The sequence below is a fragment of the Ruegeria sp. SAZD011 genome, from assembly GCF_059612545.1.
The window spans coordinates 1-47,722 of the sequence record NZ_JBXWQU010000045.1; the positions used below are offsets into that span (position 1 = coordinate 1).

A 47,722-nucleotide genomic window follows, 5' to 3' on the forward strand; every position below is an offset into this window, starting at 1 on the left:
CGAGGGCATCGAGGTTAGCGGTCTCTTCACCCCGGTATGGATCACCGGGACCATGGTCGCCCAGAGTTCGGTTCAGAAGGTCGGCTATGTCGACGGACAGGCCCCGGTCTCCGTGAGTTATTTGATGCGGCCAATTTTGGTCGAGGAGTATGGAAGCTGAGCTTCGGTGCACAGGGCAGATCGTTATCTCGGCATGGCAGGCTAAAATTGGCGTCGAAAGCGTCGCTTCGGTGGCGTCAGAAGGAATCCGGTTGAGACGGGCTGGGCGGTCTCTCATCGTTTAGGTCGCGGTGCGCGGCCTGAATCATGCCAAGAAACTGAAATCAATAGGTCTATAGCGGGTGTCTGTTTGGTGGTAACCGCCCGGTTGTTACCGCGATTGATCAGGCGGCCTGGGCCTGAGCGGAGGCGACCGGGGTCCAGTTCCACGGCAGGAGTTCGTCGAGGCGGTTGATCTTGTGATCGTTGATCCGGTCGAGCACGTCGGCGAGATATGCCTGCGGATCGAGGCCGTTCAGTTTGGCGGTCTTGATGATCGTCATGGCGCGGGCCAGCGTTTCGCCGCCGGTGTTGGCGCCTGCAAAGAGCCAGTTCTTCCGGCCGATGCCGATCGGGCGCAGGGCACGCTCGGCGGCATTGTTGTCGATGGCCACGCGACCATCGGTGAGGAAGAGGCTGAACGGGGCGCGGCGAGCCAGCCCATAGCGGAAAGCGCGGGCGAGGTCGCCTTTGCCGGGGACCCGCGTGAGCTGGCTTTCGGACCAAGCGAAGAAGGCCTCGACCTTTGGCGCGCTGTGCGTCTGGCGCGCGGCAAGGCGGAGCTCGGCGAGCTGCCCGTTGATCTCCCGCTCGATGTCGTAGAGCGCACCGATGCGGTCATCCTTGCGGGTCCACACCATTCAGCTTGGCCGTTTCGATCAGGGTGTATGCGATTGAGCGACCCGATGGCGGAAGAGACGCTGTATGACAGCGAGGCGATGCGTCGCTTCGCCGGGATCGAACTGGGCGACGACCGCATTCCCGACGAGACAACGATCCTCAACTTCCGCCATCTTCTGGAGCGGCACGGGCTGACCGAGGCGATCTTCGCCGAGGTGAATGTCCACCTTGCGGACAAGGATATCACGCTGCGCTCGGGCACGCTGGTGGATGCGACGATCATCGACGCGCCGTCCTCGACCAAGAACAAGGCGGGTGCGCGCGACCCCGAAATGTCATCCACCAAGAAAGGAAACGACTGGTATTTCGGCATGAAGGCACACATTGGCGTCGATGCCGGCAGCGGCGTGACGCACAGCCTCGAGACCTCGACCGCCAAGCTGCACGACAGCCAGGTCTGGGGCGTGATGCGCAAGGCGCCAAGGGGCGGCAGGTTGCATCCCGTCGACGCGCGGATCAATCGCCTGATCGCCATGGTACGCGCCAAGGTCGAGCATCCGTTCCGGGTGATCAAGCGCCAGTTTGGTTACGTGAAGACCCGCTACCGGGGCCTCGCCAAGAACCGCGCCCAGCTCTTCACGCTGTTCGCCCTCGGCAACCTGTTCCTGGTGCGACGAAGGCTGTTGGCATGAGGGACGAGTCCGTCCAGAATCGCCAGATCGGCCCCAAAGCGGGTCACGGAGAGCGAAAAACCGCCCCTCCAGCAGCCGCAAGACCGCTTCACGCGACGAGCGCCCGGTGTTCGGCGAAGCCGAAGGCGTAGTTCAGATGTTCCCTCTCTAGGGCACCTTGCTGTTGCCGCTCCGCGGTTGCCAACAGTGTGCCTTCGACACTGTCAGGCGTTGCGAAACCGCGCTTTCCGTATTGAATGTCGGCAACCGCGCAACTCGGCGAAAGCGCACCCATCATGCTGAAAAGAAGCAGGCAAGATGCGGTGGAAACCCGGCGTATTGCAAAGCTTGATGTCTTGCATGATGACATGAGTTTCTTACCCTTTCCGCAGTGGCCTCAGAATTTTTGTCCCACTGAAAGATACAAAAATTCATCTCCATGATTATTGCGCGCATAGTCGATCGCATAATCCAGCCCGAACTTCTTCGATAGGCGATATCGAAGCCCGGCACCAATAGCTGACCCGCCCAGGTTCAAAGAAAGGCTAGTCAAATCGTTTCCGCCGGCTCCGGCGCCAGCGAACACGACATAGCCAAGGCGCTGGTTGAAGCGTCCCCGGTATTCAACCTGCGCTGATGCGGACCAATCCGCCAGTTGGGAGAGCGCCGAGAACCCGCGCAGACCATCAGCGAATCCCACACCACAGGTATCAAAGAAGGGGGCAGCGCTGCCAGCACCGCATAGCACGGCGTTGAACGCGATCACCCCCGTGGCTCCGATGGGTCGAAACACAGACGCCTCGGCGACCATCTTGGTGTATGATCTGTCGCTGAACGTCAGCCGCCCGCCAAAAACGGAATCTTGTATGTGGCCATAGCTGAGGTCGAGCGCGGCATATGTTCCAGTATGTGGATAAAACGTGTCGTCGCGTGTGTCGTGAACCATGTCGAAGGTTAGACGCGCCAGTTCCACATCCATGTCCGGGCGCAGGAAGCCGGGCAGTGTAATCGACGGGTTCCACGCGATGTTGGATTCGAGGTAGGCCAGTCCCAGCCCCGCCTTGAAGGTCTTGCTGAACCCGTAGTCCAGTCGAATAACGGCGCCGGATACGGATTGCGTCACCGGCAGCGCCAGCGCTCCGACGATCGGCAGGTCATAGTTCAACTCACCTTCGGCGACAAAGGCGCCCAGCGACCAGCGGTCATTGTCGAACACGACGCTGCCGCCAAGACCGTAGGCATAGCTGCCAGTATCGGTTTCGAAATATCCCACCCCGATTCCCGATGGTTTCGATCCGGGCAGACTGAACAGATACCCGGCCCCAAGAGCCAGCCCGTTTCCGATCGTGTCATTGCTGAACGGAATGGGCGCCAGAATGAAGTTACCTTTTCTCAGGCCGACATCGGCGCTGGCGACGGTCTTCACTGGGCCGTTCAGCTGGTTCTTGATCGGGTTTTTCGCGAAAGCAGGGGAGCCAAGGCAGACCGCAAACGCTAGACTTGAAAGCAGACGCACCATTCGTCTGTCCAAGGTTTTCCAATCGCGCCGCTCGGGCTGCTGTGTCTCTGGGGACATTTCCGCCATCTAGAGACCCCACACCCGAGAAGACGACCTCGACAGGGGTTTGCATCCGTCCATTTGCCGGCAAATATTAGCAGGACTGGTTCTCCTGATCATGACTAGTCTGCCTTCCCTATAATTTAGGGTGATATGAATTGACCACCCTTCACCCCTTGATCTAGTTGTAGAAAAATTCTGAACGACGGGCTAGTCCGAGAAGTTGATTGCCCAGTCCTGACCGAACATGTCATTGAATTTGGCATAGTATCAACCCCGGCCTGAAACTTGACTGGCAAGTTTCCGATCTTTGTGACCTTGCTGACGGACAAGTTGATCGGCAGGGTCGCCTGGTCATTGACCCAGTCGTCAGACAGTGTCCGTCGTCAGAGTTTTTCGGAGAGCTGAGGCTGTATCGTAACGGAGGCTCTGGTTCGATTTCTGTTTGAGTTTAGGCGGCAGCAGCTTGGTGCTGCAACCGGCGTTTTCTGATTGTCTGCTTCTTGATCTCCTCTCTCATCTTCAGGATCTTCTCGCCGCGGCCGTGATAGACGTCGGCGGGGGTCAGGTTGGCCAACATGTCGCGGGGATCGTATTTGACCAGCAGCCGCCGGTTGGTCCGTCTGACATCAGCACTGAGCGCGGCAAACCAGTAGCGCATGTCGAAGAGATGGATGCCGGTTGGCCGAAGCGTTCGTTCCTGATCTGACAGGAAGTTGACCCAGAACTGTAGCCGGTCCTCCGGCAGTCGAAGGGGAATGTCGCCTTCATGGTCGTGCCACACCGCCAAAGGTGGACGACTCAAGGAACTGTGGATCGACTGATGGTAGGAGCCGACAATGTCGAGGGCGATATACCTTTCAAGTTCGCGCAAACTCAGGGCTGCGTGCCGCTCGGGATCATACTCGCCGCGATCCTGTTCGTTGCTGAATGTGGTGCCGGGCAGAAGCTGCAGCCGTCCCATTTGCGTGCCGATCAACCGCTCGATATGCCCGCCGAAGCGCGGTGTCCCCGGCGGACGCCAGTCAATGGCAATGCCCGCGTTCTCGCATCCGCGCTTGAAGGCACGGCTTCGGAAATCCGCGCCGTTGTCGACATGTATTCTCTCAGGCAGGCCAGCGACAGGCCAAGGCTTGTCGATCTAGCGTTCCTTCAACCAGGCTGTGTTGTCATAGACAGAATGCAGCAGACACAGGCTGGTCGAAAGGCGCGAAGGCGGGTCCATGGAGAGGTAGAACCCCGTCACCATCCGGGTGAAGACATCCATGGCGAGCGTCAGGCAAGGACGGCCGCCGAAGTCTGGTCGTCGCCACCCTTTAGGACCTTGCGGATTGCATCCGCCCGACGGCATGCCTCCTGCCAGAGCACATCATCGATTTCTTCGGGTAGGGGATCGGACACGGCAATCCAGACTAGGGTCCAGACTTCGGTAACGGGTCCCTGTCAGTCAAGAGATTCCGGTCAAGCGATCTGACCCCGCCGACGGGCTGTTCCTGTTCGGTCGATCCGCCCGGCGTCTCGCGGCTCTTTCGTGAGATCTTTCGGGAACATGCTTCGGTCCGTGGTCAGCCGCGAGGGCTGCCGACATGATGCTGGTTCGATGCAGTTCCGGTGTGCCCATCTCATTGGCGTGCTCAGCGTGGCTGGCGACGGTCTAGACCACGACATCACTGGAACCGCGTCCCTTCGGGACCTCGGGAGCCTGCAATCAGGCAGGCGAAGCGGTCAGGCCCAATTGGTCGGCGCAGCCTCCATCCTGAAGGTCGTTCCATCAACCCAGATACGATGCAACACGACAGCAATGCGGCGGGCCAAGGCAACCATCGCACGTTTCCTACCGCGGCGTTTGGCAACATAAGATGCCCATGTCCGAAGTGCGTTGCCACGCCCGCGATTCAGCATGGCCGTGGCTGCCTGACACAGGGCACGCCTGAGGTTCACATCTCCTGCCTTGGTGATGCCGCCTGAGACATCCCGCTCTCCAGATTGGCTGCGAGAGGGTGTCAGACCAACCCAAGGACCGACATTCTTCGATGATCGGAAGCGCTACGGGTCATCGACGGCGGATCGGTAGGTGAGTGCGACGACGGCTCCGACGCCCGGCATGGTCATCAAGCGCAGGCAGACTGGGTCTTCGCAAGCCATCTGCCGGACCAGCTTCTCCAGCCCTGCCAGTTCCTGGCGCAAGGCCGAGCGAACGCGCAGCATGGGTTCCGTTGCGGCTTCGAGCATCGTGTTTCCTTCGACCAGTTCCCAGATCCGCGCCTCGAACCTGCCGCGCGAGATAGCACCCACCTTGAGCCTGAAGTTCCGAAGCAGCCCGCGCAGCGACATCTCCAAAGCGATCATGCTCCCTTGGACGGCCTTGCGCGCCGCCAGAATCGCGCGCACCTCTTGGGCGGAGACCGACTTGCAGTGGACCGGTCGGAACCAGCCGAGGTGCAACAGGCGCGCGATCCCTTCCGCATCGCGCCTGTCGGTTTTGATGGGCATGGCCTTTAGCGCGCCCTTCACCTGCCGGGTTTCCATCAGAACGGCAGGCAGGCGGATCTCCATCATCGCACGGTGCAACCATTGCGACAGCGGACCAGCTTCGAGACCGATCGCTTCAACGACGCCTTCGAGCCCTTTAAGCAAGCTGATCAGCGGCTCCGGTTCGCTGACAACCTCCATCTCTTCCATAATCTTTCCATGCTCCGTGAGCACGCAGACCGCAGTCTTCGCTAGCGATACGTCCAGCCCAACAAACAGCTTCATCCCATCATCCTCCATAAAAATTTGGTGCGGGAACGACAGCTGCACGCGCGACATCCGGCAAGCGGTAACGGTCGTGAAGTGTCCGACCCGTTACGGCATCTCATTGAATTTCATAGCCAGAACAGAACGGTTTCGGCGAGCATGATTGCGGAGAAGAACGTTTCCGGGCGGCGGTCGTATCGGGTTGCGACGCGTCGCCAATACTTGAGCCTGCCGAACATGATCTCGATGCGGTTGCGCCTTTTGTAGCGCCGCTTGTCGTATTTCACTGCCTTCTTACGTGACTTTCGGCCCGGGATGCAGACCTTTATCCCCTTGTGTTTCAACGTTTCTCTGAACCAATCGGCATCATAGCCCCTGTCGGCCAGCAGCCAGCCCGCTTTTGGCAAGCTGCCCAGCAACGCCAATGCGCCGGTGTAATCGCTGACCTGACCGGCGGACATGAAGAACCCGATTGGGCGCCCCTTGGCATCCGCGACGGCGTGCAGCTTGGTGTTCATGCCGCCCTTGGTGCGACCGATCTGGCGCCCACGCCCCCCTTTTTCACGCACAGGCTCGATGCCGTTCGGTGTGCCTCGAGATAGGTCGCGTCGATCATGATCGTCTTATTCTCGGCGCTTTCGGCGGCCAGGCCGACCATGATCTGAGCGAAAACGCCGTTTTCGCTCCAACGCTTCCAGCGGTTGTAAAGGGTCTTCGCCGGGCCGTATTCCTTTGGCGCATCACACCAGCGCAAGCCATTGCGGTTGATGAAGATTATGCCGCTCAGGACGCGGCGATCATCGACGCGGGGCTTGCCATGGCTCTTGGGAAAGAACGGCTTCAGGCGCTCCATTTGGGCATCCGTCGGCCAGTAAAGGTTGCTCATCGATCGGGTCTCCTTACGGAGCCTGAATCATGCCAAAAGACCAAAATCAATGGGTCTGGAGCCTAACAAAATCAGCCTGATAAGAGTTGTTCAGATCGGACCACTTATCAGCGGTGCGAATTTCACCACCCAGCGGTTCAGCGTCGCGTGATCGACTGTGACGCCTCGCTCGGCGAGGATCTCCTCCAGATCGCGGTAGGAAACGGCGTAGCGAACATAGAAGCACACCGCAAGCAAGATCACCGACTTCGGATAGTGCACGCCCTTGAAATCAATCACCCCGCATACTCCCTGCCAAGCACTTGACATGACTGGTAGATCAGGCCCAGCAGTTGAACTGAAAAATTTGCGACACTACCGTCTGGAATACGTGCCAGTACGAGCGCGCCATCAAACGCCCTGATTGGGATCGGCCGAAAAACCATATGCGCCACATTGCCCCAATCGCACACGCCCATATCCTGCTAAATGACCTTAAATGACAGTCTTGTCGTCACTTTCGAACGCAACCTGACCCGCGCAAATACAAAGTATTTCGGCGTCTTCATCGGACCCCGATACGTATGCGTGACCCATGGTGCTATCGAGGTAAGCATACTCTCCCACGTTCAATACAACGGTTGCATAGAATTCGCTGTGCAGCTCGACCGTGCCTCGTAAAACATAAATGAATTCCTCGCCATCATGGCGGACGAGTTCACCGAACTCGGCGATAGACCCCGCCTTTATCCTGACCAGCACTGGCAGCAGGCGCTTCGTCTTCAGACTGGAGCACAAGTAGCGGTGTTCGTAATTTTTGGTGTCCAACAAGTCATATTCATCGGGCCGGCCGACGACCTGCCATCCAGTCGGCCGTGGACCTTCGTTGGACTCTGGGATGGTCTCGCCAAACATCGCGCTGACCGGAATGGACAGCCCTGCCGCCAGCCTCAGAATGACGTCATAAGTCGGCGAAACACCCCCGTTTTCGATCTTTGATATGGTCGAAGCAGAAACCGATGATCGCGTTGCCAATTCGGTCAGAGTCAAATTGCGAGCTTTGCGCTTCGCTTTGAGACGTTGTCCGAAGGTCTCTTCCTCGGGGAGCGTTTCCCTTGCCGAAACATTCATGGTTTCTCCTTCAGGCATAGATGCTTGGCCTCGAGATATATGGTATTGTGCAGATGTCGGGGGAACAAGCAGCAGTAAAACCGCTTTTTTCTTGCGCGGGCTTGCACTCCACTGGATGCCGGTATGGTCGGGCCGACTATTCCTTGGGCTTGAATACCGTAACCTCTATCTCCACTCTTGCGTCGGGTAACATCAACTCAGAGCAAACCGTCGAACGCGCCGGCGGGTACTCCGAAAAGAATTCTGCGTAGACCGTATTGAAGGGGGAAAAATCGCCGGCGTCGGTCAGCCAGACTGTCGCCCGTACCACATCTGACAACTGAGCATCCAGGTTCTGCAGGAACGCTTCGATCAACGTCAGGCACTGACGCGTTTGCGGAGCGATGCCGCCCGCAACGATCTTGCCGTCGGAACCGAATGCAAGCTGGCCGGACAGAAAAATGAAATCACCTGCGCGGACCGCCTTTGACAGCGGCACCGGAGTTCCATCTGCAAGGGTGACCGCGCCTCCAAGTGTTTCGATTGTCATTTAGCGCCCCTACGATTGGCATTGGATGGAGTGTCAGAACCGGTCAGGTCCGTAATCGGACACCGGGAGAGCGGGCAGTCGTCCTGCGATAAGGTCGCTGACAGCACGCGACGTGCCGCTGGCCGTGGTCCAGCCGAGATACCCGTGACCCGTGTTCAGATAAAGGTTTCGGGGGCCTTGCTGACCGATGATCGGCAAGCAATCCGGCGTCATCGGCCGATGCCCGCACCATGTCGTGAGCGGCTCTGCCCCTTCGACAAGTTCACGTACGCTCGGGTATGTTGCAAAGGCCGCGCGGCGCAGGTTTTCAATGCGCGCCGGATTGATTTCGGGTGAGTACCCACCGAATTCGGCGGAGCCGACAAAGCGTATCCGATCCCCAAATGGTGTCAGTCCGATATGCTGTGCATCGTCCACCACAGGGATTTTCGGCGAGCCGTTCCACCCTGTCACGTCATAGGTCACCGAATAGCCTTTGACCGGTTTGATCGGCAGCCGAAGACCCAGCTTTTGACCAAGCGCGGCACTCCAGAAACCTGCGGCAAGCACAACGGCGTCGGCGGCATGGCGTGTCTTGTCGGTGACCACGGCGCTGATCATGTCGCCGGAAAGCTCGATGTCGGTGACCGTCTCGCCATAGCAAAGACCGGCCCCTTCGGCGCTCAGATGATCGGACAAAGAAGCGCAGAACTGGTGTGCATCGCCGTGCTGGTCATCTTTGTAATAGAAGCCTCCGGCCAGCCGGTCTTTGATATCGGTCAGGGCAGGTTCCAACCGCACCAGATCGGCTGGCGAACACGTTGTGACATCAACCCCGGCACTTCCGACGATCCCATTGGCGATCTCCGCATTCCTGAAACTTGCGGAATCGCGGTACATCATGATTGTGCCCAGTCCGCCCCGGTCCATCGGGGGATTGAGGGTTTCGCGCAGGGCATCGTACTGGTCCAGAGCATAGTGGCTCAGCCGTGCATTGCGTTGGATGGTTTGCCGAAACCGGGAAGGCGTGGAGTTTCGAACGAAACTCAGCCCCCACCTTATGTATTGCGGAATTGCCGAGGTCTTGACGTAGATCGCCGATGACGGGTTGCCGATCGAGGACAGAAGCACCTTGAAGATTCCTGGTGAATTCCAGGGGGCGGCATGGCTGGGGGTGATCAGCCCGCCATTCGCAAAACTGGTTTCAAGCGCAGGCCCCTCGCGGCGCTCGACCACGGTGACATCCATGCCCTCCCGCTTCAGAAAAAAGGCAGTTTGAAGCCCCGCGAGTCCGGCCCCGATGACGACGACTTTCTTGGTCATGTCAGATTTCCCTTAGTCGAGCAGCGAGGGCAGCCAAAGCGACAGCGAAGGAACAAAGGCCAGCAAGAGTATCGAGGCGATCACCGCGACGAAGAACGGAATTGCCGCAACGACGACGCGCTCCGTCGGAACTTCTGCGATTTTCGCAGCCGTCAGCAGCGTCATCCCAACCGGCGGCGTGATGTTCGACACGTTCAGCGTGACAATCATGATGATCGCGAAATGCAGGCTGTCAAAGCCCAGCCCTACCATGGTGGGGTGCAGGATCGGACCGACCACGACCAGTGCGGGCAGCACGTCCATGACAGTACCCAGCAGGATAAGAAACGCGATGACGAGGAGCAACTGTACGGTTTGGCTATCGGACACTCCCGAGATGATATCGGCTGCATCCCGTGCGAGGCCCGAGCGAACGACAAACCATGACAGAACCGCAGAAGCCGCCAGCAGAAAGAACACGACGCCGGAAAACCGGATGGTCACAACCATGGCATCCCATACCTTCGCCCAACTCAGGCGGCGATACAGCAAGGCACCAACCAGCAGCGTGTAGACAGCGGCAAAGGCAGATGCCTCGGTGACGGTGGTCAGGCCTGACAGTATGCCGCCGAGAATAACGATGGGGACCATCAGCGCAGGCAGCGAGACTACAAAGGCCATGAATGCAGCAAAAAGCGCGGTGGGCTCGTGCTGAGGGAAGCCCTTGCGCCATGCCAGAAATATGCTGACCGCGAGCATGGAGCCTGCCATCAGGATACCGGGGATGATGCCGGCGGCGAACAGGTCGATCACCGAAACGTCACGCAGGATAGTCGCATAGACGACCATGATGATGCTTGGCGGGATGATCGGCCCGATGATCGACGAACAGGCCGTGACGGCCGCGCTGTACTCGGCCGAATAGCCTTCTTCCTTCATGGCGGGAATGAGAATACGGCCGATGGATACCGTATCAGTCACAGCGGCCCCCGTCAGCCCGGCAAAGAACACGCTGACCGTGACGTTCACATGACTCAATGCCCCACGGATGCGCCCGAACAGCGCATTGTTGAAGGCAATCAGCCGCTCGGTCAGGCTGGCATGGCTCATCAGCTCGGACGTGAAGATGAAATAGGGGACGGCAATAAGCACGAAGGAAGAAACGCCCGAAAACATCTTGTCAGGCACAATGATCAGGTAGTGCAGCCCACCCAGTGACAGAGCGCCGGCTCCGCCCGCGAAGACCATCACAAGACCGACCGGGGCACCGATCAGCAGCATCACGACGAAAACCGAAACAACGATTGGCATCAGCGTAGCTCCACTTTTTGAGCGGCTTCCTGGCTGCTGACGGGAAAGTCCATCTCATGCGGGGACGTCTCCTCGATCAACGCGCGCCCGGCGGCGAGATGGACCAGCATGATCGCCCCCGTGACCGGCAGGCTTGCTGTTACCCAACGCTGCGAGAACTGGATCTGGTCACTGATCATGACCAGTTGATCGGACTCGACGGTGTACTGTATTCCGTAGACCAGCAGAACAAGGCCCAGAACGCCAATTGCCGCAATCGTCATCACTTGCAGAACGGAGCGGAGAAACGCCGGCATCGCATTGGTAACCAGCTTCATGGCGACATGCTCGCCGCCGCGAAAGGCGACAGTGATCGAGAGCAGCGCGATCCAGGGGACAAACTGCCGGGCTAGCGAATAGGTCCAACTCAACGCGTCACCGACAATTACCTGATAGAGTGCTCCGGAAAAGGAAATGCATAGCATGGAAACCAGAATCGCGGCGCAAACAGCGGTGACGATCACGTTGAGACGCATGCTGAAATGTGCAAGCCAAGACATTTGGTGCTCCGATGCTCAAATACGCGCAGCCCGGGAGCATGTCCGGGCTGCGCTCATCCCGGATCAGTCTGCGTAGAGGCCGATGCTGGTTTCTTTCTCGGTGGCAGAGATGCGTGCCACTTCCGCCCAAAGCTCATCGACCAGTGCCGGGTCCACTCCGAAATCGCCGGTGACCCACTCACGCCATGCGGGGCGCGCAATCTCGGCCATCTTGGTCCGCTCGGAAGCAGGCAGGACATAGCATTCGTCAAACAGCTTGCAGCTTTCCGTCCATCCGTTGATGGCCTGCAGTGCCGCGATGCCGTGGCCGATCTTCACCGCTTCGCGGGCCGCGACGGCAATCGCCTCCTGATACTCTTTTGGCAGCGATTGGAACCACTTGTCGCTGACCACGAAAGTCGTCGAGTTGTAGACGTGGCCGCTGAGCGTGGTGTAATCGGTAACTTCATAAAGCTTGTAGGCGGTCGAGATGCCCGGAGCATTGAACTGACCATCTGCAAGGCCCGTGGACAGTGCGGTATGGACCTCGCCCCAAGGCAGCGGTGTGGCCGAGGCGCCGAGCGCCTTCATGATCGCGACATGTGCCGGGTTTTCCTCGACACGGATCTTTAGACCTGCCAGGTCTTCGACGGTCTTCACCAGCCGCTGGTTGGTCGTCAGGGCGACAAATCCGCCCCCGTCGTCGAACGTCCCCAGATAACGCAGCCCGCTTTCCTCGATTGCCCCTTTCATGAAATTCGCGTGCCAATCGCCATCGAAATAGGCGCGGGCTGTGAGGTAATCATTGAACAGGAACGGAGAGGTGACGATCTGATAGTCGGAAAAGAACGAAGACATCGCCCCCGACGACATCACCGTCGCCTGCATGGTGCGTCCGGATTGGGTCTGCTTTCCGGATTCCACTTCGTTCCCCAACTGGCTGCCGGCAAAGATCTGCACGTCGATGGCCCCGCCGGTGGCGCTTTCCACCAGGGCTTCGAAATGCAGCAGGCTGGGTTGCACTTCATTGCTCAGCGGGTCTTCGGGGTAGAGGTGTCCGATGATCATTTCATAGTCAGCTGCATGGGCCGTGCTTGCAAGCAATAGCGCAGCAGCCCCGGCCTGGGCTGTCTTGCGGGCAATCCGTAACGCTGTGAAGCCAGCGATAATATTTGTCGGCATATTGTGTTCCTCCCGGTCTATGTCGCTCGTCGCTCTGTGCGGTGGGTAGATCTGGTGTTGCCGCCCTCGAATCCTTTCGGACCGGCAACATGGACACCATGATAGAAAATAATTTTTCAGATAGTCAATAATTTTCATATAGTAAAAAGTATGCGCGATAGCGAAAAAGGGCACGACGGCAATCGGAGGCGCGGTCAGGGGCACCAGATGGCCGGGTGTTGACGCGGCGCATCAGATCGGCAGGGCGGTCGTCTTCTTGACGACGTCCAGAATGACCGAACTTTCCATTTCCTGAACTCCGGGCAGCGAGACGAGCTTGTCCTGAACAAGCGCGTGATAGTGGTCAATGTCGCGCACCACGATATGAAGGTGATAGTCGAAGCCCCCCAGGAGCAGCACTGCATACTGGATTTCCGGAATGGCGCGGATCGCGCGGCGGAAGGCTTCAAGCCCCGCCCGGTCATGTTTGTTCAGTTTGACCCGCGCCACGACAAGCGCGTTAAAGCCAAGCCGTCTGCGATCCAGATCGACGGTCTTGCCCCTGATGATCCCCGCCTCCTGCAGCTGGATGATCCGTCTTGAGCAAGGCGACTGAGAAATGCCGACCTGCTCGGCGATTTCGGTTACGGTTTTGGAGCCATCGGCCTGCATCGCGCGAAGGATACGCATGTCTGTTTCATCTATTTTCAGCATGATTCAGCCCATATTGGAAGTATTTTCGTCTTTCTCATGCTCGAATTTAGAAATTTTGTCCATCCTTTGGGAAAAACAGCCGAAAGACTCATGCAATATTGCGCCCGAATTTGAACTCGACTGGGAGAATGAAGATGGCAGAGGTTGTGATCTGTAGCGCAAAGCGCACGCCGATGGGCGGGTTTCAGGGAGAGTTCGGCGGTATCGGAGCCACTGATCTGGGCGCGATCGCAATTCGCGCCGCAATTGCCGACGCAGGGATTGCAGGTGATGACGTTGACGAAACCATCATGGGCATCGTGCTTTCGGCCGGCGTCGGTCAGGCCCCTGCACGTCAGGCCTGCCTCGGCGCTGGCCTGCCCTTGTCGACGCCGGCAACCGCAATAAGCAAGGTCTGCGGCTCTGGTATGCAGGCGGTGATCCAGGGCTGTAACCAGATTTCCTCCGGGTTCAGCCGGTTTGTCGTGGCGGGCGGCATGGAGAGCATGTCCAATGCCCCCTACCTCTCTCCAAACACCCGCTCGGGTGCACGTCTTGGACATGTGAGGATGCTGGATCACATGTTTTTCGACGGGTTGGAGGACGCCTATGAAGGTGGCCTGATGGGCAGTTTTGCCGAAAACTGCGCCCGGAAATACGAATTCTCACGCGAGGCGCAAGATGCCTATGCAATCGCCTCGCTCAACCGGGCTCTGGCCGCCACGGATGACGGGGTATTCACCGCCGAAATCGCGCCTGTGACGATCAAGACGCGCAGCGGCGAACAGACAATCCGAACTGACGAACAGCCGCGCAATGCCCGCCCCGACAAGATCCCGCAGCTGAAGCCCGCATTCGCCAAGGATGGCACGGTTACGGCGGCGAACGCCTCTTCAATTTCGGATGGCGCCGCGGCCTTGGTTCTGGCATCGCGCGACGCTGCCGCGGCGAAAGCGCTGTCGGTGCGGGCGCGGATCGTAGGGTTTTCTGGCCATGCGCAGGAGCCCGGCTGGTTCACAACGGCCCCGGTCGCGGCCACACGAAAGCTGTTGGACCGGATCGGCTGGACCATTGCCGATGTTGATCTCTGGGAGGTAAACGAGGCCTTTGCTGTGGTGGCCATGGCGTTCATGCGGGATCTCGATATCGACCATGAGACGTTGAACGTAAACGGTGGCGCCTGTGCCTTGGGCCATCCCATCGGCGCCTCGGGCGCGCGCATCCTCGTCACGCTTCTGCATGCGCTGGAACAGCGCGATCTGAAACGCGGGGTCGCCGCAATCTGCATCGGGGGCGGCGAGGCCCTGGCGGTCGCCATCGAGAGGGAGTGATCAGATGCAGGGTATCCTCACAGAAGAACAGGTGATGATCCGCGACATGGCCCGGCAGTTTGCGCGGGACAAGCTGACGCAAGGCGCGGCTGACCGGGAGGCGACAGGACGGATCGAAACCGGTATCATCGAAGAGATGGGGCAACTGGGATTTCTGGGCATGACCGTGCCCGAGGAAATGGGAGGTGTCGGGACCGACTATGTCTCTTATGCGCTGGCGCTGATGGAAATTGCGGCCGGCGATGGCGCAGTCTCGACCATGATGTCGGTCCACAATGCGCCATTCTGCGCGATCCTGCATATGTTTGCCAACAAGACGCAGCAGGACGCCTGGCTGAACCCGGCGGCCAAAGGCGCATTCATCGGCTGCTTTGCCTTGACCGAGCCCGGAACCGGCACCGATGCCGCCGCGATCAAGACGCGGGCTGTGCGGACAAACGATGGCTATGTTCTGAACGGTTCAAAACAGTTCATCACCTCGGCCCGGATCGGTGGCGCAACGATTGCCTTTGCCGTGACCGATCCGGCGGCGGGGAAAAAGGGGATTTCGGCGTTTTACCTCGAACAGGGCAGCCCGGGATTTTTCGTCGCCGAACCGGAACGGAAGCTGGGCCAGAAAGCCTCTGACACCTGCGCCCTGACCTTTGAAGATCTCAAGGTGGATGCAGGCGCGTTGATCGGAACTGAGGGGCAGGGGCTTCAGATCGCGCTGTCGTCGCTGGAAGCGGGTCGCATCGGCATTGCCTCGCAATCGGTGGGCATGGCGCAGGCCGCGCTTGATTATGCCATGGTCTACGCGCTGGAGCGTCAGGCGTTCGGCAAGCCGATCTTCGAGCATCAGGCGGTTGCCTTCCGGCTTGCGGACATGGACGCACAGATCGAAGCCGCGCGGCAGCTGGTTCTGTATGCCGCACGGCTCAAGGATCTGGGCCAGCCCTGCCTGCGCGAAGCCTCCATTGCCAAGCTGACGGCCAGCCAGATGGCCGAACGGGTCGTGTCGGACGCGATCCAGACCCTGGGCGGCTATGGCTATCTTTCGGAATTCCCATTGGAACGGATCTATCGCGACGCACGCGTCTGCCAGATCTACGAGGGCACCTCGGATGTCCAGCGGATCAACATTTCCCGTGACCTGAAAAGGAGATACCAGCAATGAAGATCGGCGCAGACACCCCCGCCATCGTCACCGGTGGCGCCTCCGGTCTTGGGGCCGCCGTGACAAGAGCCCTGCGCGCGCAGGGTGTTCCCGTCGGCATTCTGGATATGAAGGCGGACGCCGCACGGCAGTTTGCCACAGAGACCGGCGCGACATTCGCGCAATGCGATACGTCCGATGCCGGCGCCGTGGGCACCGCGCTGGACAGGCTGCGCGCCCGTCAGGGTCAGGAAAGGATCTGCATCAACTGTGCAGGGATCGCGCCAGCGGCCAAGACCGTATCCCGCGGCGCGGCCCATGACCCCGCCCTTTATGCGAAGGTTGTTGGTGTCAATCTCATCGGAACGTTCAACGTTGCAACCCAATCCGCGCTTGGCATGTCCGGGACCGAACCGCTGAACGACGATGGTGAGCGCGGGGTCATCATCAACACAGCCTCGATTGCCGCCTTTGAAGGCCAGATGGGCCAGCTGGCATATGCCTCGTCAAAGGCAGGGGTCGTCGGCCTGACCCTGCCCATGGCCCGCGATCTGGCAAAGACCGGCATCCGCGTCGTCGCCATTGCCCCCGGCATCTTCGCGACCCCGATGGTCACCGCCTTTCCGCAAGAGGTGCAGGATGCGCTTGCCCGGACCTCGGAGTTTCCGCAGCGCCTCGGGCGGGTCGAAGAGTTCGCCGAACTGGCGCTGCATATCGCCCGCAACACCATGCTGAATGGCGAGGTCATCCGCTTGGATGCAGCAACAAGGATGCAGTCAAAATGACCAGGCAGACAAAGCTCAACTTTCCGCACCCGCCCGCGCGCCCGGATGAAACGCCTGATTTCTCGGCCATTGATATCCCGGACGCCGGTCTACTGGACGTACCGCCGCCCGACCTGAAGGCTGCCGACAGTCACGACTATGCCCAGGGCTTGATCCGTATTCTCAACGATCAGGGTGACGCCGTCGGCCCCTGGGCCGATTACATCGCCGACCGGGAAGACGAGTCCTTGCTGCAAGGGCTGCGCGACATGCTCAAGATGCGGGCGGTGGACAAACGTCTGCTGAATGCGCAACGCCAGGGCAAGACCTCGTTTTATCTGCAATGCACCGGCGAGGAAGCGATCGGCTGCGGGTTTCAGCGCCAGCTTGAGCAGGGCGACATGAACTTCCCGACCTATCGGCAGCAGTCCCTTCTGATCGCGGCGGACTATCCGCTGCGGGATCTGATGGGGCAGATCTACTCGAACGCATGCGATCCGCTGCAGGGCCGGCAACTGCCCATCATGCATTCGGCGCGGGAGCATGGCTTTTTCTCGATCTCGGGCAACCTTGGCACGCAGTATGTGCAGGCTGTCGGCTGGGCCATGGGGTGCGCGCTGCGTGGCAATGGCAAGATCGCGGCGGGCTGGATCGGCGACGGCGCCACGGCATCGAATGATTTCAATTCGGCGCTGTTGTCGGCCTCGGTGTATCAGCCGCCTGTCGTCCTGAATATCGTCAACAACCAATGGGCCATTTCCACCTATACCGGCGTCGCCAGCGGCCAGAGCAAGACCTATGCCGAGCGGGTGCTTGGATATGGCATTCCCGCCTTGCGGGTGGACGGCAATGATTATCTTGCCGTAGTCGCGGTCAGTCGTTGGGCTATCCAGCGCGCGCGCAACGGATATGGTCCGATTGCGATCGAGTGGTTCACCTATCGCGCCGCGCCACATTCGACCTCGGATGACCCCTCGGCCTATCGCCCCAAGGATGAGGCGCTGGCCTGGCCGTTGGGCAATCCGGTGGACCGTTTGAAAACCCACATGATCAAGCGTGGCATCTGGACCGAAGAGCGCCACGCGCAGTCCGAGGCGGAATTGCTGGCCGAGGTCATGGCGGAGCAAAAAGAGGTCGAGAAACACGGAACCTTCGTGAACCCGCAACCGATCTCGCCGGCAGAAATTTTCCGCGGCGTCTACGCAGACATGCCCGAGCATCTGCGCCGACAGCGACAGGAGATGGGGTACTGACATGGCCCGTATGAGCATGATCGAGGCGCTGCGCAGCGCCATGGATGAGAAGTTGAGCGACGATGCATCGGTGCTCGTCTTCGGCGAGGATGTCGGCTTTTTCGGCGGGGTGTTCCGTTGTACCGCCGGGCTTCAGGAGAAGTTCGGCGAAGAGCGGGTGTTCGACACGCCCATCAACGAAAGCGCGATTGTCGGGTTGGCCGTGGGCATGGCCGCACAGGGAATGCGCCCCTGTGTCGAGGTGCAGTTCGCCGATTACGTCTATCCCGCCTATGACCAGATCACCCAGGAGGCGGCGCGCCTGCGGCACCGTTCGAACGAACAATTCACCTGTCCGATCGTGGTGCGGATGCCGACGGGCGGCGGCATTTTCGGTGGCCAGACCCACAGTCAGAGCCCCGAAGCACTGTTCACGCATGTGGCCGGGCTCAAGGTCGTTATCCCCTCGACTCCCTATGACGCCAAGGGATTGCTGATCGCGTCCATCGAGGATCCTGACCCGGTGATCTTTCTTGAACCCAAGCGGATCTATAACGGCCCGTTCTACGGCGACCATTCCGGCAAGTCCGTGCCTTGGTCACAGCACGAGTCAAGCGAAGTCCCCGAAGGGCATTACACTGTCCCCCTTGGCAAGGCCGTGGTGCGCCAGCCCGGCAGTGACATCACGATCCTGGCATATGGCACTATGGTCTATGTTGCCGAGGCTGCGGCCAAGCAAGCCGGTGTCGATGCCGAGATCATCGACCTGCGGACGCTTCTGCCGCTCGACCTCGACACGATCCGCCACTCGGTCGAAAAGACCGGGCGTTGCGTTGTGGTGCATGAGGCGACACGCACCAGCGGCTTTGGTGCCGAACTGATCGCGGAGGTCCAGGAAGCCTGTTTCTGGCACCTCAAGGCACCGATCCGGCGTGTCGCCGGATGGGATGCGCCTTACCCGCACGCCCAGGAATGGGATTACTTCCCGGGTCCGGAACGCATTGCCGCCGCACTGAAATTGGCGATGGAGGAGTGATCATGGGTATCAGCATCATCAAGGTCCCGGATGTCGGCGAAGGCGTCGCCGAGGTCGAACTGGTCGAATGGCACGTAAAGGTGGGTGACCTGGTCAAGGAAGATGACGTGCTTGCCGCGGTCATGACCGACAAGGCCACGGTGGAAATCCCGTCGCTTTTCGACGGCAGGGTCGTCGAGCTGGGCGCCGATATCGGAGAGACACTTGTTGTCGGTGCGACCCTGTTGACGATCGAGCACGCGGGCGAAGGAAACGCGACAGCGCCGGATACCGAGGCGGCAGCAGCGTCGCCCGTCGCGCAGAAAGAGCCCGAGGACAAGCTCCCCGAGCCTGCTCCGAAAGCGCCGGAACCGAAACTGCCCCCCGCCGCGCCGCCTGTTGCAGGCAGCGCGCGGGCGCCTCGCGCCGAAGGGGCTGCGCCGCTGGCCTCTCCTGCGGTGCGGGCGCGGGCGCGGGCCGCAGGCATCGACCTCCGGCGGGTGGCCGGAAGCGGTCCGGCAGGGCGGATCACGGACAGCGATCTTGATGCGGTTTTCGCCGCCGGACCTGCTGCGGTTGCAGCGCCCAAGCCCGGCCGGTCGCAGCGCGAAGGCGTGGAAGACATCCGGGTCGTCGGCCTTCGCCGCAAGATTTCGGAAAGCATGTCGCTTGCCAATGCGCGTATCCCGCATATCACCGTGATTGAAGAAATCGACGTGACCGCGGTCGAAGACCTGCGCGCAACGATGAATGTCGGAAAGGGCGACAAGCCGAAGCTGACCATGCTGCCATTCGTCAGCGCCGCCCTGTGTCGCGCGATCGACCAGCATCCCGAGATGAACGCGCATTTCGATGACGACGCGGGCATCATCCGGCGGCATAACCCGGTTCATATCGGTGTTGCCACGATGACCGACAAAGGTCTTGTGGTTCCGGTTATGCGTCATGCGGAAGCGCTTGCGCCCTTCGAACTGGCCGCCGAAATCCTGCGTCTGGCCGAGGCCGCGCGCAGGGGCAAGGCAACCCGTGACGAACTGACCGGCTCGACCATCACGATCACCTCTTTGGGTCCTCTTGGAGCGATTGCGACGACGCCGATCATCAACCATCCCGAAGTGGCCATACTGGGCATCAACAAGATGGCGGTCCGGCCCATGTGGGATGGCGCACAGTTCGTTCCCCGCAAGATGATGAACATTTCGGCCAGCTTCGATCACCGGGTGATCGACGGCTGGGATGCCGCAGAATTCGTGCAACGTATCAAGACCCTGCTGGAAAACCCGGCGCTGATCTTTATGGAGGATTGAGCCGTGAGAACCGAAACCTGCAAGCTTCTGATCATCGGTGCGGGGCCAGGCGGCTATGTCTGTGGCATTCGCGCCGGGCAACTGGGAATCGACACGATCGTCGTCGAAGCGGAAAAACCGGGCGGCACCTGCCTGAATGTCGGATGCATTCCTTCCAAGGCGCTCATTCATGCAGCCGATGAATTTGCCAAGCTGCACAGCCTTTCCGGCGAAAACGCCCTGGGCATTTCCGCAACTGTGCCAATGATTGATCTGGCCAAAACGATCGCCTGGAAAGACGGTATCGTCACACGCCTGACCGGCGGTGTTGCGAGCCTGCTCAAGAAGGCCAAAACCCGCTATGTGACTGGACGGGCGCAGATAATCGATGGCAAAACCGTGGAGGTTTCAACCAGCGAGGGCGCCTTGCGCATTTCCTGCGAAACCATGGTGATCGCCACGGGATCAAAACCGCAGGAGCTTCCGTCGCTGCCCTTCGGCGGGAAGGTCATCTCCTCCACTGAAGCGCTGGACCTGCGGGAGGTTCCCAACCGGCTGACCATCGTGGGGGGGGGGTATATCGGGTTGGAAATCGGCACGGCCATGGCAAAGCTGGGTGCGCAGGTGACTGTCGTGGAATTCGCAGACCGTATCTTGCCGCAATATGACGCCGAGCTGACCAAGCCGATCGCGGCTCGTCTGCAGGAGCTTGGGATAACACTGCATTTGGCGACCAGGGCGAATGGGTTGTCCGAAGATGGAAACGCTCTTCTGGCCGAGGGGCCGGATGGCGCAGTGGAAATCCCGTCGGACAAGGTGCTGGTTACGGTGGGTCGTGCGCCCGTCACGCAGGGATTTGGTCTGATGGATCTGGGCCTGACGATGAATGGCCCCTTCCTGGCGATTGATGACCATTGTGCGACCTCGATGCGCGGTGTCTATGCCATTGGAGACGTTACCGGTGATCCGATGCTCGCGCATCGTGCCATGGCACAGGGCGTGATTGTTGCCGAGCACATTGCCGGGCTGCCTTCGGTCTGGGACAAGCGCGCCATTCCTGCGGTATGCTTTACCGATCCCGAGATTGTCACCGTGGGCGCGTTGCCGAACGAAATCGAGGGATCGAAAACAACGGTTTTTCCCTTTGCCGCAAATGGACGCTCCATGACGATGGAGCGCAGCGACGGTTTCGTGCGGATCGTGTTCGACCCCAAAAACGAACTGGTGCTTGGCTTCCATGCCGTCGGTTCAGCGGTCTCGGAAATGTCCGGCGAGTTTGCATTGGCGCTCGAGATGGGCGCAACCCTGACGGATATCGCAGACACGATACATGCGCACCCGACATTGACGGAAACTGTCCAGGAAACTGCTCAGAAGGCCCTCGGACGCGCTTTGCATGTATAATCAAAAAGATTGAATTTGATCAATTATGCCTGAAAAACATGGAAGCCACGGCACTCTGTGGCGCCTTTCGAAGGCCGGTCGTCTTGGAAGGCATCAAAAAAGCGGATCCCATCGAGGCCAGAAGCAGAACCGTTTCGTCAAAGGCCGGATAGATTCACCCATCCAATGCCGTTGGTAACGTCGTCGAAAAACACCTTGCGCAGGGGGCGTCCATAGATTCGCTCCATAATGGCTTAGATGAACCAGAAATCCTTCTGTAATCGGGCCGTGGTTTGCAAGGAAAAGGCAACCGAAGGTGCATGCTTCTGTCCATGATATACGTGGTGCATTCACATGATGCGGTTTGCTTTGGTTCGAGAAAGCCCATCTCCGTTGCGACTTTGTTGTCCAAGTCAGGATTTCTGGCGGCTTTTCCCTCACCACGTCCCTTCGGGGGCGCCTTCCCTGCGGAAGTGTTGTGGTCCTTTCCTGTCAGACGGCTCTGAACTCAGTGCCATCGAACCACATGCGATGCATGATGACAGCCAGCTTCCGAGCCAAGGCGATCTTGGCGCGCTTTGCGCCCCGTCTGGCAGCGACGCGCGTGGCCCAGGCCTTGAATGGTGTCCATCGGGTGGACCTGACCAGCATCACGTGCGCCGCTTCGTATAGTGCTGCCCTCACACTGGCATCGCCAGCCTTGGTGATAGAGGTAACGCGATCAGTCTCGCCGGATTGGTATCGGCGGGGCGTCAACCCGAAACAAGCTCCCACGGACTTCGACGAACGAAACCTTTTGGGATCGTCGATGGCAGCACGGAAGGTCATTGCGATCACGGCACCAACGCCAGGAATGGTCATTAGGCGGCGGCAGACCTCATCCTTGCCGGATTGGTCCCGAACAAGCTTGTCCAACTTGGCAAACTCGGCTGCCATAGAGTCCCGGGAAGTCAAAAGTGGGGCGATTGCCGCTTCCAAAACGGGATTGTCTTCGATCAGTTCCCGAACCAGCTCGCAAAACCGGCCGCGGACGCCTTTGGGTACCTTCAAACCAAAACCGCGAACTAACCCTCGAACAGAATTGTCGAGTTCCCGGACTCGACGCCCCAAGGAATCTCGTGCCGACAGCATCAACCGCAAATCCCGGGCTGCGGGGGTCTTCAGATGCACAGGTTGAAACCATCCCATTCGAAGCAACTCAGCAATGCCGCGCGCATCCCACCGATCCGTCTTGGTCGGGATGGCAGACAAAGCTGCATGAACCCGCCTCGTCTCCATGAGGACCGGGGCAAACCCATGCCGCTCCAAGCCCGCCGCCAAAAACGCGGACATCGGGCCAGCTTCGAGGCCGACCGAACCAATCGCCTCAGAAAACGGGCCAAACGCTGCCGCGAGATCGTCGGGGTGGCTCGGAACGGAAAGCTCTTTGTCGACGCGGCCGGTGTCATCAATCACGCAAACCGCTGTGCTTTCAACTGAAACATCAAGTCCAATGTAGTACGTCATGGTCATCTCCTCTGAGCTGCAAGTCACCACAACCATTGTGGCGACTCGGCCCGATGACCGCATCTCCGTTGCTCAAACCTCGAAATCTGTCCGGAGGTGCTGACGTCAGACATTTTTCGCAGTATGGATAAGGAAACCGAAACTAAGTTCCGTTGGAGCGTTGCTCGCCCGGTTTCCAGCATACCCCCAGGACAATCGCGTCCTTATCACTGGTTGAGACATAAGCGTGTCCCAGACCGCTGTCGAAGTAGATGCTGTCGCCTTTTGTCAACGTGATGGGATCACGCCCTTTCAGGTGTACCGCTAGGGTACCTTCGATAACGTAAATGAACTCTTCCCCAGGGTGTGAGATGAAATCCTCGAATGCGCCAAAGCTGTGTGCTTTGATATGGCCTATCATCGGCACCATGTGTTTGCCGGTCACGTCAGAGGCCAGCATGTCGTAATCATATGTGGCGGACCGGTGCACCGGCGCGTCGCCTGCACGGGTTACGGAGACCGTGCCGTGCGAAAAGCCTTCTGCCTCGGCATCAAACAACTCGCCCACGTCAAGGCCGAGACCTTGGGCCAGCCGCATGAAGCGGTCATAGGTCAGCGAAATCTCACCACGCTCCATCTTGGAGATGGTTGAGATGGCAAGGCCCGTGCGCTCAGAAACTTCTTTGAGTGTCCACTTTCGCGACTTGCGAATTTCCCGCACACGCGCCCCAAGGTTAGCCTCGGTCGCGGTCGCACTGGGTTCAAGAAGCTTCATCGGTTGCTGCATACGACCACCCAAATTTTCCGATACGAAAAATTTTTCTTTTTTCCGATACGAAAACCACCTACCATTAATCGTGTGAAAACGGAAACGATTCTGAAGGTAAGGGTCACTTTTGCCGGAAACAGCACAGACCTTTGAAGTCGCCGTGATTGGCGCGGGCATCGCAGGAGCCTCGGTCGCGGCTGAGCTTGCGGCGGCTGGTGCAAAGGTCGTACTGATCGAGCAAGAAAGCCAACCGGGATATCACACGACAGGGCGATCTGCGGCGGTTTATTCGCCCATTTACGGGCCGCAGCCCATCCGGGCGCTCACGCGGGCTTCACTGCAGTTTTTCGAAACCCCGCCAACTAGATTTTCCGAGCGCCCATTGCTGTCTCGTATTGATGCGGCTTTTGTGGCGCGAGAAGATCAACTTGACCAGCTAGAGGCAATGGAGCGCGAGCTGTCCGATGCGCTAACCGTCAGCCGCATCTGTCAATCGACGCTTTATGAGCGGCTGCCGCTGCTGCGTGCAGGCTATGCCGTCGCTGCCTTGTGGGACACAGGCACATCAGAAATCGATGTGGCGGCGCTGCATCAGGGTTATTTGCGGATGTTCAAGGCAAATGGTGGAACAGTAAAAACACGTGCGCCTGTGATCGACTTGGTGCAGAGCGCACAGGGCTGGCAGATCGCCATGCCGCAAGGTGCTGTCACCGCGCGAACGGTGGTGAACGCAGCAGGGGCCTGGGCCGATGAGGTGGGGCAGATGGCCGGAGCCGAACACATTGGGCTGACCCCGAAACGCCGCACCGCGCTGATGGTGGACGCACCGCAAGGAATTGACATCAAATCACTGCCACTGACGATTGACGTCGCCGAAGAATTCTATCTGAAACCCGACGCAGGCAAGCTGCTGATTTCGCCGGCGAATGAAGACCCAGAGCCGCCCTGTGACGTGCAGCCCGATGAGATGGACATTGCGATATGCGTGGACCGCATCGAACGTGCGTTTGATGTCATGGTCAAGCGTGTTGAAAGCCCCTGGGCGGGGCTGCGAAGTTTCGTGGCGGACAAATCGCCGGTGGCGGGATTTTCCCCGAAGGTCGAAGGATTTTATTGGCTGGCGGGGCAGGGTGGCTATGGCATCCAGTCTGCACCGGGCCTCGCACAATATGCGGCGGCAGAACTGATGGGTAAACCAATCCCAGAGCACATTCTGGCAGAGCGGCTTGATTCACAAACGATACAACCGGATCGAGAAGGGCTTGGCGCATGATGTGGTTTGTCCCTGTACTTCTGGTAGCGCTGCTGGCCTCGGGCCTGGGTCTGGCCTATGTCGTTGGCGGCGCGGCGGTGGCCTCGTTTATCCTGACGGACAACGCCCGCTACCTCGCGATCCTGCCGCAAAAGGTCTTTTCGCAAATCAGCGTTTTCGCGCTTTTGTCGATGCCGCTTTTCATCCTTGCGGGCGAGTTGATGAACCGCGGCGGCGTGACTAAGGCGCTGATCGACGTGTCGATGGCCATCGTCGGGCGTATTCGCGGCGGGCTGGGGCATGTGAATATCATGACATCGGTGTTCTTTGCGGGCATCAGCGGCTCGGCCATCGCCGATGCGGCCTCGCTGTCGAACACGCTGGTGCCCGCGATGGAACAGCGCGGCTATTCCAAGCTCTATGCCGGGGCAATCACGGCGGCTTCTTCGATCATTGGGCCGATCGTGCCGCCCTCGATCATCCTGATCTTCTATGGCGCGATCATGCAGACATCTGTTGCCGCGCTGTTCGTCGCAGGCATCCTGCCGGGCCTCATGCTTGCGGGGGCGCTGTTCTTGATGAACGCGATTTACGCTATCCGCGACGATCACCCGCGCATCGAGAAAGGCGAGGCACCGCCCGTTTTGCCCGCCATCGCGCGCGCGTTGCCTGCACTCTTGTTGCCCGTGATCATCGTGGGCGGAATCGTGCTGGGCTGGATGACCCCGACCGAGGCCGCCGCTGTCGCCGTCGTCGTCGCAGCCCTCGCCGCATTTTTCTACGAGGGTCTGAAACGCGACGACGTGCTGGAAAGCCTCCGCCGCACCGCGATGCTGACCGGCTCGATCTTTATCGTGCTTAGTGCCGTCGCCGCGTTCGGCCATCTGGCCTCGCTCGAAAAGGTACCACAGGCAATCTCGGCGCTGATCACGGATTTGGGGCTTGGTCCGGTCGGATTCATGCTGGCGATGAACCTGCTGTTCATTCTGGCGGGCATGTTTCTTGATATTCCGATGGCGCTGGCGCTGCTTGTGCCGCTGATCGCGCCGGTCGCGATCGCCAACGGGGCTGACCCCGTGCATCTGGGCATCGTGATCTGTTTCAACCTGACGATCGGCCTTGTGTCGCCGCCGATGGGCGGGTGCCTTCTGATCGTCTCGACCGTCACCGGGCTGAACTATTGGAAGCTGGCCCGCGCGGTCATCCCCTTCGTCATCGTCGAAATCCTTGTGCTTGGGGTTCTGGTCTTCGTTCCCGAGATCAGCCTCATTCTGCCCCGCGCATTTGGCCTGTGGAACTAACGCAAAACACCCCCCGGCATGCTGGGGACAAACAGAGGAGGAAATGAAAATGTCATTCATGAACAAACTGGGCGTCGCAAGCCTTGCATTTGCCATGACCATCGCTGCGCCCGTCACGGCCGAGGTCAAGATCGCGCTCGACTCGGCCAAAGACCTTGAAAACTCGGGCACATATGTCTGGGCAAACGCCTTTTCGACCTATCTGAACGCCAATGGCATGGAAGCCGTGGAATACGAGCGCGGCGCGCTTGGCGCCGAGGCCGAAAAGATGGATCAGGTCCAGCAGGGTTTGCTGGAAGTGTCGCTTTCGGACACCAAGGGCGTGGGCGCGCTTGACGGGCACATCATCCCGACCACGCTGCCCTATCTGTTCCCCGATTGGGACTCTGTGGATCGTGGCCTTGCAAACGGCATGCTCGACAAGATCAACGCGGGTACGATCCCCCAAGGCGTCCGCGTGATCGCAATGGCGGCGCTTGGCTCGTCTGCGGGGATCTTCAACACCAAAAAGCCTGTGAACTCGCCCGCCGATATGGCCGATCTGCGGATGCGCGCTTTGGATGATACCCAGATTGGCATCTACAAAATGTGGGGCAGCAACGGCACGATCGTGGCGTGGGACGAGGTTCCCAACGCGCTGCAAACCGGCATTGCAGACGGATACATGAACCCACCGATGGTGCCGCTGATGTTCGGCCACACGGGCTTTATCAAGTACTTCACGGACGCCAAAGTGGGCCTTGGCAGCCGCACGATCATCGTGTCGGAAGACTGGTTTCAGGGGCTTTCGGCCGATGAGCAGAAAATCGTGATGGACGCCGCCGCCGTAGCGACCAAAGCCAACCGCGACTGGCTTGCCACGCGCTCGACCGAACTCGACATGCTGCGCGAGGCGGGCATCGAAGTCACCACGCTGTCTCCCGAAGCATGGAACGAGTTCAAAACGCTGAGCGAACCGCTGCACAACATGGTTCCGCTGCCCGAAGGCGCGCTGGACGCCTGGAAAACAGCGAGCGGGCTGTAATCAGATGCGCGCGGTGATCCTCTGGCTTGACCGTCTTTCGGCGACCCTCAACAGGATTGCGCTTTGGGGCGCGGTTCTCACGGTGTCGGCCTTGGTGGTGACCGCCTTCTGGCAGGCCGCCGCGCGCTATCTGCTGGATCAACCGCCCGCCTGGACCGAAGAGCTTGCACGCTATCTCATGGTCTGGGCGGGGCTTTTGGGCGCGTCCTGCGCCTTTCGTATCCATGCCGATCCGTCACTTTTTCCCGATGCGCGCCAGCGCGAGGGCGGGCTTGGCAAGGTCTTTGCCGTGATCCGTGCCATCGGCGCCTTCATCTTTATCGCACCGATCCTGTGGTATTGCGTCTACGGCCTGAACGGCAAGGTCGCCTCAGGCTATATCGCGCGCAACAGCCGGGTCAGCAGCGAAACACTCGACATCCCGATGTCGGCCTTCGCACTTGCCGTGCCGGTCGGCTTTGGCCTGATCCTTCTGCATCTTCTGGCCAATCTGGGAACAGCCCTGACACGGCGCGAGGCCGAGTAACATGAAACTGATGATCGCCTCACTGGTCACCGAGACCAACAGCTTTTCGTCCATTCCCACCGGGCGGCTGGCCTTTGAAGCCGGGCTTTTGACGCGCGAGGGCAGCACGGCCGAACCGCGGATGCACAATGTCTCGCTGCATGTCTGGCGCCGCTTGGCAACCGAGCGCGGCTGGCACATCTTCGAAAGCCTCACCGCCGCCGCCCAGCCCGCCGGGATCACAACGCGGGATGTGTACGAGGCATTCCGCGACGAAATTCTGAACGATCTGAAGGCACAGCAGCCGGATATCTTTCTGATCAACATGCACGGCGCGATGATCGCCCAAGGCTATGACGATTGCGAGGGCGATATGATGGCCCGCGCCCGCGCCATTCTGGGGCCGGACAGGGTTATCGGCCTTGAACTCGATCCGCACAATCACCTGAGCCCGGCAATGCTTGGGAACGCGACCCTGATCGTCAACTACAAGGAATACCCGCATATCGACCCGGCGGAACGCGCGGTGGAACTGTTCAACATGGCTGCGGATGCGGCGATGGGCAAAACCCGTCCCGTGATGCGCGCGTATGACTGCCGGATGCTGACGATCATCCCGACGCTGACCGAGCCGGGCAAAAGCTTTGTTCAGGCCATGAAAGACGCCGAAGGCAAGGATGGCATCCTGTCGGTGTCGCTGACCCATGGTTTCCCTTGGGGGGATGTGGCCGATCTGGGTGCCAAGATGCTGGTGATCGCCGATGGCGATGCCGAAAAGGCCGCGCATGTGGCAGAAAACTTTGCCCAGAGCCTCTGGGCGATCCGCGATGGCCTGCGCGTCGATTATCCCGATATCTGCACAGCGCTCGACAGGGCAGAACAAGCGACGGTCTTTCCGGTCACGCTGGCCGATATGGGCGACAATGCAGGTGGTGGCGCGCCGTCGGATGCCACCTTTTTCCTGCGCGAGATCCTGAAACGCGGCCTGAAACAAGTCGGGCTTGCGCTGTTTTGGGATCCTGTGCTGGTGGCCATGTGCCAAGATGCCGGTGTTGGCGCGCGGATGCGCGTGCGCCTTGGCGGCAAGGTCTGCGTGGCGTCGGGCGACGCGATCGATCTTGACGTGACCGTGCGCGGCATTCGCGAAAACATGGCGCAGCCCGTAAACGAGATGTCGATCTCGATCGGCACCGGCGTCTGGCTCGAAATGGATGGGGTGCATATCATCCTGTCGTCCAAACGGACTCAATGCTTTTCCCCGTCGGTCTTTACCGATCTGGGGCTGGACCTTGCCGAACTGCGGATCATGATCCCGAAATCCACCAATCATTTTTATCACAACTTCGCGCGCGTCAGCGCCGAGGTGATCCACGTCGGTTCCCCGGGGGCGGTCACACCCGACATTGCCTCTATCCCCTTCACCAAGCGCGACGGGAATTTCTGGCCCAAGGTCGAAAACCCCTTTGCCTGACATCCAAGGAACGATTGCCATGAAACTGCTCATCGCCTGCCTTGCCACCGAAACCAACACGTTTTCGCCAATGCCCACAGGGCGGAATGCCTTTGAGTCGACGATGGTCACGCGGCACGCCACACAGCAGCCCGGCAATCTGTTCACCGCGCCGCTGCATGAATGGCGCCGCATGGCCGAAGAAAAAGGCTGGGAGGTGGTCGAAAGCCTGTCCGCCGCCGCGCAGCCTGCCGGCACGACCGTGCGCGCCGTCTATGAAAGTTACCGAGACGAGATTTTGGCCGATATCGAGGCGCATCAGCCCGATATGCTCTTGATGTCGATGCACGGCGCGATGGTGGCCGATGGCTATGATGATTGCGAGGGCGATATGATGGCCCGCGCCCGCGCGCTGATGGGGCCGGACAAGGTGATCGGGCTGGAACTGGACCCGCACAACCACCTGACCAAAGAGATGCTCACCAACGCCACGCTGATCATCAACTACAAGGAATATCCCCATGTCGACGCGCCCGAACGCGCGCGCGAACTGTTCATCATGGCAGCCGATGCCTCCGAGGGCAAAACCAAGCCCGTGATGCGCGCATATGACTGCCGCATGTTGACGCTGATCGAAACGATGAAGGAACCCGCTAAAACCTTTGTGCAGGCGATGAAAGACGCCGAGGGCAAGGATGGTATCCTCTCTGTCTCGCTGACCCATGGCTTCCCTTGGGCCGACGTCTCCGATGTCGGAACCAAAACGCTGGTGATCGCCGATGGCAATGCCGAAAAGGCGGCCAGCGTGGCCAAGGAATTTGCCGATAAGCTCTGGGATATCCGCGAAGGTCTGCGCATGAATTACCCCGACATCGGCCAAGCGCTGGATATCGTCGCCGCCTCCAACCACGGCCCGATCGCGCTGGCCGACATGGGCGATAACGCGGGCGGCGGCGCCCCGGCGGATTCCACATTCTTCCTGCAAGAAATCCTCAAGCGCGGCATGAAAGACATCGCCCACGGCATCTTTTGGGACCCTGTGCTGGTGGCCATGTGCCAAGATGCCGGTGTCGGCGCGCGGATGCGCGTGCGCCTCGGCGGCAAGATTTGCGCTGAATCGGGCGCTGCCGTGGATCTTGAGGCCACCGTCCGCGGTATCCGCGAAGGCATGACACAAAAACTTGGCGACAGCGAAATGCCCATGGGCACGGGCGTCTGGTTGGATGCGGACGGCGTGCACCTCATTGTCTCTTCGGTCCGCACCCAGAATTTCTCACCCGCGGTCTACACCGATCTGGGGATCGATATAACCGCGATGAAGGCATTGATCCCGAAGTCGACCAACCACTTCTACCAGAATTTCGAACGCATCAGCCCGCAGGTCATCCACGTCCGGTCACCGGGCACCGTGACGCCCGACATGACCATCATCCCCTTCACGAAACGCGACGGAAACTTTTGGCCCAAGGTCGAAAACCCGTTCAACTAAAGGAACAGCCCATGACCGTGCACCGTATCGGCGCGCCGCCCGTCCTGCCCAATGGCGCAAAGGTTCCTCTGGTTCCCGCCACCCGCGTGGGGGATTTGATCTTTTGTTCTGGCGCTTTGGGCGTTGATGCGAATTTCAAATTGATCGAAGGGGGCGTGGGTCCGCAAACCACCCAAGCCATCGCCAATCTTGAGGCGGTTTTGGCGCAGGCAGGAGCAAGCCTTGCCGATGTCGCGAAAACCACGGTTTGGCTGACGGATATGGCCCATTTTGCCGAGTTCAACGCAGCTTATGCCGCGGCTTTTGGCATCCATATTCCGGCCCGATCCACAGTGACCTCGGCCCTCGCCATTCCCGGCGCATTGGTCGAGATCGAAGCCATCGCAGCAGCGAAATAACCTGCAAAGGAAAGCCGATGCAGCACGATCTATTGATCCGCAACGGCCGCGTCATTGATCCCGAGACCGGCTTTGATGACATTTGCGATATCGCCGTTCGGCGCGACAAGATCGTGGCCGTCGGGCGGGATCTGGGCAAAGCCGCGCGCGAGATTGATGCAACAGGGCTGATCGTAGCGCCGGGATTTATCGACATTCACGCCCACGGCCAATCGGTTGCCGCAGACCGGATGCAGGCGTTTGATGGAGTGACCACATCGCTGGAATTGGAAGTCGGCGCGCTGCCTGTAGCCGCGTGGTACGCGGCGCAGGCGGATGTGCCGCGTGTTTTGAACTACGGCACCTCAGCGGCATGGATATTTGCCCGCAAGGCTGCCTTTGGGGGGTTCCTGCCGGACGGCGCAGCACATCCGATTGACCAGTTGGGCAAGGCCGCGGATGACAACAGTTGGTCGGTCGCGGCTGCGGGGGATGCGCAAACCAATGCTTTGGTTGACCTGACCCGACAGGGACTTGAGGAGGGTGGCATCGGCATCGGTATTCCCAACGGATACGCTCCTGGCGCGGGCATTAAAGAGCTTACGCGCATCTGCGATCTGGCGGCCGAATTCAACTGCCCAACCTTCACCCACATCGCCTTTGCCAGCAACATCGATCCGCAAAGCTCGATCGAAAGCTACGTCCGGCTGATCGGTCTGGCTGGGGCCACGGGCGCGCATATGCATATCTGCCACATGAATTCGACCAGCTTGATGGATATTGAACGGGTGGTCGAACTGATCGCAAAAGCCCAAGAGATGGGCCTGCCGGTGACCACCGAGGCCTATCCCTACGGTGCGGGATCTACGGTTGTGGGGGCGGGGTTTTTTGCCGATCCAGAGTTCACCAAAAAGTCCGGCACCGATTATTCCACGATTGAACTGGTCAAGAACCACCACCGCTTCACGGGGCGCGATGACCTTCTCAAAGCAAGCGAGGACAACCCCTCCGACCTTGTTGTCTGGCACTTTCTGGATGTTGAGGCGAACGATCACCACCGCAGGCTGCTGGATGCTTCGGTAACTTATCCCGGTGGGTCCATCGCATCGGACGCAATGCCTTGGATCGAGCCGGATGGCAGCATCTACGCGGGGATGGAATGGCCCTTGCCCGATCAGGCTCTGTCGCATCCGCGTTCCTCCGGCACCTTTACCCGCTTCTTGCGTGAATATGTACGCGAGCGCGAAACCATGCCTCTGATCGAAGCCATTGCGAAATGCACGCTATACCCCGCGCGGGTCATTGAGGGGCGGGCACCGCAGATCGCACAAAAGGCGCGGCTAAGGGCGGGGTTTGACGCGGATATCGTCATTTTTGACCTCGAGCGCGTGACTGATCGCGCCACTTTCGAGAATATGAACCGGCCGTCAGAAGGGGTGGTTCATTTGTTGATCGCGGGGCAACCAGTGATCACGGATGGGGTGCTGGACACCTCTGCCAACCCGGGCCGTCCGATACGGGCCGCCACTACATGAGCGTTCCTATTCTGCTTGTGACCGGCTTTTTGGGGAGCGGAAAGACAACCTTTATCAATGACTTACTACACAGAGAACATGGCAAACGCATTGCGGCGATCGTGAATGATTTCGGCGCAATCAACATTGACGAGGCCTTGCTGGAAAGTGCCACGGATGAGGTGATCGGGCTAAAGAACGGCTGCATCTGCTGTACGCTTCAGGGCGATCTGTTGCGCACGCTGAAACAGGTTCTTGTTGGTGCCGCGCCTGATTTGATTGTGATCGAAGCCAGCGGTGTCTCGGACCCGCAGGGCATCATCGACGCGGTGATGGATCCTGTTTTGTGGCCCGCCGTGCTGCTTGACAGCGTCATTTGCGTTGTGGATGTCCCCGACATGATCCTGACCGCTGAACGTGCTGCTGATCCTCTGTGGCTGGCGCAGGTAATGGCGGCGGATATCATTCAATTCAGCAAGGTTGATGGCCTTGCATCCAGTGACCTGTCCAAGGTGACCATGAGATTACGCGCCATGGGGAAATCTGGGTTTGTCGGTCTTGATGCTGACAACGGGTCACTCAGCGCGCTCTTGGGGTTCGGCCGCGCAGAGCCGCGCGGCGCGGGCAGGGCAACAGTTCAGAGCGCTGAGCGATTTGCCACGCTGGAGTGGCGTAGTGATGCGGCTATTCCGATGGCGGCCTTTCAAAATGCAATAGCATCGATTTCCCCAAAGGTGTTGCGGGCCAAAGGTTTGGTTTCCTTCGTCGAAAAACCTTCAACGCAGCTTGTCTTTCAGCTAGTCGGCCAACGCGCAACTCTGGCCCCACACACCGAGGACGGCGTTGGCTGCGCATTGGTTTTCATCGGTGAGAAAAACCTGTTCGACCCCGAGGCCACGCGCGCGGTTTTGGACGCGATGGTGCTCTAGGGTTCCCCGGGACGTGAAATAGCCAAACGCCCCACCTCGTGCAGCACATGGCCTCTCACAGTAACGTCGCAACCCCTTTGTTGCAGACCTCCGATGTCGTCAGCTTAGCGTTGTAATCTTTTGCCGTTCGACCAGCTCGAGATCGATTTCATAGCCGAGCCCGGGTTTGGTGGGGGCGTGGACGTATCCATCCGCGTCAATCTGAATTTCTTCGACCAGCCCATGCCACCAGGCCTCATGCGGCAGCAGAACTTCCATGAAACTGGTGTTCGCAATTGCCATCTGGACATGCAGGTTGGCCACGTCATTGATCGAATTGCCGCCATGGTGAATTTCGAGCTTCATCGCAAAGGCTTCGGCAAGATGCGCAATCTTGAGCAGCGATGTAATGCCGCCTTTGAGCAAGACGTCACCGCGCAACATGTCCGTCGCTTTGTTGGTGATCCACGGCGCATAGTCGTCAAGCCATCCGGTCGGGAATTCGGTGGCCATCACAGGGATGTCCAACTTTTCGCGCAGCTTGGCGCAGTTATAGATATCGGTGATCGGCAAGGGGTCTTCGTACCATAGAAATCCCAGTTCCTCGATCGCCCGCCCGACCTTGACCGCCTCACCCAGATCATAGGCAGACCGTGAATCCAGCATCAGGTTGAAATCATCGCCCACAGCCTTGCGCACGGCCTGACAGGCCGCAATATCTTCGCGCCAATTCTGCTTTGGATGAAGCTTGTAGCCGTGCAAACCGGCCTCTTTGACCGCGAGCGCCTGTTCGACATATCCGTCGATCGAGTCATGCACCTCTGAACTGGCATAGACTGGGATCTTGTCGCGGAAGGTTCCAATCAGGGCATGGATCGGCAAGCCGCTGATCTTGCCGGCAAGGTCCCACAAGGCAACGTCAAGCGCGCAAACAACCTGCGTGCTGACCTGCGCGCGCATCTTCTGCATACGTTGAAAAAGGCGTTCCCGATCAAGAGGGTTCTGCCCCATAAGGATCGGCTTCAGAAAGCGGATGAGATGGGGCGCTTCGAGACTGGCAGGATGCACACACAAGCCCAGCAAGGCGTGGCCCTCGATGCCCTCATCCGTGGTGATCCGGACAAGGCCCAGATCGCTTTTGTTACCCACGGTCTTGACTTCGTGATCATAGCTTTTGGTGGGAATATTTTCCCATTTGAACAGGGTGACCGTGACATCTGTAATCTTCATATTTCCATCTCCGCGGTGTGGCGTGGCGCGTATCGAAGCCAGATTTCTAAAGCGGTACTTCGGCCATGGGTGGGAACACGTCATCTGAGGTGAAGGGGTTGGCGTCAGCCACGGCTTCGTTCAGTTCAAACCCGAGCCCCGGTTCGGACGGGACAGTGACATAGCCCTGTTCCCACTCGATCGGTTTGTTCAGCAATGTTCCAAAGAAGCCACCAAAGGTTTCGATGCTTTCGAGGATCAAGAAGTTGGGCAGGCTGGCCGACAGCTGGATGTTGGCAGCGGCCTCGATCGGGCCGGCAAACAGGTGCGGTGCGAACTGGGCATAGTGCGCCTCGGCCATGGCGGCGATCTTTTTGCCTTCCAGAATGCCGCCAACGCGACCCAAAGCGGGTTGCAGGATTTGCACCGCCTGCTCCTCAAGCATCTGAGAAATTTCAAAGCGGCTGACCAGCCGTTCACAGCCCGAGATCGGAATGGTGGTGGAGCTGGCAACACGCGCCATTTCCTTGGCGTTTCCTGGCGGTACGGGCTCTTCAAACCAGAGGGGGTCAAATTTCTCTAAACGTCGCGCCAGCCGGATCGCGCTTGAGGTCGTCATCTGGCCATGGGTCTTGATCATCAGATCACATGTGCTGCTCGCCACTTCGCGCAAGGCGGCCGTCATTTTCTCGGCGCCTTCCAGGTCTTCGAGCGACAATTGGCGCGGATCGAATGATCCCATTGGCATCACCGGATCATAGCCGATAGCGGTAAAGCCCATGTCCATGTAATGCTGAAGCTGCTTCGTCGCCGCGTCCGCCGAACCATGCAAATCCGAGGCGTCAAGCTCTTCCTTGGGTTGGGCATTATAGAGATAGGTGTACGATCTTAGCCGTTCGTGGACCTTGCCCCCCATCAGGTTATAAATCGGCTGCCCGACGGCTTTTCCGACGATATCCCAGCAAGCGATTTCAATGCCTGACATGACGCCGCCCATACTGACATCGGGGCGTTGGGTAAAGGCGGATGAGAAGAGGACGCGCCAGATGTTTTCGATGTCGAACGGGCTGCGACCGACCACGTGACGGGCGACCACGTCTTCGACCATCTGACAGACAAGACGGGGCGCAAAGGGCACGCCGTAAACCTCGCCATAGCCGGAAATCCCGTTGTCAGTCGTCAGTTTGACAAAAATCCAATAGGTGCCGCCCTTATAGAAATCGGGGTTCTTGACAGCCCATGTTTTGACGTCTGTGATTTTCATGGATTTTCCTCCAGAATGAATTTTTGTGGCGACGTTACGCCGGATAGATCGCAGTGGCGGCTTTTGGCTGGCTTGTGATTTTGGCCTGAAACCACTTAAACATGTCGCCTTGAACCGTAGCCTCGGGACGCTGCAGGGGGCTCGAAAGCGAAACGAGATCTGTCACGGGGACCCTTTCCTCTGCCTATAAAGTTGAAGCGAACCGCTCTAGCGCGGCCAGACGGTCGAGGTCGCGCGCGCCCGCCCTGTCTGCCGATGCCGCCAGAAGGCCATAGGCCCTCAACGCGACCGAGACCTCACGCTGCCGGGAGGCAGGACGCCATGCCTTGTCGCCTTGGGCCAGCATCTCTGCCCGACGGGCGGCCAGCTCTTCGTCGCTGACGTCCAGATGCACACGGCGGTTCGGGATGTCGAATTCGATCACGTCACCATCCTGCACCAGCGCGATGGCTCCGCCGGAGGCCGCCTCGGGCGAGACATGGCCGACAGAAAGGCCAGACGTCGCCCCCGAAAAGCGGCCATCGGTGATAAGGCCCGCCTTGTCGCCCAGCCCCATCGCTTTCATCAGGCCAGTCGGTGTCAGCATCTCGCGCATGCCTGGTCCGCCACGCGGTCCTTCATAGCGGATCACCACCACATGACCGGCCTTCACAGTACCGTTTTGGATCTTCTCAAGCGCCTCTTCCATGCTCTCGCAGACAATCGCGGTTCCGCGGAACTGCCAGAGGTTTTCCGGCACACCTGCGGATTTCACCACACAGCTGTCAGGCGCAAGGTTCCCACGCAACACCGCTAGGCCACCATCATGTGAAAAGGCGTGTTCGGCGCCGCGGATCACGCCTGTTTCGCGATCTGTATCCAACGCCTTGAAACGGCTGGATTGCGAAAAGGCGCGGATCGACCGTATACCCCCCGGCCCCGCTGAAAACATTTTGCGCGCTTCGGTGTTGTCAGGATTGGTGATATCCCAGTCAGCCAGATATTCTGCCACGGGCTTGCCCAGCACTGTCGGGTTTTTTGGATGGTAGCGGCCTGCCTTCAGCAGTTCCCCGGCAACCGCCATGACGCCGCCCGCACGGTGCATGTCTTCGATGAAAATTTCATGTACAGACGGCGACACCTTGCACAGGCAAGGGGTATCGCGGCTGATCCGGTCAAAATCGTCGATGGAAAAATCGACGCCGGCTTCCTGTGCCACTGCCAATAGGTGCAGGATGGTGTTCGTCGACCCGCCAATGGCCATCGTCATACGCGCGGCGTTCTCCAACCCTTCGCGTGTGCAAATGGATCGCGGCAGAACGCTGTCGTCCCCGTCACGATAATAGGCTTGCGCCATTGCGACGATCCGGCGTGCGGAGAGGCGGAACAGGTCCTCGCGGTCTGTATGGGTTGCCAGGATGGTGCCGTTTCCGGGCAGCGCCAATCCAAGCGCCTCGGTCAGGCAGTTCATCGAGTTTGCGGTCCCCATCAATGCGCAAGACCCACAGGTCGGACAGGCAGCCTCTTCGACCGCGTCGATCTCGGCCTGCGTGGCGTCCTGCGCACCGGCCACATAAATTGTGTCGATGGCATCCACGCGCTTGGTCTGGCCACGGTAGTCAAACTTGCCCGATTCCATCGGCCCGCCCGAGACAAAGATCGTCGGGATATTCAGCCGGTTGGCGGCCATCATCATGGCCGGTGTGATTTTGTCACAGTTGCTCAGGCAGATCATGGCATCAATTGCATGGGCGTTGGCCATGTATTCGCAGGCGTCCGCAATCAGCTCGCGCGAGGGCAGCGAATACATCATGCCCTCGTGGCCCATGGCGATACCGTCATCCACGGCAATGGTGTTGAATTCCTTGGGCACGCCCCCGGCGGCACGGATTTCGCGGGCGACCAGACGGCCAAGTGCCTGCAGATGCACATGCCCGGGCACCATCTCGGTAAAGGAGTTGGCGATACCAATGATGGGCCGTCCAAACTCTTCGGTCGTTGTGCCAGTGGCCCGCCACAGCGCACGCGCCCCTGTGTTCATCGCGCCAACGGTGACTTTGTCTGATCTAAGTTTCATGCTGCATCAGCCTTTCGGTTGGCAATTGCGTCGCGCAGTTCAAACCGGCGTTTTTCTGTGACCGCGGCGTGCCGTTCGCGGACGTGGCCATACCCGCGTATATGTTCGGGCAGGTCCAGAAGCTGGGTAATTTCCGTGGCCTTCGCGTCGGACCAGTTGGCCAGCGCAAAGTCGATGTCGGCTTCGTAGTCAGCCAGCAATTTGCGCGCCAGTTGTGCCTCATCCGTGTTGCGGAAGGGGTCCAGAACCGTGCCCCGCAGGAAGCGGGCTTTGTTCATCAGGCCAAAGAAGCGCATCGCCTTTTTCCCCGACACGGCGCCTTTGATCATCTTGCCGGTTTTGGCGTCGCGCCCGCCGTAAGGCCAAGCACCAAAGTAGAAGGTCAGCTCCAAATCACCGTCGAAGGTTTCTTTCAGACTCTCACGGAACGACGGCTTGCCATAGAGCCGGGCCACTTCCCATTCGTCCTTGACCGCCAGCAGTTTGTAGAGCCCACGCGCCACGGCTTTGGTGGCCGCCTCGCTGAGACCTGCATTCTGCACCCGCGCGACAGTATCTCTGTAGCTTTTGGCGAGGGTGGCGTCCTTATAGTCGGTCAGATTTGCGGTGCGCAGCGCGAGAATTTCATCCAGTGTTTTTTCACGATGCGCATCCAGCAACACAGGCGCGTTCCCCCGTGCCAGCTTGAGCGCGGCACGTGCATCGGCGTAGGCCAGACGGCCCAGATCGAAAGCCTGCTTGTTCTTGGCCACGGCGACGCCATTCAATTCAATCGCGCGGTGGATTGCCTCAAGCGACAGCGGGATCCCCCCCTGCTGCCAAGACGCGCCCATGAGCAGCATATTGGCAAAGACACGGTCGCCCATGACCTTCTCCGCCAAACCCTGCGCATCCATACCGCGGCCTGCCTCGCCAAGCGTGCGGGTGAGGCGTTCGAGTTGCTCGTCCCCGCTGAGTTGCCAGTCGGGGTTTTTGGAGAACTCCGAGGTCGGCACCACTGTTGTGTCGGTTACAGCCACTGATTTGCCCGGTGTCAGCTTGGACAGGGCCTCATCGCCGACCGCCACAACCAGATCGCAACCGATCAGCGCGTCGGCCTCGCCCGTCGCAATCCGGGTTGCGCGCATCTGGTCGGGGCTGACGGCCAGCTTGATGTGGCTGTGCACGGCGCCGTATTTCTGAGCCAGCCCAGTGATGTCGAGGTTCGAGGCATAATAGCCATCGGCATGGGCCGCCACGGCTAGCGTCTGGCCCACGGTCACAACGCCCGCGCCGCCGATGCCGGACACGAGGATCGACCAGGATCCGTCGATTGTGCGTGGGGTCGGGGCGGACAGGTGGCTTATATCAATATTTATCTCGGCCGTTTTGGTCTTGCGTGGGGTAGCACCGCTGATTGTCACAAAGGACGGACAGAAGCCTTCGACACAGGAAAAATCCTTGTTGCAGGAGGATTGGTTGATCTGCCGTTTGCGCCCCAGATCGGTTTCCAGCGGCTCGATCGCCATACAGCCCGACACGGTGGAACAATCGCCGCAGCCTTCGCAGACTTCGGGGTTGATAAAGGCCCGCTTATCCGGATCGACCCATTTGCCGCGCTTGCGCAGGCGGCGACGCTCGGTCGCGCAGGGCTGGTCATAGATGATGACCGTGACGCCGGGCAGTTTGCTCAGCTCTTTCTGCACCAGTTCCATTTCGGTGCGCGGGTGCACCGTGACGCCCACACCCAAATCCTTGCCGTCGTATTTTTCCGGCTCGTCGGACACCAACGCGATGCGTTGGACGCCCTCAGCGCGCACCTGGCGCAGCATCTGTTCGGGGTTGACCTCGCCATCATGCGCCTGACCGCCGGTCATGGACACAAAACCGTTGTGCAGCAGCTTGTAGGTCATCGTTGCCTTTGCGGCGACGGCCGCTCGAATGGCCATCATCCCGGAATGGAAATAGGTGCCATCGCCCATATTGGCGAAAACATGCCCCTCGTCCGTAAACGGGAACTGGCCCAACCACATGGCACCTTCACCACCCATGTGGCTGATCGAATTGGTTTTCATCGGGTCGCGCATTACTGCCATGGTATGACAGCCGATCCCGGCTAATGCGCGGCTGCCGTCAACAACCTGGGTTGATCGACCATGCGGACACCCGGCACAGAACGACGGCGGGCGGATCACGCCGCCGCCCAGTGCGGGCGGTTGGTCAGGCCGGTTGGGCATGGAGATCCCGCAGGCGGGGTCGATGTCATTGGCCACCCGAACCAGAACGCGGGTCACCATATTGGGGTCAATCTCGCCGATATTGGGAAAGGCGCAATCGTCTTCGCCTGCCGTGAATGCAGTGCCGCGATAGGTCTTGCCGACAATCCGCGGGTTCAGGCCGGAGCCATAGAGGATGGACCTGATCTGATCCTCCAGCATCGGGCGCTTTTCCTCGACCACCAGGATCGTATCCAGCCCCTGAGCAAAGTCTCGGATTTCGGCATCATCCAGTGGCCAGACCATGCCGATTTTCAGACGCCTCACCGGCATGTTGCCGATCTTGCCGTCGCGATAGCCCAGACCGGCCAGCGACTGGTTCAGATCCTGCCAAGCTTTTCCGGCGGCAACGATCCCGATCCGCGCGCCGTCCGGACCGTCCTGTTGGTTCAGTCCGTTGAAGCGCGCATAGGCCAGCACCTTTTTCAACCGCACAGTCCACAGTAGGCGCTCCTGGTCCAGAATGGGCGTAAAGGGTTTGATGCTGGTATCGGGGCCGGAATCTATGGGCAGGGTGATCTGCGGACTGTCGTGCGCGACATGGACAGACCCGCCGCCTTCGACCACATCGGTCACCAGTTTCATGCCGACTAGCGTGGAACTGTACCTGCTCATCGCGATGCCGTGCAGGCCCATGTCCAGCACGTCCTGCGCATTGGCCGGGGCCAGCAGCGGCATGCCCAGCGAGGCGAAGTTCATGTCGGAATAGCACGCCACAGTCGAAGATTTGGCCCCGTGGTCATCGCCCACCAGCAACAGCGTGCCGCCCTTGGGGTTGGTGCCCGCCAGGTTGGCATGGCGCAGCGGGTCCATCGAGCGATCCATGCCCGGCGCCTTGCCGTACCAGATCGAGAATACACCATCCACCTTGGCCCCGGGAAACAACCCCACCATCTGCGACCCCCAGGTCGCGGTGGCGGCAAGGTCTTCGTTCACGCCAGGCTGAAAATAGATGTTGTGCGCCTTGAGCTCTTTTTCGGCCTGTACAAGGTTCATATCATAGGTGCCGACTGGAGACCCGCGATAGCCTGAGATATAGCCGCCTGTGTTCAACCCCGCCGCAGTATCCCGCTTGCGCTGCTGGATCGGCAATCGCACCAAAGCCTGCATGCCCGTCATATAGACCCAACCCTCGTCCTGGCTCAGGCGGTCTTCAAGCGTCATTTCTAACCGAGAGGTGCGCACATGTTCAGTCATGGGTGTCTTTCCATTTGTTCATTGGACATTCCTAGTAGGCAATTGACGGCAGCCATAAGGCGAGGCTCGGAAATTCAAAAACCAGCGCCAGAGCGATGAGTTGCAGAAGCACGAACGGGATGATGCCGCGATAGATATCTGGCAAGCTCACGCTGTCTGGCATCACGCCTTGCGCATAAAACAATGCGGGACCAACAGGCGGCGTGATGAATGACGTTTGCAGGCAAATAGCGAATAGAATGGCAAACCAGACCAGATCAAACCCCAGTCCGGCAATAGCCGGACCGACAAGGGGCAAGACGATCAGCGTTATTTCAAGCCAGTCGAGAAAAAACCCCAGAACAAAGGTCAAAAGCAAAACCGAAATAACAACGGCGTTTGGTGAAACAGGCGCTGAATGCAGGATGTCTTTGATCAACTCGTCGCCACCAAGGCCACGAAATACAAGGGAAAACGCCGTCGCGCCAAATACGATGGCAAAGATGAAACCGGTCGTTTTCATCGTTTCCACCGAAACATCTTTCAGAACGGTGAATGTCAGGCGCCCTTTGAAAGCGGCCAGAAAAACTGTGCACAACGCCCCAACGCCAGAGGCCTCCGTTGGTGTGGCGATCCCGAAAAAGATGCTGCCAAGGACTGAGAATATCAAGAGAACAGGCGGCACCATCGAGCCGAGGATCTGGACCACATCGCCCAATTCCAACGGTGCAACATCGTGCATCGATGGTGCCACGCCCGGGCGCAGGCGCGACCAGACCAGAATGAAAACAATGTAGATCAAACCTAACATCAATCCGGGGATCATTGCCCCCATGAACAGATCGCCCACGGAAATGGCCAGCCGGTCCGCCATGAGCACCAGCATGATCGAGGGGGGGATCAGAATGCCCAAGGTGCCGACAGCGCAGACTGTGCCAACAGCGAAAGACTTGTTGTAGCCTGCATCCAACATCACCGGAACGCCCAGCAGCGTCAGCAGCACCACCGAGGCACCAATGATGCCAGTAGATGCGGCGAGGACGATTCCAATGATCGCCACTGCCACCGCCAGCCCGCCCCGGACCCGACCCAAAAGGCGCGCGAAATTTTCCATCAACTCGCGTGCGATCCCGGATTTGTCGAGGAAAAGGCCCATAAAGACAAACATTGGCAGGGCGACCAGAACCCAACTTTCCATGACCGCCCAGTTGCGATCGATGATGGACGACGTATAGCCCCAATCAATTGCGTAAAACGTGTTGTCCAGCAGGTCGGTATAGGCCCCCAGGGCGACCGAGATTGCGGAGTAAACGATCGCCAAACCTGCCAGCGTCCATGCCACTGGGTAGCCGGTGAAGATCAGAGCAATGAAGGCCAGAAACATTGAAATGGCCATGTAGTCGGTGATGACGAGATCCATGTGAATACTCTCTGCGCTCAGCGACGTGTGTCGCGCAGATACGCGATGCATCGGGTTAGTCGGGAAATCGCGGCAATCGCCACAAGCAAGAACGCAAGGGGCAAAGTACACTTTATGATCCAGCGATAGGGCAGACCGCCGGGGGATATCGAGACCTCGCCGCTGGCGAAGCTGTTGGTCACGAAGGTGACGCTATAAACCAGAACAAGCGCACAATACGGCAGCAGGAACACCAGCGTGCCAATAACTTCGATCCAGCTTGTCGTGCGTTTGCGAAACCGGGTGCTGAGCAAATCAATGCGGATATGCGCGTCGGTAACGGAGGCAAATGCCAGCGCAAAGGCGATACCGACCGCATAAATGTGCCATTGCAGTTCTTCGATGTAGATCTTGGTGGCGCTGAACCCGAACCGCAAAACAACGTTTAGAATGATGACCAAAACCAGCAAGAACCAGACTGAGGAAAAGATCACGCCCAGTCGAAAGATGATTGGGTCTGCTGTTCGTGAAAACGCCGTGTGTGGTAAATCGACAGTCACGTCATCGTTCACGCGCCCCGCAGCATCGGGAGTTTGCTGTTCAGACATCTGATCCACTTTCCGCCAAAGGACAAAGGGGCCGCCGCTTTAGCGGCCCCGCTTTGTGACTTTCGGACAGGCCTGTTAGTCGGCGCTACTCGTGTCGAGATATCCGGAAACAAGTTTCTTGTGCGCTTCCATCGACTCGTAGATTTCCTTGAAATCCGCGTCTTTTGCGGACTGCTCGGCCATCACTTCGGCGGTTGCTTTGCGGAGCGCTTCGATCATTTCATCCGAGAAGACATGGATCTCGGCGCCATCGGCCTTGGCCTTGGCCATCGCAGCCGCTTGGATCGAGTCGCTGATCGTCAGGTTCTTCATTGTAATGGCTTCGCAAGACGTCTCGACAGCTTCCTTCTGTGCGTCCGAAAGGCCATCCCAGACACCTTGGTTTATAACCAAGTGACCCGTTCCTACTGGCTGATGCCAGCCCGGGAAATAGCCATGCTTGGCAACCTTGTGCAGGCCAAGTATCACGTCCACAGAGGGAAGCGAGCCTTCGGCGGCGTCGATTGCTCCGCGTTCAAGCGCCGGGAATGTTTCACCAAGCGGAAGGGTCGTCACCGACATTCCGAGCCTGGTAAGCACATCAGCGCCAAGGCCGGCGGTGCGGAAGCGAAGCCCCTTGAAATCCTCAATGGAATTGAGCGGTTCGCGGAACCAGCCACCCATCTCGGCGCCGATCATCCCGCACAGAAAACCGTGAACGCCATTCTTGTTAAGAAGCGCTTGCGTCAGCGCCTCGCCGCCGCCTTGGTAGTACCATCCCGCATATTCACGCGGCCCAAGCCCGAAAGGGGCGCCGAACAGCAAGGCGGTTGCAGGAATGGAACCGGCACTGTACCCGATTACGGCCATTCCCGCAGGCACCTTGTTGTCACGAACGGCATCAAGAACGGCGAACGGCGGAACAATCTCACCCGGTTCGAACAATTTGACCTGAATGTCGGCATCTGCCGCATTGATCGTCGCGGCCCAATCTTTCAAGGGCTCACCAATGCCCGGCAGGCCTGTCGGGAAACTCACAGGGACTTTCCAGCGCTCGGTCGCGGTCGCGCCCGACGCCATCGTGGCAGCGAAAGCCACCGCCGTGGCGGCAGTTTTAAGAACGTTCATTGTCTCTCCTCCCAAGACATTTTCACCCATTGGGGAGAGCATATTTGGCAAACAAAATTTGGTCCAATTTGGTTTTTCTTGCATTAGGCAAGATTCAAGAAATACTATCTCCGGAGTGGCGGATCGACCTGAACTGTCCGCGCGCGACTTCAGAGCGGAGGATTTCATGCTCAATCTCAACCAGTTGCAGCATTTTCGGTTTGTTGCGGAAACTGGCAATTTCGCGGCAGCTGCGCGCAAGGCGAATATCACCCAACCCGCGCTCAGCAACTCGATCCGCAGCCTTGAGCAGCGCATGAGGGTTCAGCTTTTCGACAGAAGCGAGCGCCCGATCCGACTCACCCCCGCTGGCCGCAACGTTCTGAACCGCATTGATTTGCTGTTGCACGTTGCCCGAAACGTAGAGAAAGAAGTCAGCTACTTGTCTCAAGGTCTGGCGGGCGAGCTCAGGATTGGTATGACCTCGGTAAGTTCCGCAAGTTTTGGCGGGGTCATTCTGGGCAAGTGGTTGGCCAAAAACCACCGTATGAGGGTGGATGTCACCGTTGCAGACACTCTGGTTCTCATGGAACTGCTGCGCGCCGAGAAAATGGATTTGATCATCGGTGACGCGCGCGACCTGCCCGCAGATCGGTCCGGAATTGATATGTTGCCAATCACATCGCAAGAGGGCCATGCGTATTGTCGCGCCGGACACCCTGTTCTCGCTCTGCCGGTGATATCGTTTCACGACTTGTTGCCATACCGTTTTGCCGGGTCGCATTTTCCCAAGGCGGTGCTGGAGCACGTTGCGCAGCTTCACAATTTGGAGACCCCTGCGCTCATCGAACTCGCTATCGAAAGCGACAACATTTCGCTTTTGCGCGATGCCACTATGAACAGCGATCTGATATTGCTGACAACCCGTGGCTGCGTGCGCAATGCTTTGAACGCCAATCTACTTGAAAAGTTGCCAGTTGAACTGCAAACGCCAGGCAACTGGTATGCGGTGACGCTCAAGAACGCGGTGCTTCATCCCGCAATCCCCAGTCTTAAGAAGGCGATAAGCGAAGCCTCTGCCGAGGCGTGACGCCTTTCTGCATCGGTTCGGTCAGGTGGACATTTGGCATCAGACTCTCCTATCCATGCTCAATCGTATCAGATACTGACATAGATATTCAAGTTCATGATCGATCCCAACTTGGGCACCAAATCGGCTCGCTGGCTGCTCCCGTCCTTCTGCCCCCGGATTCCAGTCAGAGAACCGTGCCCGACAGTTTCCGATACTGCCCGTCCCGAGAACATGAATGCTGCGACACGCCGTTTGACGGACTCATGCGGTCTAGTCTTCCGTGGCCGCTTTCGTGGCCGCGTTGGAACGCCATATTTGTATTTGGTTACAGATGTTTGTTTGGTGGCCAACGTGAAACAGTGCCGTAATTTTGGCCGCTTTCACTACGCCAAAAAAGCCCACACCGGCGTCAGAACTCGGAAGCCGTCAAGCGACACAAGCTGACAGTTGCATGCCACTATCAATCAAATCTCCTTGCCATCATTAATGTTGTTTCGTATCGATGCACCATTATAGATGGAGTCGGCATCATGAAGCACGTGATCCACAGCGTGGCAACAGCCACGGCACTAAGCATATCCGGATCAATGGCCTCGTCAGGTCCGGCTCGACTGTCAGTCATCTGTTCCCAAGCCATCGAGGCCAATTCGGCATGTTGCGGAGATCTCTGCGCATAGGCGTCGAACGCGACGCGGGCCTCTTCAACCTCCACGGCGCCGGCTCGCCTTACAGACGGGTCGTCGGAGAACGGATGATCGAAATCCGTCCGTCGGAACTGCGCCACGAGCGCCCTGAACGCCTGCTGCTCCGATGGGGCAAAAATGTCGGGCCCGTCCTTCACGAGATCACCCCCTGGTGCCGCCAACCGCTCACCGAGCACTTCCTCAGCGTCATCCACCTCGTCGACCTCGGTTGGCGCACGCAGGACGCGTACATCGGTCAGAACATCGCCCAACCGAACATGCGTGGCTTCCAGCCGGTCGAGCGCGTCTTCCCGTCCGCAGATTTCTCCAGATCGAGGTCGCTTGCTTTGGCAATCCCCTGCAGATCCTGTGCCAGCCAATGGCGCTCCAATGCGGCATTGCCTGCCCCCTCCCGCAGGCGCGCGGCCACAGCCTCGGCATCGATGCCCGTGCCTTGCAACGCCTCGGCCAGCTTTGATGCCACCTCTCCATCGTCAAGACGCGCGAGGTGTTCTTCACTTAAGTTCGGCCTTGCATAGATGCCGTCCCGGGATGGGGCATCGACCAGGGCGGCGGAGCGATCCCCGAGCGGGTTCAAATGCGCGACCGAGGCCAGAAAGTCGGTCAGCTTGCGCTCGATCACCGGCCTCTCGGCCGCCGGCGCCCTGTCGATCGCCGCCTCGATCTGGCGAATGTTCTGAGAAAACTCGGCGATCAGCGTGTCGAACGCTGCTTCGTCTTGGGACATGTAGATGGCTCCGTCAGATTGAATCTGACCGCCACTGGCAAGGATGGTGCTGGCCCTCTCGAGCGCCTCGGACACGTCTTCGAAATTCGAACGGGACGCCTCCGCCGCGAGCCCGCGATAGATCAAAGCGTTGTGCCGGACGGTTTCCAGAGCGGCCGCCAGGTCAGCGCCGGTTCTCTGGCGCTCGACAGGGGGACGGCCCGCATCGCGGGCCTTGTAGATTTCATCGATCTCGGCGCGGTAGGTCGTGACGCCGCGATCCAGACGGCGCGTCGCCTCAAGGCGGATCCCATGAACTTGGGCCGCCTCGACCATCGCTTCGCGAAAGGCGTCGTAGTTGAAGTGATGATCCTTCCCGAGAAAGAACATTTCGCCATCCTTGCTGCGGCGGTTCAGAACGATATGCGCATGTGGATGCGCGCGATCTTGGTGTATTGCAGCAATATAGTCGAATTGCGACCCCTCACCTTGAAAGAACTTCTCGCAGACCGCCTGGGTGATATCGCGCACCTCCTCGCCGCTGGTTCCAACCGGGAACTCGAAGCCACGGTCAAAGGTGATCGAGCGCCGTGCCGGTTGGGGCAGGGGTTCCATCACATCCATCAGTTTG

General features: G+C 59.2%; 39 protein-coding genes and 5 pseudogenes. 18 read left to right on the forward strand and 26 right to left on the reverse strand.

The features are described 5' to 3' along the window. Positions 1-383: 383 nt before the first annotated feature. Positions 384-878, reverse strand: a pseudogene (locus tag AC2FLM_RS22845) (IS66 family transposase); the annotation flags it as partial. A 57-nt stretch (positions 879-935) separates the two neighbouring features. Here AC2FLM_RS22845 and AC2FLM_RS22850 point away from each other — a divergent pair. Then, a pseudogene (locus AC2FLM_RS22850) lies at positions 936-1,571 on the forward strand (IS5 family transposase); the annotation flags it as partial. Positions 1,572-1,659: 88 nt separating this feature from the next. Here the strand turns inward: AC2FLM_RS22850 and AC2FLM_RS22855 are convergent. From AC2FLM_RS22855 to AC2FLM_RS22920, 14 genes and pseudogenes are all read right to left on the reverse strand, one after another. Continuing rightward, positions 1,660-1,920, reverse strand: a complete 261-nt coding sequence (locus AC2FLM_RS22855) for a hypothetical protein (RefSeq protein ID WP_496860076.1) — start codon at positions 1,918-1,920, stop codon at positions 1,660-1,662. 27 nt (positions 1,921-1,947) lie between these two features. Then, the gene (locus tag AC2FLM_RS22860) at positions 1,948-3,069 is read right to left on the reverse strand and encodes a BamA/TamA family outer membrane protein (protein ID WP_496860077.1); all 1,122 of its coding nucleotides are present in this window, start codon (positions 3,067-3,069) and stop codon (positions 1,948-1,950) included. Positions 3,070-3,559: 490 nt separating this feature from the next. Continuing rightward, positions 3,560-4,072 (reverse strand): Mu transposase C-terminal domain-containing protein, encoded by a 513-nt coding sequence (locus tag AC2FLM_RS22865; RefSeq protein ID WP_496860112.1) that lies wholly within the window; start codon positions 4,070-4,072, stop codon positions 3,560-3,562. Then, positions 4,058-4,459 (reverse strand): annotated as a pseudogene (locus tag AC2FLM_RS22870) (integrase catalytic domain-containing protein); the annotation flags it as partial. The pseudogene AC2FLM_RS22870 and the gene AC2FLM_RS22865, both read right to left, overlap by 15 nt. A 374-nt stretch (positions 4,460-4,833) precedes the next feature. Then, a pseudogene (locus AC2FLM_RS22875) lies at positions 4,834-5,865 on the reverse strand (IS110 family RNA-guided transposase). 110 nt (positions 5,866-5,975) lie between these two features. After that, positions 5,976-6,733, reverse strand: a protein-coding gene (locus AC2FLM_RS22880; protein WP_496860078.1) for an IS5 family transposase whose coding sequence is annotated in 2 segments (ribosomal slippage) — positions 5,976-6,409 and positions 6,409-6,733 — 759 coding nt in all. Because the reading frame shifts where the segments join, the coding sequence is not laid out codon by codon here. A gap of 105 nt (positions 6,734-6,838) precedes the next feature. Beyond that, a pseudogene (locus AC2FLM_RS22885) lies at positions 6,839-7,042 on the reverse strand (hypothetical protein); the annotation flags it as partial. Positions 7,043-7,207: 165 nt separating this feature from the next. Next, a complete protein-coding gene (locus AC2FLM_RS22890) occupies positions 7,208-7,843 on the reverse strand; it encodes a helix-turn-helix domain-containing protein (protein ID WP_496860079.1) in 636 nt (211 codons plus the stop codon). A 136-nt stretch (positions 7,844-7,979) separates the two neighbouring features. Beyond that, entirely contained in the window at positions 7,980-8,372 is a 393-nt protein-coding gene (locus AC2FLM_RS22895) for a RidA family protein (RefSeq protein WP_496860080.1), read from the reverse strand. Between the two features lie 33 nt (positions 8,373-8,405). Continuing rightward, the gene (locus AC2FLM_RS22900; protein ID WP_496860081.1) at positions 8,406-9,674 is read right to left on the reverse strand and encodes an FAD-dependent oxidoreductase; all 1,269 of its coding nucleotides are present in this window, start codon (positions 9,672-9,674) and stop codon (positions 8,406-8,408) included. A 12-nt stretch (positions 9,675-9,686) separates the two neighbouring features. Continuing rightward, positions 9,687-10,964, reverse strand: coding sequence for a TRAP transporter large permease (locus tag AC2FLM_RS22905; RefSeq protein ID WP_496860082.1), 1,278 nt, complete (start codon positions 10,962-10,964; stop codon positions 9,687-9,689). Further along, complete coding sequence (locus AC2FLM_RS22910; protein ID WP_496860083.1) at positions 10,964-11,503, reverse strand: TRAP transporter small permease; 540 nt, start codon at positions 11,501-11,503, stop codon at positions 10,964-10,966. The genes AC2FLM_RS22905 and AC2FLM_RS22910 overlap by 1 nt, the downstream gene beginning before the upstream one ends. 63 nt (positions 11,504-11,566) lie before the next feature. Then, entirely contained in the window at positions 11,567-12,664 is a 1,098-nt protein-coding gene (gene dctP / locus AC2FLM_RS22915) for a TRAP transporter substrate-binding protein DctP (RefSeq protein WP_496860084.1), read from the reverse strand. Positions 12,665-12,895: 231 nt separating this feature from the next. After that, a complete protein-coding gene (locus AC2FLM_RS22920; RefSeq protein WP_271422661.1) occupies positions 12,896-13,357 on the reverse strand; it encodes an Lrp/AsnC family transcriptional regulator in 462 nt (153 codons plus the stop codon). Positions 13,358-13,491: 134 nt separating this feature from the next. Between AC2FLM_RS22920 and AC2FLM_RS22925 the strand changes: the two genes are divergently transcribed. The 7 genes from AC2FLM_RS22925 to lpdA are packed head-to-tail and all read left to right on the forward strand — an operon-like array spanning position 13,492 to position 21,503. Then, positions 13,492-14,667 (forward strand): thiolase family protein, encoded by a 1,176-nt coding sequence (locus AC2FLM_RS22925; RefSeq protein ID WP_496860085.1) that lies wholly within the window; start codon positions 13,492-13,494, stop codon positions 14,665-14,667. Positions 14,668-14,671: 4 nt separating this feature from the next. Continuing rightward, complete coding sequence (locus tag AC2FLM_RS22930) at positions 14,672-15,823, forward strand: acyl-CoA dehydrogenase family protein (RefSeq protein ID WP_496860086.1); 1,152 nt, start codon at positions 14,672-14,674, stop codon at positions 15,821-15,823. Further along, on the forward strand, positions 15,820-16,587 hold the full coding sequence (locus tag AC2FLM_RS22935) for an SDR family NAD(P)-dependent oxidoreductase (protein ID WP_496860087.1): 768 nt from the start codon (positions 15,820-15,822) through the stop codon (positions 16,585-16,587). Before AC2FLM_RS22930 ends, AC2FLM_RS22935 begins: the two co-directional genes overlap by 4 nt. Continuing rightward, positions 16,584-17,819 carry a thiamine pyrophosphate-dependent dehydrogenase E1 component subunit alpha gene (locus tag AC2FLM_RS22940; RefSeq protein WP_496860088.1) on the forward strand — a complete coding sequence of 412 codons (1,236 nt, stop codon included), beginning with the start codon at positions 16,584-16,586 and terminating at the stop codon, positions 17,817-17,819. Before AC2FLM_RS22935 ends, AC2FLM_RS22940 begins: the two co-directional genes overlap by 4 nt. A gap of 1 nt (position 17,820) precedes the next feature. Then, positions 17,821-18,834 carry an alpha-ketoacid dehydrogenase subunit beta gene (locus AC2FLM_RS22945; RefSeq protein ID WP_496860089.1) on the forward strand — a complete coding sequence of 338 codons (1,014 nt, stop codon included), beginning with the start codon at positions 17,821-17,823 and terminating at the stop codon, positions 18,832-18,834. Positions 18,835-18,836: 2 nt separating this feature from the next. Then, positions 18,837-20,120, forward strand: coding sequence for a dihydrolipoamide acetyltransferase family protein (locus AC2FLM_RS22950; RefSeq protein ID WP_496860090.1), 1,284 nt, complete (start codon positions 18,837-18,839; stop codon positions 20,118-20,120). Positions 20,121-20,123: 3 nt separating this feature from the next. After that, a complete protein-coding gene (gene lpdA, locus AC2FLM_RS22955; RefSeq protein WP_496860091.1) occupies positions 20,124-21,503 on the forward strand; it encodes a dihydrolipoyl dehydrogenase in 1,380 nt (459 codons plus the stop codon). A 471-nt stretch (positions 21,504-21,974) separates the two neighbouring features. On the opposite strand, the gene AC2FLM_RS22960 is transcribed toward lpdA, so the two are convergent. Beyond that, positions 21,975-22,988, reverse strand: coding sequence for an IS110 family RNA-guided transposase (locus AC2FLM_RS22960; RefSeq protein ID WP_496860092.1), 1,014 nt, complete (start codon positions 22,986-22,988; stop codon positions 21,975-21,977). A 142-nt stretch (positions 22,989-23,130) separates the two neighbouring features. Beyond that, complete coding sequence (locus AC2FLM_RS22965; RefSeq protein ID WP_496860093.1) at positions 23,131-23,742, reverse strand: helix-turn-helix domain-containing protein; 612 nt, start codon at positions 23,740-23,742, stop codon at positions 23,131-23,133. 121 nt (positions 23,743-23,863) lie between these two features. Between AC2FLM_RS22965 and AC2FLM_RS22970 the strand changes: the two genes are divergently transcribed. The 9 genes from AC2FLM_RS22970 to AC2FLM_RS23010 are packed head-to-tail and all read left to right on the forward strand — an operon-like array spanning position 23,864 to position 33,577. Then, a complete protein-coding gene (locus tag AC2FLM_RS22970; RefSeq protein WP_496860094.1) occupies positions 23,864-25,009 on the forward strand; it encodes an NAD(P)/FAD-dependent oxidoreductase in 1,146 nt (381 codons plus the stop codon). Next, positions 25,006-26,289, forward strand: coding sequence for a TRAP transporter large permease (locus AC2FLM_RS22975; RefSeq protein ID WP_496860095.1), 1,284 nt, complete (start codon positions 25,006-25,008; stop codon positions 26,287-26,289). Before AC2FLM_RS22970 ends, AC2FLM_RS22975 begins: the two co-directional genes overlap by 4 nt. A 49-nt stretch (positions 26,290-26,338) precedes the next feature. Further along, a complete protein-coding gene (locus tag AC2FLM_RS22980) occupies positions 26,339-27,313 on the forward strand; it encodes a TRAP transporter substrate-binding protein (RefSeq protein ID WP_496860096.1) in 975 nt (324 codons plus the stop codon). Positions 27,314-27,317: 4 nt separating this feature from the next. Then, a complete protein-coding gene (locus tag AC2FLM_RS22985; RefSeq protein WP_496860097.1) occupies positions 27,318-27,839 on the forward strand; it encodes a TRAP transporter small permease in 522 nt (173 codons plus the stop codon). A 1-nt stretch (position 27,840) separates the two neighbouring features. Further along, entirely contained in the window at positions 27,841-29,289 is a 1,449-nt protein-coding gene (locus AC2FLM_RS22990; RefSeq protein WP_496860098.1) for a M81 family metallopeptidase, read from the forward strand. Between the two features lie 19 nt (positions 29,290-29,308). After that, complete coding sequence (locus AC2FLM_RS22995) at positions 29,309-30,757, forward strand: M81 family metallopeptidase (RefSeq protein ID WP_496860099.1); 1,449 nt, start codon at positions 29,309-29,311, stop codon at positions 30,755-30,757. 11 nt (positions 30,758-30,768) lie between these two features. Further along, a complete protein-coding gene (locus tag AC2FLM_RS23000; protein WP_496860100.1) occupies positions 30,769-31,155 on the forward strand; it encodes a RidA family protein in 387 nt (128 codons plus the stop codon). A 17-nt stretch (positions 31,156-31,172) separates the two neighbouring features. Next, positions 31,173-32,669: an amidohydrolase family protein gene (locus AC2FLM_RS23005; RefSeq protein WP_496860101.1), complete on the forward strand. Its 1,497-nt coding sequence runs from the start codon at positions 31,173-31,175 to the stop codon at positions 32,667-32,669. Then, positions 32,666-33,577 (forward strand): CobW family GTP-binding protein, encoded by a 912-nt coding sequence (locus tag AC2FLM_RS23010; protein ID WP_496860102.1) that lies wholly within the window; start codon positions 32,666-32,668, stop codon positions 33,575-33,577. The genes AC2FLM_RS23005 and AC2FLM_RS23010 overlap by 4 nt, the downstream gene beginning before the upstream one ends. Before the next feature lie 99 nt (positions 33,578-33,676). Here the strand turns inward: AC2FLM_RS23010 and AC2FLM_RS23015 are convergent, their stop codons facing one another. From AC2FLM_RS23015 to AC2FLM_RS23045, 7 genes are all read right to left on the reverse strand, one after another. Beyond that, entirely contained in the window at positions 33,677-34,786 is a 1,110-nt protein-coding gene (locus AC2FLM_RS23015) for an enolase C-terminal domain-like protein (protein ID WP_496860103.1), read from the reverse strand. A 46-nt stretch (positions 34,787-34,832) separates the two neighbouring features. After that, positions 34,833-36,029 (reverse strand): mandelate racemase/muconate lactonizing enzyme family protein, encoded by a 1,197-nt coding sequence (locus AC2FLM_RS23020; RefSeq protein WP_496860104.1) that lies wholly within the window; start codon positions 36,027-36,029, stop codon positions 34,833-34,835. Positions 36,030-36,213: 184 nt separating this feature from the next. Next, entirely contained in the window at positions 36,214-38,085 is a 1,872-nt protein-coding gene (gene ilvD, locus AC2FLM_RS23025; RefSeq protein WP_496860105.1) for a dihydroxy-acid dehydratase, read from the reverse strand. Continuing rightward, positions 38,082-41,537: an indolepyruvate ferredoxin oxidoreductase family protein gene (locus AC2FLM_RS23030; protein ID WP_496860106.1), complete on the reverse strand. Its 3,456-nt coding sequence runs from the start codon at positions 41,535-41,537 to the stop codon at positions 38,082-38,084. Before AC2FLM_RS23030 ends, ilvD begins: the two co-directional genes overlap by 4 nt. Positions 41,538-41,568: 31 nt before the next feature. Next, positions 41,569-42,936 carry a TRAP transporter large permease gene (locus tag AC2FLM_RS23035; protein ID WP_496860107.1) on the reverse strand — a complete coding sequence of 456 codons (1,368 nt, stop codon included), beginning with the start codon at positions 42,934-42,936 and terminating at the stop codon, positions 41,569-41,571. A gap of 17 nt (positions 42,937-42,953) precedes the next feature. Next, positions 42,954-43,523, reverse strand: coding sequence for a TRAP transporter small permease subunit (locus tag AC2FLM_RS23040; protein ID WP_496860108.1), 570 nt, complete (start codon positions 43,521-43,523; stop codon positions 42,954-42,956). Positions 43,524-43,598: 75 nt separating this feature from the next. Next, positions 43,599-44,630 (reverse strand): TRAP transporter substrate-binding protein, encoded by a 1,032-nt coding sequence (locus AC2FLM_RS23045; RefSeq protein WP_496860109.1) that lies wholly within the window; start codon positions 44,628-44,630, stop codon positions 43,599-43,601. Positions 44,631-44,796: 166 nt separating this feature from the next. Between AC2FLM_RS23045 and AC2FLM_RS23050 the strand changes: the two genes are divergently transcribed. Continuing rightward, positions 44,797-45,699, forward strand: a complete 903-nt coding sequence (locus AC2FLM_RS23050; RefSeq protein ID WP_496860110.1) for a LysR family transcriptional regulator — start codon at positions 44,797-44,799, stop codon at positions 45,697-45,699. Between the two features lie 442 nt (positions 45,700-46,141). Here AC2FLM_RS23050 and AC2FLM_RS23055 read toward each other — a convergent pair whose 3' ends face one another. Further along, positions 46,142-46,636 carry a hypothetical protein gene (locus AC2FLM_RS23055; protein WP_496860111.1) on the reverse strand — a complete coding sequence of 165 codons (495 nt, stop codon included), beginning with the start codon at positions 46,634-46,636 and terminating at the stop codon, positions 46,142-46,144. Then, positions 46,621-47,622, reverse strand: a complete 1,002-nt coding sequence (locus AC2FLM_RS23060) for a relaxase/mobilization nuclease domain-containing protein (protein ID WP_496860113.1) — start codon at positions 47,620-47,622, stop codon at positions 46,621-46,623. Before AC2FLM_RS23060 ends, AC2FLM_RS23055 begins: the two co-directional genes overlap by 16 nt. Positions 47,623-47,722: the final 100 nt, after the last annotated feature.

What these genes read in the sequence shown, in the direction of transcription:
- AC2FLM_RS22855 (WP_496860076.1), bottom strand. Translation starts at nt 1,920, where the DNA reads ATGTCATCATGCAAGACATCAAGCTTTGCAATACGCCGGGTTTCCACC.
- AC2FLM_RS22860 (WP_496860077.1), bottom strand. Translation starts at nt 3,069, where the DNA reads ATGGTGCGTCTGCTTTCAAGTCTAGCGTTTGCGGTCTGCCTTGGCTCC.
- AC2FLM_RS22865 (WP_496860112.1), bottom strand. Translation starts at nt 4,072, where the DNA reads ATGGGACGGCTGCAGCTTCTGCCCGGCACCACATTCAGCAACGAACAG.
- AC2FLM_RS22890 (WP_496860079.1), bottom strand. Translation starts at nt 7,843, where the DNA reads ATGAATGTTTCGGCAAGGGAAACGCTCCCCGAGGAAGAGACCTTCGGA.
- AC2FLM_RS22895 (WP_496860080.1), bottom strand. Translation starts at nt 8,372, where the DNA reads ATGACAATCGAAACACTTGGAGGCGCGGTCACCCTTGCAGATGGAACT.
- AC2FLM_RS22900 (WP_496860081.1), bottom strand. Translation starts at nt 9,674, where the DNA reads ATGACCAAGAAAGTCGTCGTCATCGGGGCCGGACTCGCGGGGCTTCAA.
- AC2FLM_RS22905 (WP_496860082.1), bottom strand. Translation starts at nt 10,964, where the DNA reads ATGCCAATCGTTGTTTCGGTTTTCGTCGTGATGCTGCTGATCGGTGCC.
- AC2FLM_RS22910 (WP_496860083.1), bottom strand. Translation starts at nt 11,503, where the DNA reads ATGTCTTGGCTTGCACATTTCAGCATGCGTCTCAACGTGATCGTCACC.
- dctP (WP_496860084.1), bottom strand. Translation starts at nt 12,664, where the DNA reads ATGCCGACAAATATTATCGCTGGCTTCACAGCGTTACGGATTGCCCGC.
- AC2FLM_RS22920 (WP_271422661.1), bottom strand. Translation starts at nt 13,357, where the DNA reads ATGCTGAAAATAGATGAAACAGACATGCGTATCCTTCGCGCGATGCAG.
- AC2FLM_RS22925 (WP_496860085.1), top strand. Translation starts at nt 13,492, where the DNA reads ATGGCAGAGGTTGTGATCTGTAGCGCAAAGCGCACGCCGATGGGCGGG.
- AC2FLM_RS22930 (WP_496860086.1), top strand. Translation starts at nt 14,672, where the DNA reads ATGCAGGGTATCCTCACAGAAGAACAGGTGATGATCCGCGACATGGCC.
- AC2FLM_RS22935 (WP_496860087.1), top strand. Translation starts at nt 15,820, where the DNA reads ATGAAGATCGGCGCAGACACCCCCGCCATCGTCACCGGTGGCGCCTCC.
- AC2FLM_RS22940 (WP_496860088.1), top strand. Translation starts at nt 16,584, where the DNA reads ATGACCAGGCAGACAAAGCTCAACTTTCCGCACCCGCCCGCGCGCCCG.
- AC2FLM_RS22945 (WP_496860089.1), top strand. Translation starts at nt 17,821, where the DNA reads ATGGCCCGTATGAGCATGATCGAGGCGCTGCGCAGCGCCATGGATGAG.
- AC2FLM_RS22950 (WP_496860090.1), top strand. Translation starts at nt 18,837, where the DNA reads ATGGGTATCAGCATCATCAAGGTCCCGGATGTCGGCGAAGGCGTCGCC.
- AC2FLM_RS22960 (WP_496860092.1), bottom strand. Translation starts at nt 22,988, where the DNA reads ATGACGTACTACATTGGACTTGATGTTTCAGTTGAAAGCACAGCGGTT.
- AC2FLM_RS22965 (WP_496860093.1), bottom strand. Translation starts at nt 23,742, where the DNA reads ATGAAGCTTCTTGAACCCAGTGCGACCGCGACCGAGGCTAACCTTGGG.
- AC2FLM_RS22975 (WP_496860095.1), top strand. Translation starts at nt 25,006, where the DNA reads ATGATGTGGTTTGTCCCTGTACTTCTGGTAGCGCTGCTGGCCTCGGGC.
- AC2FLM_RS22980 (WP_496860096.1), top strand. Translation starts at nt 26,339, where the DNA reads ATGTCATTCATGAACAAACTGGGCGTCGCAAGCCTTGCATTTGCCATG.
- AC2FLM_RS22985 (WP_496860097.1), top strand. Translation starts at nt 27,318, where the DNA reads ATGCGCGCGGTGATCCTCTGGCTTGACCGTCTTTCGGCGACCCTCAAC.
- AC2FLM_RS22990 (WP_496860098.1), top strand. Translation starts at nt 27,841, where the DNA reads ATGAAACTGATGATCGCCTCACTGGTCACCGAGACCAACAGCTTTTCG.
- AC2FLM_RS22995 (WP_496860099.1), top strand. Translation starts at nt 29,309, where the DNA reads ATGAAACTGCTCATCGCCTGCCTTGCCACCGAAACCAACACGTTTTCG.
- AC2FLM_RS23000 (WP_496860100.1), top strand. Translation starts at nt 30,769, where the DNA reads ATGACCGTGCACCGTATCGGCGCGCCGCCCGTCCTGCCCAATGGCGCA.
- AC2FLM_RS23005 (WP_496860101.1), top strand. Translation starts at nt 31,173, where the DNA reads ATGCAGCACGATCTATTGATCCGCAACGGCCGCGTCATTGATCCCGAG.
- AC2FLM_RS23010 (WP_496860102.1), top strand. Translation starts at nt 32,666, where the DNA reads ATGAGCGTTCCTATTCTGCTTGTGACCGGCTTTTTGGGGAGCGGAAAG.
- AC2FLM_RS23015 (WP_496860103.1), bottom strand. Translation starts at nt 34,786, where the DNA reads ATGAAGATTACAGATGTCACGGTCACCCTGTTCAAATGGGAAAATATT.
- AC2FLM_RS23020 (WP_496860104.1), bottom strand. Translation starts at nt 36,029, where the DNA reads ATGAAAATCACAGACGTCAAAACATGGGCTGTCAAGAACCCCGATTTC.
- ilvD (WP_496860105.1), bottom strand. Translation starts at nt 38,085, where the DNA reads ATGAAACTTAGATCAGACAAAGTCACCGTTGGCGCGATGAACACAGGG.
- AC2FLM_RS23030 (WP_496860106.1), bottom strand. Translation starts at nt 41,537, where the DNA reads ATGACTGAACATGTGCGCACCTCTCGGTTAGAAATGACGCTTGAAGAC.
- AC2FLM_RS23035 (WP_496860107.1), bottom strand. Translation starts at nt 42,936, where the DNA reads ATGGATCTCGTCATCACCGACTACATGGCCATTTCAATGTTTCTGGCC.
- AC2FLM_RS23040 (WP_496860108.1), bottom strand. Translation starts at nt 43,523, where the DNA reads ATGTCTGAACAGCAAACTCCCGATGCTGCGGGGCGCGTGAACGATGAC.
- AC2FLM_RS23045 (WP_496860109.1), bottom strand. Translation starts at nt 44,630, where the DNA reads ATGAACGTTCTTAAAACTGCCGCCACGGCGGTGGCTTTCGCTGCCACG.
- AC2FLM_RS23050 (WP_496860110.1), top strand. Translation starts at nt 44,797, where the DNA reads ATGCTCAATCTCAACCAGTTGCAGCATTTTCGGTTTGTTGCGGAAACT.